We start from the raw sequence: 56,985 nt of genomic DNA, 5'->3' as shown, positions 1-56,985 counted from the left end.
CAGGTCGCCGAGCCCTACATCCCGCTGCGCGCCGTGCGCCACCTGGAGAAGGGCCGCGTGGTGATCTTCGGCGCCGGTATGGGCATGCCGTACTTCTCCACTGACACCACCGCCGCGCAGCGCGCCCTGGAGATCCACGCCGAGGCGCTGCTGATGGGCAAGAACGGGGTCGACGGGGTCTACGACGCCGACCCCCGCTCGAACCCCGACGCGGTGATGTTCGACGCCCTGGAGTACGCCGACGTCATCGCCCGCGACCTGCGCGTCGCGGACCTGACGGCGATCACGCTGTGCCAGGACAACAAGCTCCCGATCCTCGTCTTCGAGCTGCTCGCGGAGGGCAACATCGCGCGGGCCGTGAAGGGTGAGAAGATCGGCACGCTCGTCAACGACACGGGCGCCCGCTGACGGACGGCGCCGGCCGCAATCCGGCCTGCGATCCGCCCGGAACGGGGATGGACAAGACGCTGCCGGTCGGACACCGTGCAGGAAAGACGCGCGCAAGGGCCGAGGCTCTGCCTTCTGAATACCAGGAGCACATGGTGATTGAAGAGACCCTCCTCGAAGCCGAGGAGAAGATGGAGAAGGCCGTCGTCGTCGCCAAGGAGGACTTCGCCGCGATCCGCACCGGCCGCGCCCACCCGGCGATGTTCAACAAGATCGTGGCGGACTACTACGGTGCCCCGACCCCGATCAACCAGCTCGCCTCCTTCGCGGTGCCCGAGGCGCGGATGGCCGTGATCACCCCGTTCGACAACTCGGCGCTGCGCAACATCGAGCAGGCGATCCGGGATTCGGACCTGGGCGTCAACCCGACCAACGACGGCCGTATCATCCGGGTGGTCTTCCCGCAGCTCACCGAGGAGCGGCGCAAGGAGTACATCAAGGTCGCCCGCGGCAAGGCGGAGGACGCGCGGATCTCGATCCGCAGCGTGCGCCGCAAGGCCAAGGAGACCCTCGACAAGCTCGTCAAGGACGGCGAGACGGGCGAGGACGAGGTGCGCCGCGCGGAGAAGGAGCTCGACGACACGACCCACAAGTACGTGGCGCAGGTCGACGAGCTGCTCAAGCACAAGGAAGCCGAGCTGCTGGAGGTCTGATCCGGCACACCGCCGGACCGGACCCTCGGCGCCGCAGGCCCGCGGCTGAGCGACCCATCCACCCGACCACCCACCCACCCATCCGACCGACCCGGACCGGACGAAAACGCGAGGCGAAACTCCGTGAACGACTCTTCTTGGGGGCCCTCGCCACATGCCGGTTCCTGGGGAGGCGAGGACGAAGGGGCCACCCGGATGGGCGGCCCCTTGTTCCGCGACGACGCCCCCGAACCGGAGCGGCACTCCGCCCGGCCCGACCGTTCCGTGCCGCAGCCCTCGGCAGCGGGTGGGAACGGCGGCCGGGCGAAGAAGAGCGCGGGGCGCAACCTGCGCGCCGCGATAGGCGTGGGTGTCGGCCTCGGGGTCGTCATCATCGCCTCGCTCTTCATTGTCAAGGCCGTCTTCGTGGGCGTCGTCGCCGCAGCGGTCGTGGTGGGCCTGTGGGAGCTCACCTCGCGCCTGGCCGAGCGCAAGGAGATCCGGGCTCCCCTGGTGCCCCTCGCCGTCGGCGGCGCCGCCATGGTCGTCGCGGGCTACGTGCGCGGTGCCGAGGGCGCGTGGGTGGCGATGGCGCTCACCGCGCTCGCCGTACTGGTGTGGCGCATGACAGAGCCTCCGGAGAACTACCTCCGCGACGTCACGGCGGGCGTGTTCGCCGCCTTCTACGTGCCGTTCCTGGCCACGTTCGTGGTGATGATGCTCGCGGCGGGCGACGGCCCGTGGCGGGTCTTCGTCTTCCTGCTGCTCACGGTGATCAGCGACACCGGTGCCTACGCCGTCGGTTGGCGCTTCGGCACGCACAAGCTCGCTCCCCGCATCAGCCCCGGCAAGACCCGTGAGGGCCTGGTCGGCGCGATCGCCTTCGCGATGGCGGCGGGGGCCCTGTCCATGCAGTTCCTGATCGACGACGGCCGGTGGTGGCAGGGTCTGCTGCTGGGCCTCGCGGTGGCCGCCAGCGCGACCCTCGGCGACCTCGGCGAGTCCATGATCAAGCGGGACCTCGGCATCAAGGACATGGGCAAGCTGCTGCCCGGCCACGGCGGCATCATGGACCGCCTCGACTCGCTGCTGCCGACCGCCCCCGTGGTGTGGCTGCTGCTGGTCGTCTTCGTCGGCTCGGGCTGATCCCCGGCAGTCGGCCGTCAGCAGCTCAGCCCGGCTGCGGCCCCGTCGCCACGGGCCGGGCGGGGTCCGCGCTCCACTCGCTCCACGAGCCGACGTACAGCGCGGCGTCGATCCCCGCGACGGCCAGGGCCAGCACCTGCTGCGCGGCCGAGACCCCCGAACCGCAGTACACGCCGACCCTGCCGCCGTCCGCCGTGACCCCCAGGGCGGCGAAACGGCCGGCCAGTTCGCGGGCGGGACGGAAGGTGCCGTCGGCGGTGACGTTCCCGGACGTCGGAGCCGACACGGCCCCCGGGATGTGACCGCCCACCGGATCCAGCGGCTCGACCTCGCCCCGGTAGCGCTCGGCCGCCCGCGCGTCCAGCAGCACCCCCGTACGGGCCAGCGCCGCAGCGTCGTCGGCGCTCAGCACCGGCAGCGCGCCCGGTACGGCCTCGAAGTCGCCGGGGTCCGGTGCGGTGGCCCGTGTGGTCAGTCCGCCGCCGCCGGCCGTCCAGGCGGGCAGTCCGCCGTCCAGCACGCGTACGTCGTCGTGGCCCGCCCAGCGCAGCGTCCACCAGGCCCGTGCCGCGGCCCAGCCCTGGCCGCCGTCGTGGACGACGACCCGGCTGCCCCTGCGCACCCCGGCCCGCCGCATCGCCGCCGCGAACACCCCGGCGTCCGGCAGTGGATGCCGGCCGGCCGGGCCCGCCGGTCCGACGAGTTCCGCCTCCAGGTCGACGTACACCGCGCCCGCGATGTGACCCGCCTCGTACGCCGCGTGCCCGGACGGGCCTCCGCGCTCGTAGCGGACGTCCAGGAGCACGGGGGCGGTACCGTCGCGCAGGGCGGTGGCGAGCTCCGCGGCGCTGATGATCGTGTTCATCGCCCCATCCTGGCGCAGCCCGGCGGGGCCGGGAAGCCGGTCCTGCGTGCGGCGGTCTGCCACTGCGCGGCCCATGGCCGACACCCCTCCCTGACCTGCGCTGTCGCCGCTCGTCGTGATGTCGGTCGCACGGTGCGGTGGCCCGTGACGCTGGTCGGCGGTCGGTCCGCCGCTTACACTCGAACGTGTGTACGAGCTTCCTCCGGATCCGCAGCGCCTGCGGGTGATACGCCTCTATCTGCAGATGCAGATCGCCGCAGTCGACGCCAAGATCCAGGAGGCGGAATCCGGTTCCCTGGTCGTGGCCGGGGCGGAGGCCGGAGATGACGCCGTTCCGCGGACTCGGGGCGGGAAGCACGGTCGCACCTCCGCCTGGCGGCTGCAGAGCGTGCCCGATCCGCGCGGCGGTGCGGGCCGGGGCGTCCTCCATCGCGACGACTGCCGCGTGCCCGGGGGTGGGCGGCTGAACCGCCAGGAGTTCGAGGTCGCCCTCGGCATGCCGGACGTCGCGCCGTGCGAGATCTGCCACCCGGAATCGGAGCGCACCCCGTGAGATCCAGGACCGCGTCCCGCGTCCTGAGTGGGCCGATGTGACGGACGGTCAAGTCGCTGCGCGGCAACCGCCCGAGCCGGTCCGGCACCCCGAACGGCTCGGAGCAGGACGGCCATCCGCCGGGTCCACCCACGCAAGATCACCCGGGCTGTGGCGGAATCCACAGTTCCGGCAACGGCATTGTCACACCCTGCGCGCACACTGAGTACGTGCCGTCGCTCCGGAAGGGAGGCCGTCGGCGCGTGCGCGTGTCCAGGGGGAGAGCGGGGGAGTGATGAGCGGTCACCGGACGGTGGAACAGATCCTCGGTGAGCGGTGGGAGGAGTACGCCCAGGAAGCACTCGCCGAGGCGGGGCAGGATCATCCGGGCCGGGCGATGGTCGTCGAGGCCTTCGGCGAACCCGAGCCGTTCGAGGAACCGATCGCGCCCTTCGGGCCCCGGTGGCCGGGGTCGGCGGCGCCCCCGGCCGGCCCTCGGACCGATCCCGACGAACTGGCCGCCAAGGTCCTCGCCGAGCTGGCGGACGACGAGGAGGTAAGCGAGGGCGACGCGTGGGGCGTCGTGCAGCGGGTGTCCCGCAGCGCGGACGTACCCTCCCTCGCCGACGAGCGCGGGCTGCCGGACCTGTGGTCGTCCGACGTCGAGGAGCTGTGCACGGTGCTGCGGTCGTGGGAGGACCGCTTCGGCATACGCCTGCTGGCGCTCGACCGTGAACGCCTGGTCGTCTCGGTGGCCGCACCGCCGACCACCATGGCCGAGGCGCTCGCCGTGGCGGCGGAGCACTTCGCCTTCTCGCCGGACACCATCACCCAGGCGGGTGATCACGACACCCTGCGTACCTTCGCGGCCCACGAGCTCCTGGGCAAGCAGATGTGGGGCTTCTGGTGGGACTGACCGGGCCGGCCCGGCGCGCTCGCGACCGCGTGCCCTCCCCGGGTGCCGGGCGGGAGGGCACGCGACGGTGGGAGCGGGTCAGCTCGCCTCGGTCTCCGGGCACGTGCGCGGGATCGGCCGGGAGACGTGGGGTTCCGCCGGGCGGAGGGCCTGGAAGTAGTGCGTGAGGGCCCAGAGGCCGACGCGGGCTCCCGCGAGGCAGCCTGCGGTGTCCGCCGTCCGGGTGTGGATGCCGGCCCACACACGGGCGTCGATCATGTCCTGGTTGAGCGGCACGGCGTCGTCGTAGTGCCGTGTGGTGCCCGTGGCGTCGGACGTGAAGGTGAGGTCGATGCGGGTCGTGCCGAGGAGCCCCGTCAGGGTCTGGGCCACGGCGCCGGCGACCGCGGCGTGCCCGCTGATGTGGTCGGGGTGAGGTGGCGTGACGAGCAGCGGCTGCCACAGCGGATCCGGCTCGGTCGCCGGGTTGCCGTCGGTGCCCGCCAGTTGGACGGCCGTGATCGGCCGCCAGGATCCGTAGTGGAGCTTGGCGTCCCACGCGGTGATGACGGCGTCGGTCGCGGCGGAGTTCGCCGCGGCGAACAGCCGGGCCGTGTCGGCGATGTCCAGGCCGTGGCGGGCGCTGTGGTCGCGGAACGCGGCCTGGAGCTGCACGGCCAGGTTGCCCCCGAAGAACAGGGCGGTCTCGGTCTGCAGCGCGGTGCGGGGCGAGCCCGTCCGTGCGCCCATGGTCCTCACCTCGTTCACGTCCCGGGCGTAGCGGGCCGAGGTCAGGGCGGGCGGCGGGCCGGGCCGGAACTGGGACGGTGAGGCGAGCAGCAGCGGCCGCAGCCGGGCGAGCCAGGTGTCGATGAACGGGAGGTTCCCGGGCGGCGTGGGCCGCCAGACGCCCGGAGCCGTCGGGGTGGTGAAGTCCACCGCCGCGAACCGGCCGTCGCCTTGCCGTAGTTGGATGACACGGTCGGCGGCGCGCGCCCCGAAGGCCACACCCTGCCGCTTGGCGTTGCCGTCGGGGATCCGGGCGAGCGAATCGGCGTACGCGGTGTCGAGCAGCGTGCGGGACGCGGGGAAGTCGGAGAGCAGGACGTGGTGTGCGGCGGTCACGGCCGCCGCCTCCGGCGACGCGCCGGCGGGCCCGCGGGCGTGCCACTTGTAGGGTGCGTAGCGGCCCTCGATGCCGACCACGGCGTTGTAGACGGCGACCGAGACGAACCCGTGCCAGACGACGGCCTGCCCCGAGGGCCGGGTCGGGCCCAGGCTGGTGCCGATGACGTCCGTGGCGATGGCGTTCCACTCACGTATCGCGGCCGGATCGGCCGCGGGCGCCCGGCCCTTGCCAGCGGCCTGGGCCGGGGCGAGGGCGCCGGCCGACACCGCGGTGGCGGCGAGGGCCGCGGACACGACCATGCCGGTGAGCCGTCCGTACCACCGCGAGAGCCGCCCGGAGGGCGGCGCGGTCCTGTCTGCAGGACTCATGGGGAGACTCCTCGTCGACATCGGGCCCGAGCCGGACCGGAGGGAATTCCGTTCCGGTTCGGGCCACATCGACGTGGTTCCTACCCATGGCCGGGCGTGACGGCCGCCTGGCCCGTCAGGTGCGCGGCCGGTTCCCGTCCGCCGCCTCACAGGCGGGACCCACCCGGGGCTGACGGCCCCTCGTACGACCGGCCACACCGGTGCCCGTCGTTCGGCGGGCGCACACTGCGACGGGCCGTCGACCCGGGCCGGTCAGGGGATGGCGACCGGGGGCGGCTGGAAGGTGCCCGGCAGCGGGCTCCAGGCACTGCAGACCGGCAGGGCACCGGTGATGGTGCAGCGGCTCTCCGCCACGTCGCCGCGGAAGGTGATGACCTTGACCGACAGTTCCGATACCGAGGAGGTGCTCACGCTCGCGCCGCACACCCCGGTGCCGGGGTACCCGGGGAGCGCACTGAGGTCCTGCCAGGTGTAGGTGCCGCCCACCGGGACGGTGTCGCGCTGGCCGACGAACGTCCGGCCGCGGATCACGGCGACGGAGAAGTCGCGGTTGGTCGTGTTGGCCACGCCGGTGGAGTCGATGTCACACCCCGAAAGCCTGCCTGGGCCGGGGTAGGGGGCCAGGAAGGGCCCGCGCCCGGGGCCGAGGAGGGGACCGGCCGGGTCGAGGACCGGGCCGTTGCCGGTGGTGTCGAGGAGGGGCCCGCGACCGGGGCCGAGGAGGGGGTCGGTGTCGAGGAGAGAACCGGAGCCGAGCAGAGGGCCGAGGCCGAGCCCGGGACCGATGCCGAGTCCGGGACCGGGACCGGGACCGGGGTCGAGGTCTCCGTCGGGGTACGGGTAGTCGTCATATGGATCGGGCCACGGGAAGCTCGACGCCGGCGACCCGGGCGAGGCCGCGTCGTTCGTGTCGGCGGCCTGAGCCGTCGTCAGGGAGGCCGCGGATATCGCGGTGGCGATCAGGGCCGCCGGCACCACCGTGCCGACGAGCCGTCCGAACCGTCGAAGGGACCGCCTGGAGGGCGGAGGGGTCCTGTCTGCAGGACGCATGGAGACACTCCTCGTCGATCTCTGGCCGGCACCGAACCGGAGGGCCTTCCGGCACGGCTCGGGCCCCTGTCGACGAGATCCGTACCCGCGCCCACCGGCGTCCGGCGCCAAGGTCATCCCAGTGGCGCAGCCCGTTCCCGGCCGCCGGGCCGCTCTCACCCGATCGACGCCCCGCGCCTGGACAGACCCTGACCGTGCGTGAGCCGTGCAGCGCTGGCCAACGCTCACGGGGTGCGGGCGCCCCGGGAGCCTCAAGGTGCAGGCCAGGAAGCATTCATGACATATATGTGGAAAACGGGTATGGCCCGGAAGGATCCCGAGCGAGGACGAGGTGGCTGAGGTGGCGGAAGCCCCGACGGACGAGTCGGCCGGCGAGAGGTCGGTCGAGGAGGGGGGATACCGGCAGGAACTGAAACGTACCCTCGGCTCCTTCCAGGTCTTCGCGATCTCGTTCGCCTTCATCTCCGTGGCCGTCGGCATCTTCTCCACCTACGACGACGTGCTGCAGAACGCGGGCCCCGTCGGCATCTGGCTGTGGATTCTCGTCGCGGTCGGGCAGTCCCTGGTGGCCCTGGTGGTGGCTCAGCTCGCGGGGCGCATCGCCCTCAGCGGATCCTCGTACCAGTGGGCCTCGCGGCTGGCGAACCCGAAGGTGGGGTGGGGATTCGGCTGGCTGACGTTCTGCTACCTGGCGATCGCCGTGGTCGCCATCGACAACGCCCTCGCGAGCCAGGCGTTCATGCCGCTCGCCGGCATGAGGCCGGACGAGGACACGGCCCGCGTCATCACGCTCGTGGTGCTGCTCGTCCAGGCCGTGCTCGCGGTGGCCTCCACCCGCCTCGTCAGCCTGGTCAACAGCGCGGCGGTCGGGCTGGAGCTGGCGCTCGTCGTGGTGATGGCGGTCGCGCTCGTCGTCGCCGCGGCGGTCACGGGGAACGGCGCGGTCGGCAACCTCACCTCGCGCGGCATCACCGAGGGCGCCCCGCACTACTTCACCGTCGGCGGCGGGCTCATGATCGCGATGATCATGGGCCTGGCCACGCTCGTCGGATTCGACTCCGCGGCGAACCTCGCCGAGGAGGCCAAGGACCCCTACCGCAGCGTCCCCCGAGCGATCGTCGGTTCGGTCGTGGCGGCGGGGCTGCTGGGCATGCTCTTCCTGATCACGCTCACCGTGGCCATCGAGGACATTCCGCGGATCAGCCGCGACGGCTCCCCCGTCGCCACGATCATGCGGGACCAGCTCGGCCGGGTGACGGAACGGACGCTGCTGGTCGCGATCACCTTCGCCTTCTTCGGGGCGGGGATGGTGGTGATGGTGGCGTGCTCGCGGATCATCTTCGCGATGTCGCGCGACGGGCGCTTCCCCGCGCACCGGATCATGCGACGGGTCAACCCGCGTACGCACACCCCGATCCCGGCCACCGTGCTCATCCTCGCCATGGGGGTCGTCCTGATGGTGGCGCTGCCGGGCGCCGCACTGCTGGAGCTCATCACGGCGTCGACGATCCTCCCGGCGCTCATCTACGGCTCGACGATCGTCCTCTACCTGGCGGTACGCCGGCGCCTGGGCCGCCGCAAGGGCGCCTTCGACCTGGGACGCCTCGAGCTGCCCGTCGCCCTCGCCGCCCTGGCTTGGACGGTCGTCGCGCTCATCGCCCTGGTGACACCGCGCGAGGCGCTGGTGCCCCTGGTGATCGTGGTGGGCCTGCTCGTCCTCGGCGGGCTGTTCTTCCTCGGCATGCTGGTCTTCGACCGCCGGTCACTGGAGGCCGAGCCCGGCGGGGTCGACGTCTTCAAGCACTGAGCTGCCGCGAACGCGGCGGCCGGGGCCGTTGACGGCACGATCACGGAACCAGCGGTCAGGCTTCCCATCGGGCCGGCAGGTCGCCGCGGATCCGTTCGAGATCCGCGGTCGTGCGTCCGTGCGCGTGGAGCCAGCACCGGTCGAGCACCCCGTCGCGGCGCAGCAGGCGGCCCGGGGCCGCGTACCAGCGCAGGGGTGAGTCCTCCGTGGCGGCCCACATCGGGTGGTCGGGCAGGTCGACTCGTGTGTAGCGCGCCGCGAGGTTCGGCAGGAGAGCGTCCGGCAACTCGCAGGCGTCGTAAAGGTTTCCTGCCCCGAGCAGCCACTCGCTCAGCACCAGCTCCACCCAGGCCACGGACATGCGGTCCAGGAACGGGACCCACCCCTCGTGCGACTCCACCACCACGGGGGGATCGTCCTGCTCGACCCGGTCCAGTGGGATGCCCCATGACGCGCAGTCCTGGTTCTCGACGCGGAAGACGAGGACGCCATCGAAGGCGTCGTCCACATGGAGACCCATCGGCGGGACCAGTGGATCCTGTTGCCCGGTCAGGTCGTCGCGGCGGCCGAGCAGCGCGTAGCCCTCCCGCAGGGCGGCGGGAAGCTCGAAGCCCAAGTCGGCCTCGGCGGCATCCAGTTCGGCGGCGGTGCAGCCGTCCTCGGGACGCAAGGGGCGTCCCGTCCACTCGTCGGCGAACCGGCGCACGAAGTCCCAGGCCTGGGAGCGGCTGGTCACCCCGCCTCGCAGCGCCACCGCCACGTCGAGAGCATCGGACATGACGCATACGCTACCGCCCGCGTTCCCACCTGGGCCTGAATGTCGGAGCCGGGTGCTGGTTTCCGCGGTCCAAGGGAACGGGAAGGGGCTGGCCGACGAGCTGGTCCAGGAGGCCGGCACGCACTCGATCCTGGACATCTTCCGGGTCATAGGGCGTGACGAGACCCCGGACTACAGCACCGTGGAACCTGTGACGGCCGTGCACACGTCAAGGATTTCGACGTCTTCCCGCGGTCGCGGTGGGTCGGACGGCGCGCAGTGCTGCACGACGACGAGGGCGGCCCTCAGGAGATCTACTTCTGGGGCCACTCAGGCGACTGAACGGCACGCCTGGCCGCGTTCCTCGGGCGCCGAGCAGAGATGGGACGAGTCGATCAGGGAGAGGTGAAACTGCCCTGGCTCCCGGCATGGACGAACGGTCCGCTACTGGTTCCGTCTGCTTCGCTCCGCCGCCTGGGCGGGGGTGTCGTAGTAGCCGGGTTTCGCCAAGAGCACGGAGCTGAAGTAGTAACCCTGCTCCTCTTCTGGCTCATCGTCGGCAGCGAAGGGGCGCCAGAAGCCCAGGAGCAGGTCAGGAGCAAGGAAAGACGCCGGATCGTCCGGATCCGGGTCAACGGTGGCGTACTCGCGCATGTGCTGGATTACTTCGCGTGCAGGGAGCGCGAAGACGTCCAGGTCTCGGAACGTCACTCGGTCGGTCTGCGCCAGGGGTCTCCCCAACTCGACGGCCTGCAGGGTGCCCTGCATGCACTCCATGCTGATCATGAGGCCGCTGGGGCGAAAGATGTGTTGCCCTGGGCGGTCGGACTCGGAGAGTGCGGAGTGATCGCGGAGCGAGTCCAGCGCCGCATTCGCCGCTTCCCGGGGCATGCCGATCTGCAGCGGACCGACGCCGAGCGGCGGGAGGAGATCAAAGTGCATACGGGCATGATGCCAAGCGGTCCTGCCCAAGCCTCGCCGGCCGCCATGGAACCGCTTCCGCCGGTCGTGGCCCAAGCCTGACCAGTGGCGAGGCGTCGGAATCGTGCAGGGCCGTACTGGCGAGAGGGCCCGGCTGACGGAGGTCTAGGGATCGGCCGTCCGAGGTCGCACAAAGACGACCAACACCTCCGGATCGCTTTGCTTCTTCGGGGCCTGAGACTGCGATCCCTTCTCCGAGCTCCCGATCCATGCCACGCTCGCGACGTGATGACACCACAAGAGCTGCTGGAGGCATGTCCGCCCGGTGAGGGGCCATATGCCTGCCCTTGCTGTCACCTGCTGACCCTGGAGTCGCGGTGCCGCTGGGAGATCTGCGAGGAGTGCGGATGGGAGGACGACGGCCAGGACGACCTCAACGCGGACGAGGTGTGGGGCGGACCGAACGGCTCGTTGAGCCTGACCGACGCCCGCCAGGAGTACGCAGACCACATCGCAAACCGCGGGACGGAGAAACCCGCGTCAGTCGCGGTCGGCGGTGAAGGGCTGTGGTGGACTGCCGCCCAGAAGCTCATGCGCGACCAGGGGTACACGCCCTAGCGGACTTGGCCAGGGTGAGGGCACAGCGCTGATCACAACCAGTTGACACCCGGTCGCATTCCGTCGTCGGGTTCCAGGTCGCCTCAGTCCACTGGATAAGGCTGCGGTTGCTCGCCGCTCCCCTCCCCACCCTCGTGCCTACGAAGCCATTGCAGTGGCCAACCCGTACGTACGCCGTCATATTCGAACGTTGTTTGAATTGGAGGTGCGGTGACTGTCATCACCGCTCACGCACCGTGACTTTGCGCGAAACACGGCATTTGGTCGAGCTGGTTGCCGCCAAACCGAGCAGGACGCCGACAAGCCGGAGCCTGCGGCCTGTCCGCCACTCAAGCCGAACAGCCGCAGACAGGGGTGTCACATGTGGCCTTTAGGCTCCCATTCATGATCGGCGGGGCGCCCCGCAATGCGTGAAAGGGGGGTGGGGTGGGCTGGTGGAATGGGACGCCGGAGCGTCGGGAGCGGTGGGTGCTTGACCCACTGGTCGGGGTGGGGCCACTGCGGTTTGGGATGGATTCCGGCGAGGTGAAGGCCGCCCTGGGCGGGCCGCGCGACGGCGCCACCTGGGTCGCGGCCGATGGCGCGTTGCGGGTTGAGTACCCGGGGACGGGCCTGAACTGCATGTACGCGCGAGGGACGAGCCTGGTCGCCGTGGCCGTCAACGCTTTCCAGGGCCCCCTGGTCCGGGTCGGTGAGGTGGAGCTGATCGGTCGAGTTCCGTCCGAGGTGCGTGCCGAGATCCACGACCTTGCCCGCCGGGAAGGGGCCGCGGTGCGGGTGAACTGGAGTGGGGACCCGGAGATCGCGGCCTGGGGGGTGTCCATGGGCACCGAACCCGATGGCGAGCTGTCCGCCGAGGGCTATCCGGTGCAGAAGGACAGGGTGATCACCTCAGTGCTGCTCGTCGGGCCCGAGCTCGCGCACGACCCCTACGCGACGACGCCGGTGATGCACTGGCGCGACGTCACCGGCCGGGGACGAAACCTCGGGGCCTGGCCGGTGACCCCCGGACGTGACCGTCCGCATTGGGACTGGGTGCCGCTGGAGCGGGTGGGCCCGCTCCGCTTCGGGATGAGCCCGCCCCAGGTGGCGGACGCGCTGGGCGGCGAGGTCCCGGCGGGTCGGATCGGCCACTTCCCCTTCTGGCTCTACGCCACGGACGGGCTGTGGAATCTGCACGAGGACCGCTTCGAGAATGCCGGTGTGAGCGCGCACTACTGGACGAATCCGGACGGCGTTCCGCGGCTGGGCGCCGTGACCGCGTACGGGCGCACCGGGCCGCAGGTCCTGTACGCCGACATCCCCCTGGTCGGTGCGGCGCCCTCCTCTCTCGGAGCGGCCATCCTCCGGCATGTCGAGGACCACGACCTGGGCCTGTGCTTCAGCCCCAGCGGCGCGATGACCCCGTCCGGGGTCAACCTGGCCCTGGACACGGCGAGGGCCGGAGACGCCGCCGTCAGCGAGCCCACGTTCTACGCCGAGCACTGGGAGGGGTAGGGAGCGCGGACTGAACTTGTCTCCCCGGACAGCCCAAACACGCCAGAGGGGAGCCGGTCCAACGTCGGACCGCCGTGGTGGGCGAGTGTCATCAACGATGCAGATTTGGTGCCAACTGGGCGGCGAAGAGACGCCCGTTGCACCTGCTAGGGGGAGGTGTGGATGTCAGGTAGCCCGAAAAGGCTCACTCGCGCCTCCCGATGCAGGTGCTCCCCGGCGATGGGCGCGCAAGGCTGGGCCGTCTCCGGGCCGTGCAAGGTCGGCCGGCGACAGCAGAGGGCGCTGGAGGGTGACGGGGGCCTCACCCATCCGACCTGGGGGCGCCGGATCGATCTGCGACACTGGATGAACCATGCCTGCACCCGGAGAACTCACATTCGTCGCGCCGCGCGGAGTCAAGAAGCCGCCGCGGCACCTTGCCGATCTTTCGCCCGAGGAGCGCCGGGAGGCGGTCGCGGAGCTGGGGGAGAAGCCGTTCCGCGCCAAGCAGCTGTCGCAGCACTACTTCGCGCGCTACGCCGATGACCCCGCCGCGTGGACGGACATCCCGGCGGCGGCGCGGGGGAAGCTGGCGGAGGGGCTGCTGCCGGACCTGATGTCGGTGGTGCGGCACAGCAGCACGGACAACGACACCACGCGCAAGACGCTGTGGCGGCTGTTCGACGGCACCCTGGTCGAGTCGGTGCTGATGCGCTACCCGGACCGGGTGACGATGTGCATCAGCTCCCAGGCGGGCTGCGGCATGAACTGCCCGTTCTGCGCCACCGGCCAGGCCGGGCTGGACCGGAACCTGTCGACCGGGGAGATCGTGCACCAGATCGTGGCGGGCATGCGCTCGCTGCGGGACGGGGAGATCCCGGGCGGCCCGGCGCGGCTGTCGAACATCGTGTTCATGGGCATGGGCGAGCCGCTCGCGAACTACAAGCGTGTCGTCGGCGCCATCCGCCGGCTGACCGATCCGGAGCCGGACGGGCTGGGGCTGTCCCAGCGGGGCATCACCGTGTCGACGGTGGGCCTGGTCCCGGCGATGCTGCGCTTCGCCGACGAGGGCTTCAAGTGCCGCCTTGCGGTGTCGCTGCACGCGCCCGACGACGAGCTGCGCGACACCCTGGTGCCGGTGAACACCCGCTGGAAGGTGCGCGAGGTGCTGGACGCCGCGTGGCACTACGCGGACGTGTCAGGGCGCCGGATCTCGATCGAGTACGCGCTGATCCGGGACATCAACGACCAGGCGTGGCGGGCGGACCTGCTGGGCCGGCTGCTCAAGCGTCGCCGCGTGCACGTCAACCTGATCCCGCTCAACCCGACCCCCGGCTCGAAGTGGACGGCCTCGCGGCCCGAGGACGAGCGGGCGTTCGTCGCGGCGCTGGAGGCGCACGGCGTGCCGGTGACCGTCCGGGACACCCGGGGGCAGGAGATCGACGGCGCCTGCGGGCAGCTGGCGGCTTCCGAGCGCTGATCTGCGCTTGCTAGGGTGACGGTCGTTTGCGGCCGTGCGCCGCGACGCCACGCACAGCACACAAAAGAACATCCGACAGGGGAGCGCGGAAAGCGCTGAGAGTGCGGCATGGCCGCAGACCCTCGGACCTGATCCGGGTCATACCGGCGTAGGGAGTCACCACATGAGCACCATCCGTCGGCGTGCGGCCGGCACCGTCCTCGTCGTCGCGCTCGGCGCGACCGCGCTCGCCGCCTGCGGCAGCGACGGCGGGGACACCGCCAAGGGCAAGGGCGGCACCGCCTCCAAGACCGTCACCCTCGTCAGCCACGACTCCTTCGCCGCGTCGAAGGGCGTGCTGAAGGAGTTCACGAAGCAGACCGGCTACACCGTCAAGGTGCTGCGCGGCGGCGACGCCGGCGCCGCGGTCAACCAGGCCGTGTTGTCCAAGGGCAACCCGCAGGGCGACGTCTTCTTCGGCGTCGACAACACGCTCCTGTCCCGGGCCCTCGACAACGACCTGTTCGAGCCGTACCAGGCCAAGGACCTCGACAAGGTGCCCGCCGCACTGCAGCTGGACGCCGCGGAGCACCGCGTCACCCCGATCGACTTCGGCGACGTCTGCGTCAACTACGACCGGAAGTACTTCACCGAGCACAAGCTCCCCGTGCCGGAGAGCTTCGACGACCTCGTCAAGCCCGAGTACAAGGACCTGCTGGTCACCGAGAACGCCGCCACCTCCTCCCCGGGTCTGGCCTTCCTCCTCGCCACCACCGCGAAGTACGGCGACGGGGGCTGGGAGGACTACTGGAAGAAGCTCAAGGCCAACGGCGTCCAGGTCGTCGACGGCTGGGAGCAGGCGTACTACGACACCTTCTCCGGCGCCGGCGGCGGCAAGGGCGACAAGCCGCTGGTCGTCTCGTACGCCTCCAGCCCGCCCGCCGAGGTGCTCGGTCTGAAGACGCAGCCCGAGCAGGGGCCGACCGGTGTCGCGAGCGGCACCTGCTTCCGGCAGGTGGAGTTCGCCGGCCTGCTGAAGGGTGCGAAGAACACCGAGGGCGGCAAGGCGCTCGTCGACTTCCTGCTGAGCCGCGCCTTCCAGGAGGACATGCCGCTCAACATGTTCGTCAATCCCGTCCGCGACGACGCGAAGCTGCCCGAGGTCTTCACCAAGTACGCGCCGGTCATCAGCGAACCGGCCACCGTCGCCCCGGAGAAGATCGCCGGGAACCGGGAGCAGTGGGTCAAGTCGTGGTCCTCGCTCGTGCTGAAGTAACGAAGACCGCCGAGGGGACGCGCGCCGGGGCGGCGGGCGTCCGGCCGCTGGCCGTACGGCTGGGCCTGATGGCCGTGCCGGTCGCGTTCTTCGGGCTGTTCTTCGGCTACCCGGTCGCCGCCATCGTCGCCCGCGGGCTCCGCGAGGGCGGGCGGTGGCGGTTCGGCCGGTTCGCGCAGGTGCTGGGCGAGCCCGACATCCTGCACGTGCTGTGGTTCACCTGCTGGCAGGCGGCCGCCTCCACCGCGCTCACCCTGGCGATCGCGCTGCCCGGCGCGTACGTCTTCGCCCGCTTCGACTTCCCCGGCAAGCAGGTGCTGCGCGCGGTGGTGACCGTGCCGTTCGTGCTGCCGACGGTGGTCGTCGGCTCGGCCTTCCTCGCGCTGCTGGGGCGCGGCGGGCTGCTCGACGAACTGTGGGGGGTGCGCCTGGACACCACGGTCTGGGCGATCCTCCTCGCGCACGTCTTCTTCAACTACGCCGTGGTCGTACGGACCGTGGGCGGGCTGTGGGCCCAGCTGGACCCCCGGCAGGAGGAGGCCGCGCGGGTCCTCGGCGCGGGACGCCTCGCGGCCTGGCGCAGGGTGACGCTGCCCGCCCTGGCCCCCGCTGTCGCCGCGGCCGCGCTGATGGTCTTCCTCTTCACCTTCACCTCCTTCGGCGTGATCCAGATCCTCGGCGGTCCCACCTTCTCCACCCTGGAGGTGGAGATCTACCGCGAGACCGCGCAGTTGCTGGACCTGCCGACGGCGGCCGTGCTGACGATCGTCCAGTTCGCCGCCGTCGCGGCGATCCTCGCCGTGCACGCCGGGACGGTACGGCGCAGGGAGAGCGCGCTGCGGCTGGTGGATCCGGCCCGCACCGCGCGCCGGCCGCGGGGCGCCGGCGAGTGGGGGCTGCTCGCGGGCGCGCTCGGTGTGGCCGGGCTGCTGATCCTGCTGCCGCTGGGTGTGCTGGCCGAGCGCTCGCTGCACGGACCGGACGGCTACGGCCTCGGCTACTACCGGGCGCTGGGCTCGGTGGCCGGCAGCGGCGGGACCTTCCTGGTGGCGCCCGTCGCCGCGGTCTGGAACTCGCTGCAGTACGCGGCCGCCGCCACCGCGATCGCCCTGGTCGTCGGCGGGCTGGCCGCGGCCGCCCTCACCCGGCGGGCCGGGCGCCTCGTGCGGGGCTTCGACGCCCTGCTCATGCTGCCGCTCGGCACCTCGGCGGTGACCATCGGCTTCGGTTTCCTCATCACCCTCGACGAGCCGCCGCTGGACCTGCGCTCCTCGTGGATCCTCGTGCCGCTCGCGCAGGCACTGGTCGGCGTGCCCTTCGTGGTGCGCACCATGCTGCCGGTGCTGCGTGCCGTGGACGACCGGCTGCGCGAGGCGGCGGCGGTGCTCGGCGCCTCCCCGCTGCGGGTGTGGCGCGAGGTCGACCTCCCGCTGGTGCGGCGGGCGCTGCTGGTGGCCGCGGGCTTCGCCTTCGCCGTGTCCCTGGGCGAGTTCGGGGCCACCGTCTTCATCGCCCGCCCCGACAACCCCACCCTCCCGGTCGCGGTCGCCCGCTTCCTCGGGCGGGCCGGGGAGCTCAACTACGGCCAGGCGATGGCGCTCAGCACCGTGCTGATGCTGGTGTGCGCGGGGGCGCTGCTGGCGCTGGAACGTATCCGCATCGACAGGTCCGGGGAGTTCTGATGACCCTGCTGCGACTGGACGGCGCCACCGTGCGCTTCGGCGGCCACACCGCCCTGGACGCCGTCGGCCTGGAGGTCGCCGAGCACGAGACGGTCTGCGTGCTCGGGCCCAGCGGCAGCGGGAAGTCGACGCTGCTGCGGGTCGTCGCCGGGCTGCAGCCGCTGGACGCCGGGTGCGTCCTGCTGGCCGGCCGCGACCAGCAGGGGGTTCCCGTGCACCGGCGTGGCGTGGGCCTGATGTTCCAGGACCACCAGCTCTTCCCGCAGCGTGACGTCGCCGGGAACGTCGACTTCGGTCTGCGCATGCGCGGCGCGGGGCGCACCGAACGGGAGCGCACGGTCCAGGAGTTGCTGGAGCTCGTGGGTCTGCCCGGCGCGCAGCGGCGCGCCGTCGCGTCCCTGTCCGGCGGCGAGCAGCAGCGCGTCGCCCTGGCCAGGGCCCTGGCACCCGGGCCGCGGCTGCTCATGCTCGACGAGCCGCTCGGCCAGCTCGACCGGAGCCTGCGCGAGCGCCTGGTCGTCGAGTTGCGCGGGCTCTTCCGGCGGCTGGGCACCACGGTGCTGGCCGTCACGCACGACCAGAGCGAGGCCTTCGCGCTGGCCGACCGCGTCGTCGTCATGCGCGACGGCCGGGTCGAGCAGGCCGGCACCCCGCTGGAGGTGTGGCAGCGGCCCGCCTCCGAGTTCGTCGCCCGCTTCCTCGGCTTCGACAACGTGGTGGCCGCCACCGTCACCGGCGACGCCGCCGACACCGCCTGGGGCAAGGTCCCCGTCCCCCCGGGCTCCCCGCAGGGCGCCGGGCGGCTGCTCGTCCGGCCCGCCGGGGTACGGCTCGTCCCGGCCGCCGACGGGCTGCGCTGCGACGTGCTCGCGCGTACCTTCCGCGGCGACCAGGTCACCCTCCTCCTGCGCCCCGAGGAGGGCCCCCCGCTGGAGGCCGGCTGCGCCCTGCGGGACGCCCCCGCCGAGGGCGACACGGTCGGCGTCTCCTTCACGGCGGACGAGGTCGTGGTCCTGGGCGGGTAGGGGCTGCGGCAGCCTTCCGCCGCCGTGCGACCTTCCGCGGCCCGGGTGGGTCGCACCGCCCCGGGGGGCAACTCATGGAGCGCGCACGACGTGACATCTCGGCGGCGGCGACGGCGACGGCGGTGGCTTCGGCGCTGCTGCTCCTGGCCGGCGGGGTGTTCGTACCGGCCGTCCCGCACCGGCACGGCCTGGAGAGCGTGGGCGCCTACGAGACGGCTCCGGGCCCGCGGGTGCTACCGGATCTGGCTTCGCGTCAGGCGTGCCAGGGCCTCCGGGGCGTCCTCGACGGAGTCGACGAGCACGATGCGCTGCTCCATGGAGCGGCCTTCCGCCAGCGCCTGGAGAAGGGGCCACGCCGGCAGGCGCCGGGTCCAGTGGTCCCGGTCGACCAGCACCATGGGGCGGGGGGCGCCGTTGGACTCGTAGTAGTTCGGCGTGGTGTTGTCGAAGATCTCCTGGACGGTGCCCGCGGCGCCCGGCAGGAAGACGACCCCGGCGGTGCAGCGGGCCAGCAGGCCGTCCTCGCGGGTGGCGTTGGCGAAGTACTTGGCGATGTGCGCGGCGAAGGCGTTCGGCGGCTCGTGGCCGTAGAACCACGTCGGCACGCCGATGGAGGCGCCGCCGCCTGGCCAGCGGTCGCGCACGTCGAAGGCGGTGCGCGCCCAGTCCGTGACGGACGGGCGGAAGGAGGGGACCTTGGCCACCGTCTCCAGGGCCTCGACGAGCATCGCGTCGGCGAAGGGCGCGGCGTAGGCGCCGAGGTTGGCCGCCTCCATCGCGCCGGGCCCGCCGCCCGTGGCCACGCTCAGGCCCTCGCGGGCCAGTGCCCGGCCGAGGCGGGCGGCGCCCGCGTACGCCTCGGTGCCGCGCTCCATGGCATGACCGCCCATGACGCCCACGACGCGGACGTCCGAGACGAGTTCGTCGAAGGCGTCGGAGACGGCGTCGTCGTGGATGCTGCGGAGCATCGACGCGTAGATGTCGCCGCTGCCCCGGGTGCGCAGGAACCACTGGTAGCCGCGGGCGTCCGGCGTCGCCTCGTAGCCGCCGTCGTCAAGGCCCTCGTACAGTGCGTCGGGGCCGTAGAGGGAGCCCCGGTACGGGTCGAAGGGCAGCTCCGGGACGGGCGGGAAGACCATGGCGCCGCCGGCGCGGACGTGGGCGGCCGCCTCCGGCTCCATCGGGCAACCCAGGAACACGGCCTCGGTCGTGTCGGCGGACATCAGGGCGGGCGTACGGGTCGTCAGGTCGACCGACTGGACGCGGTGTCCGCGCAGCGAGCCCGACGCGGCGACGCGGTCGAACTCCTCGAGGGTCTCTATCTCGTGATCGTTCGGATCGTTCGGCGTCAGCACGCCCGCCACCCTAGCGCCCGCGGCGGGGGCCGCCGCCGCGGGGCTCCGGGCGGCGCTACGGCAGCGGCAGTGTGCCCAGGTGGGCGATGAGCAGGGTCAGCGGGAGCACGACGCCGAGGACCGCGAGGGCGCGCACGGCGGCCGCGTTGCGCAGCAGCGCGGCGGGCGTGCCGAGCCGGCTGAGGGCGGCGGTGGCCGGGCGGCGGGCGCGCTTGGCGTCCACGGTCGCGGTGAGGGCGGTCGCGACCGCCGACAGGACGACGAGGACGGCGCCCAGCACGGTGAGCGGTCCGACGGGGTGCGCCACGGCGCCGAACCGGTCGCTGCCGGCGAGGGCGGTGGCGGCCACCGCGCACAGCGCGCCCAGCGGACGGCCCACCAGCGTCGCCTCCTCCTGGAGGGCGCGGCCCGCGAGGAGCCGCAGGGCACCCGGCCGGTACGCCGCCAGCAGCCGTCCGCACAGGTGGACGAGGCCCGGCATGGCCAGCACCATGCCCGTGGCCGTCAGCAGCCAGCCGCCGACGACGGCCGGGGCGGCATGGCCGAGACCGCCGGGCAGCGGGAGCGCGCCGTCGGGCCCCGGGGCGCCGGCGCCCCCGGCCGAGGAGATCTGCACGGCGAGGCCGATCGCCACGAGCGCGGCCCCCCACGGCAGGCCGGACGGCACCCCGCCGTCGCGGACGGCGGCCTCGTCCCCACGGGAGCGCCGTGGCCGCAGCACGACCGCGGCCGAGACCGCGGCGGCCAGCGGCAGTGAGGCCAGCAGGGTCAACGCGCCCGCGAACGGGAGTTCACGGTCCGCGCCCAGCGCCTCGGCGGCACCACCGAGGTGCGGGCCGGGCAGTTCACCGCGGAGGAAGAGGAAGCCCAGGAGTGCGATCAGGACGCCCAGGCCGCAGTTCAGGGCGGAGCTCGCCGCGGCCAGCAGGGGCAGCCCGTGCCGCCCGAGCCCGGCCGAGGCCAGGCCCGCGTGCAGCCGTCCGCTCGGCTCCGTACGGGCCACGAGAACCGACAGGTGGACGGTGGCGGCGAACGGCACGGCGCACCAGAGCAGCCGGACCAGGCCGTCCGGGGCGTCCTCGGGGTGCGCGAGGGCATGCCCGAGGACGGCGAGCAGCAGGAACCCCGTGCCGGCGGCCGCGGCGACGACCAGCAGCCGGCGCAGCAGCACCTCCGGACGGGAGCCGAGGGCTACACGGAGGCTGAGCACGAGTCGGCGTCCTCCCGATCCTGGTGCGGCATGCCGGCCACGAAGCGCCCGTCGACGAGGGTGACCACCCGGTCGGCGAGGGAGACGACCTCGGGTTCGTTGGAGGCGAGCACCACGGTGATGCCGTGCGAGCGGGCGGCGCTGGTCAGCATGCGCAGCACCTGGGCGCGGTCCGCGCGGTGCAGTGGCGCGGTCGGTTCGTCGGCGAAGACCACGGAGGGCCGGTTGACCAGGGCGCGGGCGATCGCCACCCGCTGCCGCTCGGCCTGCAGCAGCCGGCCGGGACGCTTGCGGGCGGCCCCGCCGATGTCCAGCCGGTCCAGCCATTCCTGCGCGGCGGCGCGCGCCGTGCGGTACGGGACGCCGCACAGCAGCAGCGGCAGCGCGGCGTTCTCCCGGACGGTCAGTTCGGGGAGCAGCTGCGGGCTGCTGTCGATCCAGCCGAAGCGCTCACGGCGCAGCCGCTCGCGGGCGGTCACGCCCAGGGTGTGCACGGGGGAGCTGTTGAACCACACCTCGCCCTGCTCGGGGAGCAGTTCGCCGGACAGACAGCGCAGCAGGGTGGTCTTCCCGGCGCCGTGCGGGCCGAGGACGCCGAGGATCTCGCCCTCCCGTACGCCGAGTGACACGCCGAGAAGAGCGGGTGAGCGGTCGTGCGCGTGGCGCAGGCCGCGGGCCCACAGCACGTCGTTGTCGGGTGGGTTCACGTTGGCCTCTAACGAACGCGGGGAGTCCGGGTCACTGCGGCACCGTACGCGCCCCACGGCCCGGGACCACGGTTACGGGGGCGCGTTTCCGGCCCGCGCCCACCCGTGCGGCGTAGCGGGAGCGAGGTTCGTCTGGAAGATCGTCCGTTCACTTGCGCGACGTGTGGCTGTGGCACGATGCGGCGGCCGTGCCTCCGCCACGGTGTGAGCTCCGTGGGGGTTCATCGACATCCGTACGCAATGCCGCCCTGCTCGTGGCAGGAGCGGTCGCAGGTGGTCTGCTGCTCGCACCACCGGCCCAGGCGGCCGGGATCGCGATCGTCGGCACGACCATCAACAACGGCAAGCCCATCGTCATGGGGGCCGGCGGCTCCACGACCGTCACCGTGCCGGTCGTCACCGAGATCGCGGGCGTCTCCGGAGCCCCGGCCACCGTCGACGCCGAACTCACGGGGCTGGGAAGCGGCTTCTCCGTCTTCCTCGAGGGCACTTCGGGCGCCAACATGACGTGCGTCGCGACCACGCGGACCACCTCGACCTGCACGTGCACCGCGGTCGTCCACCAGCCCGAGGTGGACAACTCCTACGCGGGCCACCCGGTTCAGCTCCGGATCCACGGATACGCGGGGGGCCACCAGTACCTGCTCTACAGAGACGCCGCCGACAACGTCCCGTTGCTGAAGCAGACCAGGACGGCGACGGCGAACGCCACGCCCGAGACCGCCCGCAAGGGCAGCACGCTCACCGTCACCGGGCAGCTCACCCCGCCCGACTGGAACCACTACGGCGCCGACGGCGGCAAGGTGTCCGTGGGGTACTCGGGCCAGGCGGTCAAGCTCCAGTTCCAGAAGGCGGGTTCCACCACCTGGAGCACCGCCAGGACCGTCACTTCGGGCAGCAAGGGCTCGCTGAGGACGACGGTCGGGGTCAGCACCTCCGGCGTCTGGCGGTGGTCGTTCGCCGGCAGCGGCACATCGGCCGCCTCGGTCTCCGCGGGTGACGGCGTCACCCTCTACAAGGTGGCCAAGCTGAGGGTCGACGCCTCGCCCGAGCCGGTCGCCAAGGGCGGGAAGCTGCCCGTCACCGGCCGCCTCACCTGGGCCACGACCGACGCCGCCACCACCTTCGTCGGTTATCCGCACCAGTTGGTGAGGCTGCAGTTCCGCAGGTCCGGCAGCGCCACCTACACGACGGTCACGTACGCCCGCACGGATGCCAAGGGCAACGTGAAGACCACCACGACCGCCAAGGCGGTCGGCTTCTGGCGGTGGGCCTTCGCCGGCACCACGACCGTCGCGCCCGTCGCGCCCGTCGCAGCGGGCGGGGACCGGGTCGCCCTGAGGTGAGCGGGGCCTGACGGGCCGCCGGGGCCGCCCTCCGTCGACGGAGGGCGGCCCCGGCCGCTGGATCCCGTGTTCCGGCGGGGACCGTCAGAGCTTGGTCCAGGCCTCCGTGAGGACGGTGCGCAGGACGCCCTCGATCTCGTCGAAGGTCGACTGGTCGGCGATCAGCGGCGGCGCGAGCTGCACGACCGGGTCCCCGCGGTCGTCGGCGCGGCAGTAGAGGCCGTTCTCGAAGAGCGCCTTGCTGAGGAAGCCGTACAGGACGCGCTCGGTCTCCTCGTCGGTGAAGGTCTCCTTGGTGGCCTTGTCCTTCACCAGTTCGATGCCGTAGAAGTAGCCGTTCCCGCGGACGTCGCCGACGATCGGCAGGTCGTGGAGCTTCTCCAGGGTGGCGCGGAAGGCGCCCTCGTTGTCGAGCACGTGCTGGTTGAGCTGCTCGCGCTCGAAGATGTCGAAGTTGGCCAGGGCGACCGCCGACGAGACCGGGTGGCCGCCGAAGGTGTAGCCGTGGAGGAAGGTGTTGTCGCCCTTGTAGAAGGGCTCGGCGATGCGGTCGGAGATGATGCACGCGCCGATGGGGGAGTAGCCGGAGGTCATGCCCTTGGCGCAGGTGATCATGTCCGGGACGTAGCCGAACTTGTCGCAGCCGAACATGGTGCCCAGGCGGCCGAAGGCGCAGATGACCTCGTCGGAGACGAGCAGCACGTCGTACTGGTCGCAGATCTCGCGGACCCGCTGGAAGTACCCGGGCGGGGGCGGGAAGCAGCCGCCGGCGTTCTGCACCGGTTCGAGGAAGACGGCCGCGACGGTGTCGGGGCCCTCGAAGAGGATCTCCTGCTCGATCTGGTCGGCGGCCCAGCGGCCGAAGGCCTCGGGGTCGTCGCCGAAGAGCGGGGTGCGGTAGATGTTGGTGTTGGGCACCTTGTGCGCGCCGGGGACCAGCGGCTCGAAGGGGGCCTTCAGGCCCGGCAGGCCGGTGATGGACAGGGCTCCCTGCGGGGTGCCGTGGTAGGCGACGGCGCGTGAGATGACCTTGTACTTGGTCGGCTTGCCCTTGAGCTTGAAGTACTGCTTGGCGAGCTTCCAGGCGGTCTCGACCGCCTCGCCGCCGCCGGTGGTGAAGAAGACCTTGTTGAGGTCGCCGGGGGCGTAGTCGGCCAGGCGCTCGGCGAGCTCGACGGCCTTGGGGTGGGCGTAGCTCCACACCGGGAAGAAGGCGAGCTCCTGGGCCTGCTTGTAGGCGGTCTCGGCGAGCTCCACGCGGCCGTGGCCGGCGTTGACCACGAACAGCCCCGCGAGGCCGTCGATGTACCGCTTGCCCTTGTCGTCGTAGATGTACGTGCCCTCGCCGCGCACGATGGTCGGCACAGGGGCGTTCTCGTACGACGACATGCGGGTGAAGTGCATCCACAGGTGGTCGTACGCGGTCTTGGAAAGGTCCGCGCTCATGGCTATCTGGTTCCCCAGGTGTAGGTCTGCTTCCGGAGCTTGAGGTAGACGAAGCTCTCGGTGGACCGCACGCCGGGCAGCGTGCGGATCCGCTTGTTGATCGTCTCCAGGAGATGGTCGTCGTCCTCGCAGACGATCTCGATCAGCAGGTCGAAGGAGCCCGCGGTCACGACGACGTACTCGACCTCCGTCATTTCCGCGAGGGCGTCGGCGACGGGTTCGATGTCGCCCTCGACGTTGATGCCGACCATCGCCTGCCGCCGGAACCCCACGGTGAGCGGGTCGGTGACGGCGACGATCTGCATGACGCCCTGGTCGAGCAGCTTCTGGACGCGCTGCCGTACGGCCGCCTCCGACAGGCCCACGGCCTTGCCGATGGCGGCGTACGGACGCCTGCCGTCCTCCTGGAGCTGTTCGATGATCGCCTTGGAGACGGAATCGATCACGAAGGCACCGTTGGCGCCCCTGTGATCCGGAGTACGAGTGGCCACGCACCCCACTCTGCACGAGAGGTCAGCCGTCACGCAAGCCCCGATCGATGAAATCCGTGGTTTCGGGGCTCGAAACTCACGGAATCCATTGTTTCGGAGTTTCGGCTATGTCGAATACGGCAGTGCTGCAGGTAGGCTGGGTCCGTCTCACACATCGGACAGGAACAGGGAGAGGTGCAGTGAGCGAGCTCCGTACCTTGCGCAACCACATCAACGGAGAATTCCGCGACGCCGCCGACGGGCGCACCACCGACGTGGTGAACCCCGCCACCGGCGAGGTCTACGCGACCGCCCCGCTCTCCGCCGCCGCCGATGTCGACGCGGCCATGGCCGCCGCAGCGGCCGCCTTCCCCGCCTGGCGCGACACGACGCCCTCCGAGCGCCAGAAGGCGCTGCTGAAGATCGCCGACGCCTTCGAGGCGCGGGCGGACGAGCTCGTGGCCGTCGAGAGCGAGAACACCGGCAAGCCGATCGGGCTGACGGCCAGCGAGGAGATCCCTCCGATGGTCGACCAGATCCGCTTCTTCGCGGGTGCCGCCCGCATGCTCGAGGGCCGCTCGGCCGGCGAGTACATGGAGGGCATGACCTCGATCATCCGCCGGGAGCCGGTCGGCGTCTGCGCCCAGGTCGCCCCGTGGAACTACCCGATGATGATGGCCGTGTGGAAGTTCGCCCCGGCGATCGCCGCGGGGAACACGGTCGTGCTGAAGCCCTCGGACACCACCCCGGCCTCCACCGTGCTGATCGCCGAGATCATCGGCGGGATCCTGCCCAAGGGCGTCTTCAACGTCGTCTGCGGCGACCGCGAGACGGGCCGCCTGATGGTCGAGCACGAGACCCCCGCGATGGCCTCCATCACCGGTTCGGTCCGGGCCGGCATGCAGGTGGCGGCCAGCGCCGCCAAGGACGTCAAGCGGGTCCACCTGGAGCTCGGCGGCAAGGCGCCGGTGGTGGTGTTCCAGGACACCGACATCGCCAAGGCGGTCGAGGACATCGCCGTCGCCGGCTACTTCAACGCCGGCCAGGACTGCACCGCCGCGACCCGCGTCCTGGTCCACGAGTCGATCCACGACGAGTTCGTGGCCCAGCTCGCCAAGACCGCCGCCGACACCAAGACCGGCGCCCCGGACGACGAGGACGTGCTGTACGGCCCGCTGAACAACGCCAACCAGCTCGCCCAGGTCACCGGCTTCATCGAGCGCCTCCCGGCGCACGCCAAGGTCGAGGCCGGCGGCCACCGGGTCGGCGAGCAGGGCTTCTTCTACGCCCCGACCGTCGTCTCCGGCCTCAAGCAGGACGACGAGATCATCCAGAACGAGGTCTTCGGCCCGGTCATCACCGTCCAGTCCTTCTCCGACGAGGACCAGGCCGTGGAGTGGGCGAACGGCGTCGAGTACGCCCTCGCCTCCTCGGTGTGGACCAAGGACCACGCCCGTGCGATGCGCATGTCCAAGCGCCTCGACTTCGGCTGCGTGTGGATCAACACCCACATCCCGCTGGTCGCCGAGATGCCGCACGGCGGGTTCAAGAAGTCCGGTTACGGCAAGGACCTGTCCGCCTACGGCTTCGAGGACTACACCCGCATCAAGCACGTCATGACGTCCCTGGACGGCTGACGCCGCAGGGCGAGATCCCTCCACGGCCCCGGACCGGCCCCCGCGTCCGGGGTCGTGGCATGCGCGCGTACGCTCCGCTCCATGGAGTATCGAAGAGCCCTTGAACAGCGCATACGCGCATGGCTGGTTGTCTTCGTCGTGTGCCTGGTGCTGAGCGGCGCCACCGCGTTCCCGCTCGTGCACGAGGTGCGGTGGGTGGACGGCTGGGGCCTGCCGGGAGCCGTCGGTGACTGGATCTCCCACGTGCGGGAGGGGCTGGACGCCACCGACGCGAAGTACCCGTTCATGATGTACGGGACGGACTGGCTCGCCTTCGCGCACCTGGTGATCGCGGTGGCCTTCTACGGCGTCTGGCGCGATCCGGTGCGCAACATCTGGATCGTGGAGTGGGCCATGATCGCCTGCGTCGGGATCATCCCGCTCGCCGCGATCTGCATCCCGCTGCGCGGCCTGCCGCTGTGGTGGATGCCCGTGGACATGGCCTTCGGCGTCCTCGGCATCGTGCCGCTGCTGGTCCTGCGGCGGATGATCAAGCGGCTGGAGCGCTCCGGCACGGTGTCGGCCGAGCCGGCCGTCGCCTGACGGACCGGCGGTCGCCCGGGTCCGGGACCGTACGGCGAGGAGACCGCGGCCGGGTGGGAGAAGCTCACCGGCCGCCGAACTCCGCGCGCAGCACGTCGATGCGGTTGCTCGTGACGGCGTCCACGCCGAGCCGCTCCAGCCGTCGCATCGTCCGGCGCAGGTCCACCGTCCACGCGCCGACCAGCAGGCCTTCGCCGCGCGCCCACTCCACCAGGGGCGCGCGCACCAGCCCGAAGCGCAGGTTGATCCAGCGCGGGCGCAGCTCCGACAGCAGCAGCGGCGGCACCGGCGCCGAGGTCTTCCAGGTCAGCGCGATCTCGGCGGCCGGGTCGTGGTCCCGCACCGCCAGCACGGCGGCCGCCTCCCCGCAGTAGTACGTACGGTCCCCGGCGCCCGCGTCCCGGACCGCGGACAGCACCGGGCCCGCGGACTCCGGCAGGGTGAGGTCGACCAGGGCCCGGCAGCCGTCCACGGCGGCCAGCGCCTCGTCGAGGGTCGGCACGCCCGGCGGCAGCCGGTCCGCCGCGAGGCCGGCGACGGCGGAGTCCACGCCCCACAGCCGCTTCAGCGTGGGGTCGTGGAGCAGCACCGGCACGCCGTCGCGGCTCAGCCGTACGTCCATCTCCACCGCGTCCGCCCCCGCGCGCAGCGCGCTGCGCAGCGAGGGCAGGGTGTTCTCGCGGTGACGGTACGGGTCGCCGCGGTGGGCGACCGCTAGCGCTGCCATCCCGCCAGGTAGGAGTCGATCTCGGCGGTGAGCTTCGCCTTGCCGGGGGCGTCGAGGAACGAGGCCTCGACGGCGTTCCTGGCGAGCTGGGCCAGCCCGCCCTCGTCGAGCTGCAACAGCCGCGCGGCCACCGCGTACTCGGTGTTGAGGTCGGTGCCGAACATCGGCGGGTCGTCGCTGTTGACGGTGACGAGCAGGCCCGCGGCCACCATCTCCTTGACGGGGTGCTCGTCGAGCGTGGCGACGGCGCGGGTGGCGATGTTGGAGGTCGGGCAGACCTCCAGCGGGATGCGGTGCTCGGCCAGGTGGTCCAGCAGGCGCGGGTCCTGGGTGGCGCTGGTGCCGTGGCCGATGCGCTCGGCGCCCAGGTCGCCCAGGGCGTCCCAGATCGTCTGCGGGCCGGTGGTCTCGCCCGCGTGCGGCACGCTGTGCAGGCCGACGGCGCGGGCGCGGTCGAAGTACGGCTTGAACTGCGGGCGCGGCACACCGATCTCGGGTCCGCCCAGGCCGAAGCTGACCAGCCCGTCCGGCTGCAGTTCGGTGGCGATGCGCGCGGTCTCCTCGGCGGAGGCCAGCCCGGCCTCGCCCGGGATGTCGAAGCACCAGCGCAGCACGATGCCGAGCTCCGCCTCGGCCGCCTTGCGCGCGTCCTCGATGGCCTCCACGAACGCCTTGTCCGGGATGCCGCGGCGGACCGAGCTGTACGGGGTGACGGTCAGCTCGGCGTAGCGGATGTTCTGGCGCACCATGTCGCGGGCGACCTCGTACGTCAGCAGACGCACGTCCTCCGCGTCGCGGATCAGGTCGACCACGGACAGGTAGACCTCGATGAAGTGGGCGAAGTCCCGGAAGCTGAAGTACTCGGCGAGGGCGGCGGGGTCGGTGGGCACCTTGGAATCCGGGTGCCGCGCGGCCAGCTCCGCCACGATGCGGGGTGAGGCCGAGCCGACGTGGTGCACGTGGAGCTCGGCCTTGGGGAGTCCCGCGATGAAGGCGTCGAGGGCTGACGCGGTGTCGGACATGGGGCGATCCTCCTGCGGGGTCGGCGGCAACCGCCATCGTAAACGCGAAATTGCCTCCGTCCGGCGTCTTCGCAGGCCATAGCATTGCCCGACGTAGTCAGCAGGAAGGCAGCGATGTCCCACGAGCCCGAGCACCCGACGCCGCGCGACGCCGCGAGCGACACCCCCGGAGCGGCGGCCCCGTCGTCCTCGGCGGCCCCGGCGGACGCACGGCCCGCACCCGACTTCGAGCTGCCTGCCCCGGCGCCCGCGGCGCCCACGGACGCCGCATCCGGCACCGCCCCGGGCGGGGACGCCGAGGCGGGCGACGCGGTGGCCGGCGGCGTCGAGGGCACGGAGGTGCCCGGAAGCGTGACTGCTGCGGAGGACGCGACTCCCGCTGACGCGCCGGTCGGCGATGCCGAGCCCGGCGCCGCCCCGGGCGGGGATGCCGCGGCGGGTCCCGAAGTCGAGGGCGCGCGGGTGCCGGGAAGCGCGACTCCTGCGGAGGCCGTGACGCCTGCCGATGCTCCGGTCGCCGACGCCGAGCCCGGTGACGGCTCGCATGCCGTGGTCGGCGCGGCCGATGCTCCGGTCGCCCCGGACGCGCCTGCCGGAGCGCCGCCCGCGGAGGTGCCCGGGCCGCGGGATCCGTGGGCACCGCCGGTGCCGGTCGCCCCCGGTTACGGGCAGCCGGGTGCGCCGGCCGGGCACAACCCCTGGGCGCCGCCCGTGCCGCCGGTACCGCAGGCGCCGCAGGCGCCGCAGGAGCACGTGACGCTGACCAAGCGCCCGGTACCGGTGGACGCACCCGCGCCCGGGCCGGAGCAGCAGCCGCGCGATCCCTGGGCCCCGCCGGCCCCGGACGCCGCGGCGGCCGTGCCGCCGCAACCGCCCCACGCCACGTACCCGGGCTACCCGGGCTACCACCCCGGCTACCCCGGTTACCCGGGCCACCCCACTCAACCTGAGTACCCCGCGTACCCCGGCTACCCGGCCCAGCCCGGCTACCCCTCCCACCCGGGCTACCCCTCTCACCCGGGCTACCCCTCTCACCCGGGCTACCCCGCCCAGCCCGGCTACGCGGTGGGCCCCTACGGCGGATGGGCGCCGGCCGTCGCCCGCAACGGCGCCGGCCTGACGGCGATGATCATGGGCATCGTGGGCGCCGTCCTGGCCGTCTCCTGCTTCGGGGCCTTCCTCGGCCTCCCGCTCGGCATCGCGGCCGTCGTCTGCGGCATCGTCGGCCTGCGGATCGCCCGGCGCGGCGAGGCGACCAACCGGCCGCAGGCGTTGACCGGCCTCATCCTCGGGATCGTCTCCATCGGCCTGTCGGTCGCGATGATCGCCCTGGTGTTCAGCGGGATCGACGACGGCTGGTTCGACGGGTCCGGCGACGACCTCATCACCTCCCGGAACGGCGACTGGGCGGCGCCGCTGGACGTCGACGGCACCGCGCTCTACGACGACGGGGTCCACGTCACGCTGTCGGACGTCCACCGGGATATCGTCCTCCCGGAGAGCCAGCTCGACGGCGGCATCGCCGTCACGTTCTCCGTCGAGTTGGAGAACACCGGCGACACGACCGCCGACCTGGGCGAGAGCGAGGTGTCGGCCTACGCGGACGACTTCGAGGACGAGAGCCTGACCGACCTGACCGCCGGTGTGGGCCTGCCCGACGAACTGTCGCCGGGGGAGCGCGCGACGAGGGACATCACCGTACTCGTGCCCAAGGACGACGAGGACGGCACCTTCCAGGTCGAGGTCGCCCCCGGCTTCGACTACGACTACACCTACTGGCACCTGGACGTCCCGTAACGGGGGCGCCGCGGGGTCGCCTCAGCGCCGCACCGCGTCCAGCGCCAGCAGGGCCACGTGCAGCGAGAGGCAGGACTCGACCTGGTCCAGGTCGATGCCGAGGACGCGCTCGACCCGGTGCAGCCGGTCGTAGAAGGAGGGCCGCGACAGGTGCGCGGCGTCGGCCGCGGCCGACTTGTTGCGGCCGGCGTCCAGGTAGACGGTGAGGATCCGGACGAGGTCCGTGCCGTGCTCGGCGTCGTACGAGAGCAGCGGGCCGAGTTCGCGCTCGACGTACGTCTGCAGCCGCGCGTCGTCGCGCAGGAGGTGCAGCAGGCCGCGCAGCCGGACGTCCGGCAGCCGGTAGTACGCCCGCCCGCCGCCCGCCATCACCCTCTTTTCGGACGGCTGCGCCCTGCCTCCCTCATTGCGGCCGCCGTGCATCGCGGCGTCCGCGACCTGTGCCGCCTCCAGCAGGGTGCGGCGGGCGTCGCGCAGGGAGCCGACGGAGGAGCCGGCCGCCATGACGAAGGCGGGGCCGCCGTCGGGGGCGGGCTCGGTCAGCCGGGTGAGGGCGGCGGCGAAGTCCTCCAGTGCGGTGTGCTCGTGGTCGGACGGGCCGAGGGAGACCAGCACGCCGACACCGCCGTCGTCGAGGGTGCCGGTGAGCGCGGTCAGGCCCCGCTCGCGGACGGCCTGGGCGGCCGTCTCGGTGAAGTCCCGCAGCCGGGCCTGCGCCTCCAGGGCGGCCGAGGCCGGTCCGCCGCGCAGCCGCAGCATGACGCCGACCAGCCGCCGGCCCTCCAGCGGCACGCCCAGGGCGCGGGCGCGCAGCGCCACGTCGGAGACGGTCAGGGCGTGGGTGAGGATGCCGGAGAGCAGGGTGCGGTGGGTCTGCCGTTCCAAGGACTCCCGGTCGCGCTCCAGCAGCCGGTTGAGCGCGAGGGTGGCCGCCCCCCGCTCCAGCAGCACGCTGTGCCGGTGCGGGCGTTCGCCCGGTTCCGGCTCCTCGCCCGGTTCCGGTTCCTCGTCTGGCGCGGGCTCGCCGACGATCACCAGCCTGCCCCAGTCGCGGCCGCGCGCCCCCACGCCGGTGACCAGCCAGCCGGTGCGCGGGTCGTGGCCGGTGCGCCCGGCCGGGTGGACGCCGCGGCTGCGCCGCTCCCAGCCGTCGAGCAGGGCTTCGGGGTCCTGGCCGGCCGGGTCGAAGGCGAGCACCTGGTGGGAGAGGTTCTCCAGCACCACGGGCGCGCCCGCCATCCGGGCCACCTCGCGCACGACCTCCTCGGGCTCCGCGCCCTCGACGGACAGCTCGTTGAAGATCTGGTGCACCGCCTCCGACGCCCGCAGCTCGGTCAGCTGGGCGTCGACGACGTGGGCGTGCACGGCCTCGGTCACCGCCACGAAGCGCACCTCGGTACGGAGTGCCACCAGCGGCAGTCCGCGCCGTTCCGCGGCCCGGACCAGGGGGCGGGGGAGGGCGTCCGCGTAGCGCCGGCCCAGTTCGACGACGAGACCCGCCGCGCCGACGTCGGCGAGGCCGTCGATGTAGCGGGCCAGGGACTCCTTGTCGTCGGGCAGCATCACGCCCGTGGTGAGGACCAGCTCGCCCCCGTGGAGCATGCCCGCGATGTCGGCCAGCTCGCTGATGTGCACCCAGCGCACCGGGCGCTGCAGTCCGCCGGAGCCGGCGACCACCTGCGGCGAACCCCGCCTGAGCACGTCCAGTTCCAGGACCTCGGCGACGGTGGGGAACACGGTGACCTCCGGGGCTGAACGGGGGCGGAACGTCGTGCCACCGTAGCTCCAGGGTGTAAAGGCCCCCGACGCACGGCATGCGATGTGTCGGTTGCCCGGTGTACGTGGCGCCCGGCATCGTCCACGGTGACGATCTGGTGCGGCCGTCAGGTGAACACAGAATTCGTCGCGTAACCAAAAGGCAACAACGGAATCACTTGTTGGGGCGAGCCTACTCTGTCAGGATCGTCCACCAATCAAGGCTTTGGCCACGCCGCCGAGCCGAGTGCGAGGAGAAGACGATGGACCTCAGCGCGAACGGCGAGTTCGATGTGAGGGAGCGTTTCGCCGAGGGGGCCCAGTACATCGGCGGAACCTTGCGCCCCGGCACCTCGGGCCGGCGGCACCCCGTGGTCGACCCGGCCACCGGCGAGACTGTGTACTCCTGTGAACTGGCCGGCACCGCCGACGTGGACGCCGCCGTCGACGCCGCCGCACAGGCGCTGCCCGGCTGGGCCGGCGCCACCCCCGGTGCGCGCTCCGACGCCATGCACCGCTTCGCCGGCGTCCTGGCCGCGCAGGCCGCCGAGTTCGCGTACGCCGAGTCGCTGCAGTGCGGCAAGCCGCTCCGGCTGACCACCGAGTTCGACGTCCCGGGCACCGTCGACAACACCGCCTTCTTCGCGGGCGCCGCCCGCCACCTGGAGGGCAGGGCGGCGGGGGAGTACTCCGGCGACCACACCTCCTACGTGCGGCGCGAGCCCGTCGGCGTCGTGGGCTCCATCGCTCCGTGGAACTACCCGCTGCAGATGGCCGCCTGGAAGGTCCTCCCGGCGATCGCCGCGGGCAACACCATCGTGCTCAAGCCGGCCGAGCTGACCCCGCTGACCTCGCTGATGTTCGCCCAGGCGGCGACCGAGGCGGGCATCCCGGCGGGCGTGGTCAACATCGTCACCGGCGCCGGCAAGGTGGCGGGCGAGCACCTGGTGGGGCACCCGGACGTCGCCATGACCTCCTTCACCGGCTCCACCGCGGTCGGCAAGCGCGTCGCGGAGATGGCCACCGCCACCGTCAAGCGGCTCCACCTGGAACTCGGCGGCAAGGCGCCCTTCGTCGTGTTCGACGACGCCGACCTGGAGGCGGCCGTCCACGGTGCGGTCGCCGGTGCCCTGATCAACACCGGCCAGGACTGCACCGCCGCGACCCGCGCCTACGTGCAGCGCCCCCTCTACGACGCCTTCGTCGCCGGGGTCGCCGACCTCTTCTCCGGCATCCGCGTGGGCGATCCCTTCGACGCCAAGACCGACCTCGGCCCGCTGATCTCCCACGCCCAGCGCGACCGCGTCGCCGGCTTCGTGGAGCGCGCCCGCTCCTACGCCACGGTCGTCACCGGCGGGCAGGCCCCCGCGTCGGCGGGCGCCTTCTACCGGCCCACGCTGGTCACCGGCGCCGCGCAGGACAGCGAGATCGTCCAGTCCGAGATCTTCGGGCCGGTACTGGTCGTGCTGCCGTTCGACGGCGATGATGAAGGTCTGGCCCTGGCCAACGACACGCCGTACGGTCTGGCCGCGTCCGCGTGGACCCGTGACGTCTTCCGTGCGGGCCGTGCCACCCGTGAGATCAAGGCGGGGTGCGTCTGGGTCAACGACCACATCCCGATCATCAGCGAGATGCCGCACGGGGGCTACCGGGCCTCCGGGTACGGCAAGGACATGTCGGTGTACTCCCTGGAGGAGTACACGCAGGTCAAGCACGTGATGTACGACAACACCGCGGTCGCCAGGAAGGACTGGCACCGCACGATCTTCGGCGACCGCTGACCCCTCGGCCGCCGGCCCCTCCGGGACCGCCCCCACCGGCCCGCTAGCCCGTCCGTCCCACGCACCACCGCCCCTGGAGGCCGCACCGCAATGGAGATGTTCGAGGGCCTGTCCGAGCCCGTACGCAAAGCGTGGGAACGCAGCCTGACCAACGGGAGGGCATCCGTCAGCCGGCGCCGGGTGCTCGGCGCGGGGCTCGGCGTCGCGGGTGCCGGGGCGCTGTCCGCCTGCGGCATCCCGGCCGCCACCAACAACCAGGGCGGTGTGAAGAGCGACGACCTGTCCGACAAGGACAAGTCGCTGGTCTTCTCGAACTGGCAGCTCTACATCGACATGAGCGACGACGAGAAGCACATGCCGACCCTGGAGGCCTTCGAGAAGAAGACCGGGATCAAGGTCAAGTACAGCGACGACATCACCGACAACGTCGAGTTCTTCGCCAAGATCAAACCACAGCTCGCCGCGGGCCAGTCCACCGGCCGCGACCTGGTCGTCCTCACCGACTGGATGGCCGCCCGGATGATCCGTCTGGGCTGGGCCCAGCCGCTGGACCCCACCTACCTGCCGAACGCGTTCACCAATCTGGAGCAACGTTTCCGCAACCCCGACTGGGACCCCGGACGCGCCCACTCCTACCCCTGGCAGGGCATCGCCACCGTCATCGCCTACAACGAGAAGGCGACCAAGGGGAAGAAGGTCGGCAGCGTCTCCCAGCTGCTGGACGACCCCGACCTCAAGGGCCGCGTCGCCATGCTCAGCGAGATGCGCGACACCATAGGCATGACCCTGCTCGACATGGGCAAGCGGCCGGAGTCCTTCACCGCGGACGACTTCGACGCGGCCGTGGCCCGCGTCCAGAAGGCCGTGGACAACAAGCAGATCCGCCAGTTCACCGGCAACGAGTACACCGACGGCCTCGCCTCGGGGAACATCGCCGCCTGCGTCGCCTGGGCCGGCGACCTGGTCCAGCTCCAGGCCGACAACCCCGAGATCAAGTTCGTGATCCCGCCCGCCGGCTACATCTACTCCACCGACAACATGCTGGTCCCGGCGGGTTCCAAGCACCGCAAGAACGCCGAGCGGCTCATGGACTGGTACTACCAGCCCGCGATCGCCGCCGAGCTCGCGGCATGGGTCAACTACATCACGCCCTGCACGGGCGTCTACGAGGAACTCCTCAAGATCGACAAGGACGTGGCCAACAACCCGCTGATCATTCCCAACGCGGAGATGAAGGCGAAGGCCCATCCCTTCCGGTCGCTCTCCTCCAAGGAGGAGACCGCCTTCGAGGACAAGTTCGCCAAGCTCATCGGCGCCTGACCGGCCACCGCAGTTAGGGATCTGACGACATGACCCAGCAGACCGCACCGCTCACCGAGCCGGCCGGCGGCAAGGACCCCGCCTCCGCGGGCGGCGCCGTGACCCTCACCGGCATCGGCAAGGACTACGGCGACTTCACGGCCGTCCACCCGCTCGACCTCACCATCCCCGAGGGCTCCTTCTTCGCCCTCCTGGGCGCCTCCGGCTGCGGCAAGACCACCACGCTGCGCATGATCGCCGGTCTGGAGGACCCCAGCAGCGGCACCGTCCGCATCGGCGACCAGGACGTCACCGGCCTGCCGCCGTACAAGCGCCCGGTCAACACGGTCTTCCAGAACTACGCGCTCTTCCCGCACCTCGACATCTACGAGAACGTCGCCTTCGGCCTGCGCCGCCGCGGCATCAAGTCCGTCAAGGGCCAGGTCGGGGACATGCTCGACCTCGTCGAGCTGGGCCATCTCGCCCGCCGCAAGCCCCACCAGCTCTCCGGCGGCCAGCAGCAGCGCGTCGCCGTCGCCCGTGCCCTGATCAACCACCCCAAGGTGCTGCTCCTCGACGAGCCGCTGGGCGCCCTGGACCTGAAGCTGCGCCGCCAGATGCAGCTGGAGCTCAAGCGCATCCAGACCGAGGTCGGCATCACCTTCGTGCACGTCACGCACGACCAGGAAGAGGCCATGACCATGGCCGACACCATCGCCGTGATGAACGCGGGCCGCATCGAGCAGCTCGGCGCGCCCACCGACCTGTACGAGAACCCCAGCACCACCTTCGTCGCCAACTTCCTCGGCCAGTCCAACCTCATCGAGGCCGAGGTCGCCGGTACCAGCGGCGACGACCTGCTGCTCAGCGTCGGCGACGGCCGTCTGGCGATGCCCACCGCACGGTGCGTCCCCTCCGTGCAGGCGGGCGACAAGCTCCTCGCCGGGGTGCGTCCCGAGAAGATCTCCATCGTCCACGCCGACGACGCGGCCGAGGTCCCCGAGGGCCGCAACAAGATCACCGGGCGGATCGTCGACGCCAGCTTCATCGGCGTCTCCACCCAGTACGTCGTCAACAGCCCCTGGTGCCCGGAGCTGGCCGTCTTCGCGCAGAACGTCGAGCGCGACGGCCGTCTCGTCCCCGGCGCCGAGGTGGTGCTGCACTGGAGCCCCGCGCACACCTTCGGTCTCGACGCCGCGCAGGACATCGAGGCCGGGGAGGTCAACGCGTAATGGCCGCCCTGTCCACCGCCCCCGCCGGGGCGCCGGAGGAGACCCCGCCGGTCCCGGCCGGCGCCGCCGCCCGGCGGCGCAGACTCGTCCCCTACTGGCTGCTGCTGCCCGGCATCCTGTGGCTGCTGGTCTTCTTCGCCGCCCCGATGGTCTACCAGGCCTCGACCTCGGTGCAGACCGGCTCCCTGGAGACCGGCTACCGCGTCACCTGGCACTTCGCGACCTACTGGGACGCGTTCAAGGAATACGACGTCTTCTACCTGCGCTCGCTGATCTACGCCGGCATCGCCACCGTGCTGTGCCTGGCGATCGGCTACCCGCTGGCGTACACCATCGCCTTCAAGGCGGGCCGCTGGCGGAACGTGCTGCTGGTCATGGTCATCGCGCCGTTCTTCACCAGCTTCCTGATCCGCACCCTGGCCTGGAAGACGATCCTCGCGGACGACGGCTACGTCGTCACCGTGCTGGACAAGCTGCACATCCTCAGCGTCACCGCGTCCCTGGGCATCACCGCCGACGACCGCGTGCTCGCCACACCGCTCGCGGTGGTGTGCGGTCTGACGTACAACTTCCTGCCCTTCATGATCCTGCCGCTCTACAGCTCGCTGGAGCGCATCGACCCGCGGCTGCACGAGGCGGCGGGCGACCTGTACGCCCGGCCCTTCACCACCTTCCGCAAGGTGACCTTCCCGATCTCGCTCCCCGGCGTCGTGGCCGGCACGCTGCTCACCTTCATCCCCGCCTCCGGCGACTACATCAACGCCGAGCTGCTGGGCAGCCCCAGCGAGCAGATGATCGGCAACGTCATCCAGTCCAAGTTCCTCACGGTGCTCGACTACCCGACCGCCGCCGCGCTGTCCTTCATGCTCATGGCCGCGATCCTGGTGATCGTGTCCGTCTACATCCGCAAGGCGGGGACGGAGGAACTGGTCTGATGCCCGTGCTGAACTGGGTGCGACGGCGCCTCGTGGTCTTCGCCGCCGCGGCCGCACTCGCCTACATGACGATCCCCAACGTGATCGTCCTGATCTTCTCCTTCAACCAGCCCAAGGGCCGCTTCAACTACTCCTGGAACCACTTCTCGCTCGACGCCTGGGCCAACCCCTGCGGTGTCGGCGACATGTGCGACTCGGTGTCGCTGTCCCTGGAGATCGCCGTACTCGCCACCATCGGCGCCACGATCCTCGGCACCATGGTCGCCTTCGCGCTCGGCCGCTACCGCTTCCGCGGCCGCGGCCCGGTGACCGGCCTGATCTGGCTGCCGATGGCGATGCCCGAGATCGTCATGGGCGCCTCGCTCGGCACCCTCTTCCTCAACATGCGCATCCAGTTCGGCTTCTGGACCATCCTCATCGCGCACATCATGTTCTGCCTCAGCTTCGTCGTGACGGCGGTCAAGGCGCGCGTGATGAGCATGGACCCGCGACTGGAGCAGGCCGCCCAGGACCTGTACGCCACCCCGTGGCAGACCTTCTGGCGGATCACCTTCCCGATCGCCGCGCCCGGCATCGCGGCGGGAGCGCTGCTCAGCTTCGCGATCTCCATCGACGACTTCATCATCACGCAGTTCAACGCCGGCCCGGCCACCGTGACCTTCCCGATGTTCGTCTGGGGCGCGGCCCAGAAGGGCCTGCCCGTCCAGGTGAACGTCATCGGCACGCTGATGTTCGTCGTGGCGGTGCTGTGCGTCGTCGTCGGACAGCTGCTCAGCCGCCGCAGGAAAGCCCATAGTTAATCCGCCGACCGCATCCGCAAAGGTGTGAGACCCCATGGATCCAGCCCGTTCGCTCGCCGACGCGCAGCCGACACCGTTCTGGCTGGAGGACCCCGGCAGGCCGCAGGCCGGCTCCGCCCTCGTCGGCGACGAGCACTGCGACCTGCTGGTGGTCGGCGGCGGCTACACCGGGCTGTGGACCGCGTTGCTCGCCAAGGAGCGCGACCCGCGGCGTGACGTCGTCCTGATCGAGGGCAAGGAGGTGGGCTGGGCGGCGTCCGGCCGCAACGGGGGCTTCTGCGCCGCCAGCCTCACCCACGGCCTGGCCAACGGACTCGCCCGCTGGCCCGAGGAGTTCGGGCGACTGGAGGAGCTGGGCAACCGCAACCTCGACGGCATCGAGGAGGCGGTGGACCGCTACTCCATCGACTGCGACTTCGAACGCTCCGGGGAGATCGACGTCGCCACCGAGCCCTACCAGCTCGACGACCTCCAGGCCTCCGCCGAGGAGGCCGCCCGGCACGGCGTCGAACTGGAGCTGCTCGACCGTGACCAGGTCCGTGCCGAGGTCGACTCGCCGACCTTCGTCGGCGGGCTGTGGGACCGCAGGGGCGTCGCCATGCTGCACCCGGCGAAGCTCGCCTGGGGCCTGCGGCGGGCCTGCGAGGAGCTGGGCGTACGCGTCTACGAGCACACCCGCGCCACCCAGCTCGCCCGCAACGGCTCCGGCATGGCCGTGCGCACCCCGTACGGGCGGGTCTTCGCCCGGCACGTCGCGCTCGGCACCAACGTCTTCCCCTCGCTGGTGCGCCGGGTGCGTCCCTACATCGTCCCCGTGTACGACTACGCGCTGGTGACCGAGCCGCTGACGGCGCAGCAGCTCGGCGCGATCGGCTGGAAGAAGCGCCAGGGGCTCGGCGACAGCGCCAACCAGTTCCACTACTTCCGGCTCACCGCCGACAACCGCGTCCTGTGGGGCGGCTACGACGCCATCTACCCGTACGGCGGCCGCCTGGACGCCGCCCGCGACGAACGCCCGCAGACGTACCTGAAGCTCGCCGGCCACTTCTTCCGCTGCTTCCCGCAGCTGGAGGGCGTGCGCTTCAGCCATGCGTGGGGCGGCGCGATCGACACCTGCTCGCGCTTCTCCGCCTTCTACGGCACCGCCCACGACGGGAAGGTCGCCTACGCCGCCGGCTACACCGGCCTCGGCGTCGGCGCCACCCGCTTCGGCGGGGACGTCATGCTCGACCTGCTCTCCGGCGAGCGCACCGAGCGCACCGCACTGCGCATGGTCCGCACCAAGCCGCTGCCCTTCCCGCCCGAGCCCCTGGCATGGGCGGGCATCGGCCTCACCAAGTGGTCGCTGGACCGGGCCGACCGCAACGCCGGCCGGCGCAACCTGTGGCTCAAGACGATGGACCGGCTCGGCCTCGGCTTCGACAGCTGACCGCCCCTGCGGCACCCCCTGCGCACCCTGTGGGCCGGATCACCCCATCGGGCGTGGTGAAACCCGCGTAATGATCCGGGCCCGGCCTCCTCTCTCCGCGTGACAGCACGACAGCGCACACACGGAACGGAGGAACCGGCATAGTGGGCACAGACGCGCGGGGCGCGGTCGAATGGCTGGTTTCCGTGGCACCCGATCCCGACTCCACCCGGTGGGAATGGGAGCGGCACCCCCTCGGGGTGACGCTCCTGCCCGCCGGGCGGCTGTGGGACGTCCTCATCCTGACCGGCGAACTGGGCTACCCGACGCTCGACGTCCTCACCCGTCTCGTCGACCGCCCGGGCCCGGTCCTGGCCGACTTCGGCGACTCCCGCATGGGCTACTTCGTGCCCCCGGGCACCGCCGCCCGCTGGATCGGCACCGGGGTCCGCACCGCGGGCCCCGGCACTTGGATCGTGGTGCCCTACCCCGGCCGGGCCACGGGCGGAGTCCGCTGGCTCGTGCCGCCGGACGGCACCGGCAACCTCACGGACCCCGGCGTCCTGGAACTGGCCATGCACGAGGCGGCGGCCCACCTGGCGGGACGGCGCGGCCGTGATCCGGGCGAGTGATCGCGCGCCCGGGGGCCCGCCACCCGTACGCCCCCGTGCGCGACACTGGTGCCATGATCCGCACGGAACGCGGCCGGCCCCGGAGCGGCCCCGGATACCCGGGCGCGCCACGGCGCGCGCCCGCTCCCGCGCTTGCCGCCGCGGCAGGCTGACATGGACCTCACGCCCGGCCTCGCGCACCTCGTCGAGACCGCCCTGCCCGTCTGCGGGCGCCACGGCCTCGCCGTGGCGGGCGGTCTCGCGCTGATCGCGCACGGCTTCGACCGCCGCCCGTCCCGCCACCTCGACCTGGTGACCTTCAGCTCCACACCGGCCGGCGACATCGGTGCCGCGCTCGCGGCCGCGTACGCCGGGGCCGGTTACGAGGTGGTCGCGCTGCCCGGCACACCGCTGGCCGCCCACCTCGGGGTCACCTCGCCGGGCGACGCCGGCCACACGGTCCACGTCGCCAAGCAGCCGCTCTCCCGTCCCCCGGTCCGTGTCGGCCTCGGCCTGTCCGGGCCCGTGCCGGTGGTGGCGCTGGAGGACTGCGCCGCCCTGAAGGTGGCCGCCGTCGCCGACCGCGCCACCGTGCGCGACCTGGTCGACGTCCACGCCCTGACCGCCTGGTTCACGCCGGGGGAGCTGCTGACGATGGCCGTCCACCTCGACGAGGACCTCCAGCCGCGCCTCCTCGCCGACCGCCTCGACAAGCTCGTCGAGGCCGACGACGCGGCGTACGCGGCGCAGGGACTGGACGGCGCGGCCGTCGCCGCCGTCAAGCGCTGGGCCTTCGACTGGGCGCAGGACATCCGGCTGGACCTCATGGAGGGCATGGAGCACCCCGACGAGCTGTACGACCTGTAAAGCTCCCGGCTCCGACGCCGACACCTTGGTGCTTGAGGGGGCCCTGCCCGCTGGCGAGACTGGCAGGAGACGAGGAGAGGAAGGTCCGCCGTGACCGACAAGCACATCACGCACTGGATCGCCGGACGGACGTGGACCGGCACCGCGGAGCGGCACGGGGACGTGTACGACCCCGCCACCGGGGCCGTGACCGGTCGGGTGGACTTCGCGTCGATCTCCGAGGTCGACCAGGCCGTCGGTGCGGCCGCCGCCGCGTTCAAGGAGTGGCGGAACGCCTCGGTGGCCAAGCGCACCTCGGTGCTCTTCGCCTTCCGCGAGCTCCTCAACGCCCAGCGCGACGAGCTGGCGGCGATCATCGTCTCCGAGCACGGCAAGGTGCACTCCGACGCGCTCGGCGAGATCGCCCGCGGCCTGGAGGTCGTCGAGTACGCCTGCGGCATCCCGCAGCTCATCAAGGGCGGCTTCACCGAGCAGGCCTCGACCGGCATCGACGTCTACTCGATCCGCCAGCCGCTCGGGCCGGTCGCGATCATCTCGCCCTTCAACTTCCCGGCCATGGTGCCGATGTGGTTCTTCCCCATCGCCATCGCCGCGGGCAACACCGTCGTCGTCAAGCCGTCCGAGAAGGACCCGTCCGCCGCGAACTTCCTGGCCGGGCTGTGGAAGCAGGCCGGGCTGCCGGACGGCGTCTTCAACGTCGTGCACGGCGACAAGGTCGCCGTCGACCGCCTCCTGGAGCACCCGGACGTCAAGTCCGTCTCCTTCGTCGGCTCCACCCCGATCGCCCGGTACGTCTACGAGACCGGCACCCGCTACGGCAAGCGCGTCCAGGCCCTGGGCGGCGCCAAGAACCACATGCTGGTGCTGCCGGACGCGGACCTGGACCTCGCCGCCGACGCCGCCGTCAACGCCGGGTTCGGCGCGGCCGGCGAGCGCTGCATGGCCGTGTCCGTCCTGGTCGCGGTCGACCCGATCGGCGACACGCTGGTCGAGAAGATCAAGGAGCGGATGGCCGGGCTCACGGTCGGCCCCGGCTGCAACGCCGCCTCCGAGATGGGCCCGCTGGTCACCGGCGCCCACCGCGACAAGGTGACGTCCTACCTCGACGCGGGCCTCGCCGACGGCGCGACCCTCGCCGTGGACGGCCGCGAGCACGCCGTCACCGGCGAGGACACCGCGGACGGTTTCTGGCTCGGCCCGACCCTCTTCGACGACGTCAAGCCCGGCATGTCCGTCTACAACGACGAGATCTTCGGCCCGGTCCTGTCCGTGGTCCGCGTGGGCTCGTACGACGAGGGCCTGGAGCTGATCAACACCAACCCGTACGGCAACGGCACGGCCATCTTCACCAACGACGGCGGCGCCGCCCGGCGCTTCCAGCACGACGTCGAGGTCGGCATGGTCGGCATCAACGTGCCGATCCCGGTGCCGGTGGCGTACTACTCCTTCGGCGGCTGGAAGGCCTCGCTGTTCGGCGACACGCACGCGTACGGCCCGGACGGCGTCCACTTCTTCACCCGCGGCAAGGCCGTCACCCAGCGGTGGCTCGACCCGAGCCACGGCGGCATCAACCTCGGTTTCCCGACCAACAACTGACCGCCAGGGCGGCGCCCGCGAGCAGGGCGCCGCACAGCAGCCAGCTCCCCACCACGTCGAGCGGCCAGTGGTAGCCGCAGCGGACCAGGGCGACGCCCACCGCACCGTCGAGCAGCACGGCGGCCGCGACCAGCAGCCGCCGTGCCGCTGTGCGTACCAGCCACGGCAGCAGCAGGAGCACGGCGCCGCCGTACGCGGCGGCCGCCGTGGCCGTGTGGCCGGAGGGGTAGAACCCGGGATAGCCCGGGGAGAGGGCCGGCGAACCGGGGTCGGCCCGGCCGACCAGCGGCTTCACCAGGGCGACCAGCAGCGGCGCCACGACCATCACCAGCGCGTACGCCAGCGGCGGCAGCCAGGGGCGGGGCCGTCGGTACCGGTGGGCGCACCAGGTGGTGCAGACCATCGCAAGCAGCAGTACGGGCACGGCGACCTGCCAGTTGCCCAGGTCGGCCAGGAACCGTGCCACGGCCGAGCGGTCCGCGGGGTGGGGGGAGGAACCCGCAAGGGTGGCACGCACCGGCCCGTCCACGGCCACCAGGCGCCCTCGTAGTGCTTCCTGCCAGGTCAGCAGTCCGAAGAGCGCCGTGCACACCACGGCCACCAGAGAAGTTGGCCGCCCCGGAACAGGGGGGAGAGTTCCGGGGCGGCCAGAACGATCGCCGTACCGCCCGCCCCGGGGGGTTTGGGGCAAGCGGCCGACCGATCGGCGAGGATTGCCGGAGCCTTCGGCTTCGGCGCTGTGCGCGAGGGCACTGCTGTGCTGGTGATGGGGAGTCACCGGCAAAGTGTCGCCCGCGGACTTCCGCAGACGGGGTGTTGCATCCATCTGCGGAAACCGTACGTCACCGGGGGGGTCGACCGGCAGGGGTTGCACCCTCCCGCCATCAGGCCCGCACACCTTCTTCACGCTGTGTGTCGTACACGCTCGGTCACGGGCGAAGCACCTGGTCACAGCCGGGCGAGAGCGCCCTCGATGATGTCCAGGCCCTCGTTCAGCAGGTCCTCCCCGATGACCAGCGGCGGCAGGAAGCGCAGCACGTTCCCGTAGGTGCCACAGGTCAGGACCACCAGGCCCTCGGCGTGGCAGGCCTTGGCCACGGCGGCGGTCGCCGCGGCGTTGGGGTTCTTGCCGCCCGGCTCCACCAGCTCGATCGCGATCATGGCGCCGCGGCCGCGGACCTCACCGATGACCTCGAACTTCTCCTGCATGCCGCGCAGCCGGCCGAGCATGATCTCGCCGATGCGGCGGGCCTTGGCGTTGAGGTCCTGCTCCTTCATCGTCTCGATGGCGCCGAGCGCACCGGCGCACGCCACCGGGTTGCCGCCGTAGGTGCCGCCCAGACCGCCGGAGTGCGCGGCGTCCATGATCTCGGCGCGGCCGGTCACCGCGGCCAGCGGCAGACCGCCGGCGATGCCCTTGGCGGTGGTGATCAGGTCCGGGACGATGCCCTCGTCCTCGCAGGCGAACCACTGGCCGGTGCGGCAGAAGCCGGTCTGGATCTCGTCCGCGACGAAGACGATGCCGTTCGCCCGGGCGAACTCCACCAGCTTCGGCAGGAAGCCCTTGGCCGGCTCGATGAAGCCGCCCTCGCCCTGGATCGGCTCGATCACGATCGCGGCCACGTTCTCGGCCCCGACCTGCTTGGTGATCATGTCGATCGCCTGGGCCGCGGCCTCCTCCGCGCAGTTCTCCGCGCCGGTCAGCCAGCGGTAGGGGTAGGCCAGCGGCATGCGGTAGACCTCGGGCGCGAACGGGCCGAACGAGTGCTTGTACGGCATGTTCTTCGCCGTCAGCGCCATCGTCAGGTTGGTGCGGCCGTGGTAGCCGTGGTCGAAGACGACGACGGCCTGGCGCTTGGTGTACGCGCGGGCGATCTTCACCGCGTTCTCGACGGCCTCGGCACCGGAGTTGAACAGCGCGGTGCGCTTCTCGTGGTCGCCCGGGGTCAGCTCGTTGAGTGCCTCGGCGACCTCCACGTAGCCCTCGTACGGCGTCACCATGAAACAGGTGTGGGTGAAGTCGGCCAGCTGCGCCGACGCGCGGCGCACGACCGCCTCGGCGCTGTTGCCGACCGAGGTCACCGCGATGCCGGAGCCGAAGTCGATCAGGGAGTTGCCGTCCACGTCCTCCAGGACGCCGCCGCCGGCGCGGGTGACGAAGACGGGCAGGGTCACGCCGACACCGCTCGCGACCGCCGCCGTCTTGCGCGCCAGCAGCTCCTGCGACTTGGGGCCGGGGATCGGGGTGACGAGTCGACGCTCCTGGGCCAGATCGGTCATGGCGGACGTACTCCTTCGAACCGTGGTCTTTCCTCGCAGGCTAAGCCCGTACGGCGGAGCCCCGCACACTCCGATAGGGCGCACTGCGGAACGCCTCTTCGACGTGACGGACATGAGCGTGCCAAGATCCTTCAGACTGCGGTGGCCGCTCGACTACATTGAGTGCGGACCTGCGAGGGGTGGCACACGCGATGGAACGCGACGGTACGCACGAGAAGCCCGCGGCGTCTCCGCCCGGAGGCCCCGGCCCGCAACCGGGCACGCCGCCGGTACCCGGTGCCCGGCCGATGCCGGGCGCCCCGCCCGCGCACGCCGGACCGCCGCCCGTCCCCGGTGCCCGGCCGGGCCCCGCCGACCCTTCACGCGGCGAGCGGGACACCCGCACCTGGCGCGACGCCGGCCAGGACGCCGCCCCGGCCACCCCCCCGTTGCCACCCGGACCGCCCCCGCTGCCGGGGGTCCGCCCCGGCGGCGCCCCGTGGCACGCCCCGGCGGAGTCCGCACCGGCCGCGACGCCGGACGGGTCGGGCCTCCTCTCCTGGCTGCGGGCCCCGCGCCCGGCCGCCGCCCCCGGTGTGTGGCGCCTCGGGCACCGCCCCCGCCCCGCCGCCGACCCGGACGCCGTGCCGGGCCGCCAGCTCGTCGCCGGCGCCCTGATCTCCTTCCTCGGCGGCTGGCTGCTGTGGTCCCTGCTGTGGAACGGCTACCTCGGCAGCTACTGGCTGTGGCCGCTGCTCGCCCTGACCCCCGACTCCTGGCGCCGGGCGGGCGGCAACCAGACCGCCTACCTGTGGGCCTCGTACCTCTACTACGCGCTCATCGGCGGCGCCCTGCTGGTCTTCTTCGCCCGCATCGGCCGCTGGGCCGAACTGTGGCGCCGCTTCATCACCACCCCGCTCCGGCGGTCCCGCGAGGAGGAGGCCGGGGTCGCCGGCCGCGAACCCGCCGACCCCGCCCAGGACCCGGCCGCCTTCCCCGCGCTCCGCCAGGGCGGCGCCGCCGACGCCGCGGACCGGCTCGCCGAGGACGCGCGCTCCGGGCTGATGAACGACGTCGACTTCGCCCGCCTGTCCCGTGCCTGGCAGTCCGTGCGCTCCGAGCCCGGCCGGCTGACCGCCTTCACCGACACCGTCCTGCGGTACGGGGCCGCCGCCTGCGCCCACCCGTCCGGCGCCCGCGACCTGCCCGCCCGCGCCGCCCGGCACGACCTGCTCGCCGGCCAGGTCCGCATCGGCGCCGCCCCCGACGACGAGCGCAACCCCCGCTCCCACCGCGGCGCCGGCTACGCCCTCGACCCGTCCGTGCTCGGCACGTCCCTCCTGGCCGTCGGACCGCCCGGCTCCGGCAAGACCGTGCGCCTGGTGCGGCCCGCGCTGGAGCTGATGTGCCTGCAGGCCCTCGCCGGGCGGGCGGCCGTGGTCGTGGTCGGCACCGAGGGGGCACGGCTCGCACCGGACGAGTCCTTCGACGTCGTCGTCAAGATCGGCCATCCCGACTCCGCGTACGACCTCGACCTGTACGGCGGCACCTCCGACCCCGACGAGGCCGCGGGCTTCCTCTCCGAGGCCCTCGTCGGCGACCTCGCCGCGGCGCTGCCCGGCGGCGACAGCCGCCGCGCCGCCACCGCGCTCGCCCAGCTCCTCGGGCCCTTCCACGCCGCCCACGGCCGCTTCCCCTCCGTCCCCGAGCTGCGCGAACTCCTCGACGGCACCCCCTCGGCCCTGGCCGCGCTCCGCTCCGCCCTGCAGGCCCGCGGCGGCGCCGCCCTGGGCCAGCTGCGCGAACTCGACGCACGGGAACGTCAGTCCGCCCGGCCCGGCGACGCGGGCCCCCTGCTCGCCGACCGCATCGCGCTGCTCGACCGGCCCGCGTTCGCCGGGTTCTTCGACACCACCGGCGGCAGCCACCCGTTCTCGCTGCGGGGCCTGGAGCACCCGCTCCGGGTCCGCATCGACCTCCCGGAGCGGGGCCACGCCGAGGTCTCCCGGATGCTGGCGCGGCTCGTCCTCGCCCAGTTCGCCGAGTGCGCCACGGCCCGGCAGGACCGCTCCCTGTTCGCCTGCCTCGTCCTCGACGACGCCTCCCACACGGTGACCGCGGAATCCGTGCGCGGCCTGCAGCGCATGCGCTCCGCCAACGCCGGCGCGGTGCTCACGCTGCGCACGCTGGACGACGTCCCCGAAGCGCTCCGCGGTGCCCTGCTCGGCGCCGTCGGCTGCCGGGCCGCCCTGGCCGGCCTCACGGCCTGGGACGGCGCACGGTTCGCCGAGGTGTGGGGCAAGGAATGGGTGGACGTCCACGACGTCACGAACCGCCAGATCGTCGCGGACGAGCCGCTCACGCGGGTGCTGCATGCCGTGCGGCGCCTGGTGACCGGGAAGGCGGTCACGGCGGAGTCGGTGACGGTGCGCCGGGTCGAGCGCGAGCGCTGGTCCGCGTCCGAGCTCGCGCACGCGGTCCCTGCGGGGCACGCGGTCGTCTCCCTCACCGCGGTCGACGGGGAGCACGCGCCTCCGGTGCTGGTCGATCTGCGCGCCTGAGCGTTTCTGTGCGGGTGCGTTGTGGTTGCGGCCGGTTGTTGGGTGCGGCTTTGTTTGCGCCTGCGGGCGGCTGCGCCGGGCTGCCCGGTTGTTGTGTGCGGGTTGTTTGCGCCTGCGGCGGGCGGTTCTCCCGCCCTCCCGCCCGATTGCCCGGCGCGGTCAGTGCGGGCCTGCGCATCGTGTGCCTGGGTCGGGGTCGCGCCGGCGCACTCCCCCCAGCCTTCGGCCGGGGGGACCCCCACAGCGCTCGCGGTTTACGCCTACATCGTTGGGCACCGCGTGCTCCGCTCGTCGCTTCCGGGCGCACCCCGCCACACCCCCTCCCGTTGTGTGGGCGCATGACGGCCGGTGGAGGGTGAGTAGGGCACCTGCGGCAACCCCGGACCGCTCTCTGAACCCCCACCGGCCGTTAGTCGCCTCGACCGGCAGGAGGGGGTGTGGCGGGGTGCGCCCACGGGTCCCCCCGGCCGAAGGCTGGGGGGAGACGAGCGGTGGGCGCGGTGCCGGATGATGTGGGGCAGCGCCGCGAGCGCCGAGGTGGGGGTCCCCCCGGCCGAAGGCTGGGGGAGGGCGGGCGGGGGAGAGACCCCAACAGCAACAACCGCGGCGCCGCACACGAAGACGGCACCGCACCGCAGGTATACGGTGAGGCAGAATCGGATGTGAACGCACTCCGAGATGGAGAAAAAGCCCGTGCCCCCCACGCTCGCCTCGCTGCTACGGGACCCCGCCCTGAAGCTGGCCGTCCTCGCCGGAGGCGACCGCCTGGGGGAGGCCGCCGTCCGCTGGGTGCACACCAGCGAGCTGGACGACCCGGCGCCGTACCTGGAGGGCGGCGAGCTCCTGCTCACCACGGGCCTCAAGCTGGACGTCGGCTCGCCCGAGGTGCTCGGCCAGTACGTGGCGCGCCTGGCCGGCGCCGGCGTCGTGGGCCTCGGGTTCGGCGTGGGGCTGAGCCATGACACCGTGCCGCAGGCGCTCGTGGACGCGGCGGCCGCGCACCGGCTGCCGTTGCTGGAGGTGCCGCACAAGACCCCGTTCATCGCGATCAGCAAGGCCGTCTCCGCGGAGCTCGCCGCCGACCGGTACAAGGCGGTGACCGCAGGGTTCGAGGCGCAGCGGGAGCTGACCCGGGCGGCGCTCGCTCCGGACGGGACGACGGCGCTGCTGTCGCGGCTGGCGGCGCACCTGAACGGCTGGGCGGCGCTGTACGACGCCTCGGGCGCGGTGGTGGCCGCGGCGCCGGAGTGGGCGGGGCGGCGGGCGGCGCGGCTCGCCGGGGAGGTGGAGCGGCTGCGCGGCAGGCCCGCCCCGGCCAGTGCGGCGGTCGCGGGCCCGGCCGGTACGGAGGACCGCGTGGAGCTGCAGTCGCTGGGCACCGGCCGGCGCCCCCGCGGTTTCCTCGCGGTCGGCACGGAGGAGCGGCTGGACACCTCGGACCGCTACCTCGTGCATGCCGCCGTCGCGCTGCTGACGCTGTCCCTGGAGCAGTCCCGCGCGCTGCAGGACACCGAGCAGCGCCTGGGCGCCGCGCTGCTGCGGATGCTGCTGGCCGGCGAGCCCGAGCACGCCCGCACCGTGGCCGGCCGGCCGTACGGCGGGCTGTTCGACGCCCCCGTGCGCGTGCTGGTCGCGGAGCGTGCGGAGGCCGCGGGGGACGCCGTGGGGCTGCTGGCGGAGCGGGTGGAGGCGGCCGGGATGCGGGCCGCGGAGCCCGTGCTGGCGGTGCGGGACGAGGACCGGTTGACGGTGCTCGCGGCCGCGGACGGCGCGGTGATGCCGGCCTGCGTGGCGGCGGTCGACGGGAGCGACGACCTGGTGGCCGGGCTGTCCGCCGCGGTGGGTGCCGCGGGTGTCCCGGGCGCGCACGAGCAGGCCGAGCGCGCGCTGGCGGTCGCCCGGCGGCGGGGCCGCAGTCTCGTCGAGCACGACGAGGTCGGTTCCGGCTCGGTGCTGCCGCTGCTGGGCGACGAGGCGGTCCGGGCCTTCTCCGACGGGCTGTTGCGGCCGCTGCGCGAGCACGACGCCACCGCCCGCGGTGACCTGGTCGCGTCCCTGCGGGCGTGGCTGTCCCGGCACGGGCAGTGGGACGCCGCCGCGGCGGACCTCGGGGTCCACCGGCACACGCTGCGCTACCGGATGCGGCGCGTGGAGGAGATCCTCGGGCGTTCGCTGGACGACCCGGACGTCCGCATGGAGCTGTGGCTGGCCCTCAAGTCCGGCGGCTGACACGGTCTGCCAAAACGTCGCACAGGGCGGGATCCGCAGGACGCACTGGACAAGACCGGCCGGGTGCCGCCCGCCCTACCGTGGTGCGCATGAGCACCCCCACCGCCTTCTGGCTCGCCGGCCGCCCCGCCACCGGCGAGGACACCTTCGATGTCGTGAACCCGTACGACGGCAGCGTCGTGGCCTCCGTCGGCGTGCCGACCCCCGCCCAGGTGGAGGAGGCCGTCGCCGCCGCCAAGGCGGTCGAGGCGGAGTTCGCCGCGACCCCCGCCCACGTGCGGGCCGCGGCCCTGGACCACGTGTCGAAGCGGCTGGCAGAGCGCTCCGAGGAGATCGCCCGGCTGATCACCGCGGAGAACGGCAAGCCGGTCAAGTGGGCCCGCGGCGAGGTCGGCCGTGCCGTGTCCGTCTTCCGCTGGGCGGCGGAGGAGGCGCGCCGCTTCAACAGCGGCGAGGCCCAGCGCCTGGACACCGACGCGGGCGGCGTGGGTCGCCTCGCGCTGACCCGGCGCTTCCCGCGCGGCAGCGTGCTCGGCATCGCGCCGTTCAACTTCCCGCTGAACCTGGTGGCCCACAAGGTCGCCCCGGCGATCGCGGTCGGCACGCCGATCATCCTGAAGCCGGCCCCGGCGACCCCGCTCTCCGCGCTCCTCCTGGGCGAGATCCTGGCCGAGACCGACCTGCCGGCCGGTTCGTGGAGCGTGCTCACCGTCCCGAACGACCGCATGCCCGCCCTCGTCCGGGACGAGCGGCTGCCGGTCATCTCCTTCACCGGCTCCGACCGCGTCGGCTACCACATCATGGACTCGGTGCCGCGCAAGCACACCACCCTGGAGCTGGGCGGCAACGCCGCCGCCGTCGTCCTGGCCGACTGGTCCTCCGAGGAGGACCTGGAGTGGGCGGCGAACCGCATCGCCACCTTCTCCAACTACCAGGGCGGCCAGTCCTGCATCTCCGTCCAGCGGGTCATCGCCGACGCGTCCGTGTACGACCGGCTGGTGGAGAAGGTCGTCGCCAAGGTCCGCGCCCAGGTCACCGGCGACCCCTCGGACGACGCCACCGACGTCGGCCCGCTCGTCGACGAGAAGGCCGCCGAACGCGTGGAGTCGTGGGTCGAGGACGCGCTGGGCAAGGGCGCCAAGCTGCTGACCGGCGGCCGGCGCGACGGCGCCGCCTACGAGCCGACCGTGCTCGCCGACCTTCCGGCGGACGCGATCATCGCCACCGAGGAGGTCTTCGGCCCCGTCCTGTCCCTGCACAAGGTGGACGGCGCCGACGAGGCCTTCGCGGCGGTCAACGACTCCAAGTTCGGTCTGCAGAGCGGGGTGTTCACCCACGACCTGCAGACCGCCTTCCGCGCCCACCGCGAGCTGGAGGTCGGCGGCGTCATCATCGGCGACGCCCCCTCCTACCGGGCCGACCAGATGCCCTACGGCGGCGTCAAGGACTCCGGCGTGGGCCGCGAGGGCGTCAGGTACGCCATGGACGACTACACCTACGAGCGGGTCCTGGTCCTGACCGGTCTCGCTCTGTAGTCCTCACGGCAGGACGAGCCACCCCTTCCAGCGGCCGGGGCGCATGTGCGGTGCGCCCCGGCCGCGCCGTACGCGCGTCGGCATGGGCACGCCATATGCGGCGCCGGCTGCCGATCGCCCCGGAGGGGGCCACCCCCCCAGTCCCGAGAGCCCGGCGTTCACCCGAGTGGAGTGGAGCGCCCTCGCGGATCCGGCGGTGCGTCCGGTGCCCGCCGAGAACGCCGCGCCGCTGCGCGTCGCGCGGTCGCCGCGGACACCGAGCCGGCCGTCGTGGCCCTGCCCGACGCCGCCGGCCGGGGCCGCCTCCCGGCCCTGGTCAGGGGCTGTCCGGGGGCGCGCCGCACGCGGGCGCCGCAGGCCTCGCCCTCGCCGAATCCGGCGCGGCCCACCGGCAAGTGACGCGGGGTCAGGGTCTGCAGCCGGTGCCGGCCGACGGCACCCGCGAGGCGGAGTTCGGTTCGGCCGTCCCCGACCTCGCCGGCCCCGTCACCGAGGGCGGCCCCGCCCCGGACACCACGCGGCCGCGGAAGCTGCTCGCGTCGGCCTGAAACGCCGTCGAAAAGGCCGCCGGCCCGCCGCGCCCCGTGCGCGAGGGCTGGTGACCATGCCGGAACCGGGGTACTAACGAACAAGTAGCACCGGTCGGTAACCGACGCGAGGTGACGCCCCCATGTCCGCAGCATCCGCCCGCCCCACCGTTTCCGAACGCGAAGCGCGCCAGGTCGCAGAGGCCGCCCGCGAACAGGAATGGCGAAAGCCGAGCTTCGCCAAGGAACTGTTCCTGGGCCGCTTCCGGCTCGACCTGATCCATCCCCACCCCACACCGTCGACCGAGCAGGTCCAGCGCGGCGAGGAGTTCCTGGCCAAGCTGCGCGACTTCGTCGAGACGAAGGTGGACGGGGCACTGATCGAGCGTGAGGCGAGGATCCCCGACGAGGTCATCACCGGGCTGAAGGAGCTCGGTGCCCTCGGCATGAAGATCGACCCCAAGTACGGCGGCCTCGGCCTCACCCAGGTGTACTACAACAAGGCGCTGGCCCTCGTGGGCTCCGCCAGCCCCGCCATCGGCGTGCTGCTCTCCGCGCACCAGTCGATCGGGGTGCCCCAGCCGCTGAAGATGTTCGGGACCCCGGAGCAGAAGGAGCGGTTCCTGCCGCGCTGCGCCCGCACCGACATCTCGGCCTTCCTGCTCACCGAGCCCGACGTGGGGTCCGACCCCGCGCGCCTGGCGACCACGGCCGTACCCGACGGGGACTCCTACGTCCTGGACGGCGTGAAGCTGTGGACGACCAACGGTGTCGTCGCCGACCTGCTGGTCGTCATGGCGCGGGTGCCGAAGAGCGAGGGCCACAAGGGCGGCATCACCGCCTTCGTCGTCGAGGCCGGCTCCGAGGGCATCACCGTCGAGAACCGCAACTCCTTCATGGGGCTGCGCGGCATCGAGAACGGCGTCACCCGTTTCCACCGGGTACGCGTCCCCGCCGAGAACCGCATCGGCCCCGAGGGCGCCGGGCTGAAGATCGCCCTCACCACCCTCAACACCGGCCGCCTCTCGCTGCCCGCGTCCTGCGTCGCGGCCGGCAAGTGGTGCCTGAAGATCGCCCGTGAGTGGTCGGCCGCCCGCGAGCAGTGGGGCAGGCCGGTCGCCCGCCACGAGGCCGTCGGCGCGAAGATCTCCTTCATCGCGGCGACCACCTTCGCCCTCGAGGCCGTCATGGAGCTGTCCAGCCAGATGGCCGACGAGGACCGCAACGACATCCGCATCGAGGGCGCGCTGGCCAAGCTCATCGCCTCCGAGATGAGCTGGACCATGGCCGACGAACTGGTCCAGATCCGCGGCGGCCGCGGCTTCGAGACCGCCGAGTCCCTCGCCGCCCGCGGCGAACGGGGCGTCCCGGCCGAGCAGTTGCTGCGCGACCTGCGGATCAACCGGATCTTCGAGGGCTCCACGGAGATCATGCACCTGCTGATCGCCCGCGAGGCCGTCGACGCCCACCTGTCGGTCGCCGGGGACCTCATCGACCCCGACAAGGCGCTCGGCGACAAGGCCAAGGCCGGCATGAAGGCCGGCGGCTTCTACGCCCGCTGGCTGCCGAAGCTGGTGGCCGGCCCCGGCCAGATCCCCGGCGCGTACTCCGCGTTCCACCCGGCGGGCCACCCCGACCTCGCCGCCCACCTGCGCTACGTCGAACGGGGCGCCCGCAAGCTCGCCCGCTCCACCTTCTACGCCATGTCGCGCTGGCAGGGCCGGATGGAGACCAAGCAGGGCTTCCTGGGCCGCGTCGTCGACATCGGCGCCGAACTGTTCGCCATGAGCGCCGCCTGCGTCCGCGCCGAGATGCTCCGCGCCCGGGGCGAGAACGGGCGCGAGGCCTACCAGCTCGCCGACGCCTTCTGCCGCCAGTCGCGGATCCGCGTCGAGGAGCTCTTCGGCCGCCTGTGGACCAACACCGACGCCATCGACCGCAAGGTCGTCGACGGTGTCCTCGGCGGTGCCTACACCTGGCTGGAGTCCGGCATCGTCGACCCCTCCAGCGACGGCCCGTGGATCGCCGACACCACCCCGGGCGCCTCGCACAAGGAGAACGTCCACCGGCCGATCCGCTGACCGGACCGGGGACGCGTCCCCCGCGCACAGGGCACCGCCTTCCCGGAGGCGGTGCCCCCGCCGTGCCGGCGACCGGACACAATGGGGGGATGACGGACTCTCTCGCCGACCCGCATCTGCGGCTGCCCGGACCGGACGCGGCCACCGCCGCCCACGACGGCCCCCGCACCATCGTGATCCTGGGTTCGACCGGATCGATCGGCACCCAGGCCATCGACGTCGTCCTGCGCAACCCCGACCGCTTCCGCGTGGTGGCCCTGTCCGCCGCCGGTGGCCGGGTCGGGCTCCTCGCCGACCAGGCGCTGCAGCTCGGCGTCTCCGCGGTCGCCGTCGCGGACGTGAACGCGGAAGGCCCGCTGCGGGAGGCGCTGGCCGAGCGCTACGGCGCCGAGCCCCTGCCGGAGGTCCTGGTCGGCCCGGAGGCCGCGACCGAGCTGGCCGGCCGGCCGTGCCACTCCGTCCTCAACGGCATCACCGGTTCGATCGGGCTGCGCCCGACGCTGGCCGCCCTGGAGGCGGGGCGGATCCTGATCCTCGCCAACAAGGAGTCGCTGATCGTCGGCGGCCCCCTGGTGAAGGCCGTGGCCAAGCCGGGCCAGATCGTGCCCGTCGACTCCGAGCACTCCGCGCTCTTCCAGGCCCTCATGGGCGGCTCGCGCACCGAGGTCCGCAAGCTCGTCGTGACCGCCTCCGGCGGCCCCTTCCGCGGCCGGGACAAGGGCGAGCTGGCCGGGGTCACCCCCGAGCAGGCGCTGGCCCACCCCACCTGGGACATGGGCCCGGTGGTGACGATCAACTCGGCGACCCTGGTGAACAAGGGCCTGGAGGTCATCGAGGCCCACCTGCTCTTCGACATTCCCTTCGACCGCATTGAGGTGGTCGTCCACCCGCAGTCGTATATCCACTCGATGGTGGAATTCACTGACGGCTCCACGCTGGCCCAGGTCAGCCCGCCCGACATGCGGATGCCGATCTCGCTGGGCCTCGGCTGGCCCGAGCGGGTGCCCGACGCCGCGCCCGGGTGCGACTGGACGAAGGCGGCCACGTGGACGTTCTTCCCGCTGGACGACGAGGCGTTCCCGGCGGTGGCGCTCGCCCGCCACGTCGGTAGCCTCGGGGGTACCGCCCCCGCGGTGTTCAACGCGGCCAACGAGGAGTGCGTGGCCGCGTTCCTCGCGGGCACGCTGCCCTTCACGGGCATCGTGGACACCGTCGCACGGGTGGTCGAGGAGCACGGCACTCCCGGCGGGGGAACCTCCCTGACCGTGGAGGACGTCCTCGAGGCGGAGAAGTGGGCGCGGGCCCGCGCCCGGGAACTGGCTGCGGAACAGGCGACGACGGAGGCGGCACACGTATGACGGGACTTATGTGGGCACTGGGGATCGCCGTCTTCGCGGTCGGCCTCCTGGTCTCCATCGCCTGGCACGAGCTCGGCCACCTCTCCACGGCCAAGCTGTTCAAGATCCGCGTGCCGCAGTACATGGTCGGCTTCGGGCCGACGATCTGGTCCCGCCACAAGGGTGAGACCGAGTACGGCATCAAGGCGATCCCGCTGGGCGGCTACATCCGCATGATCGGGATGTTCCCGCCCGGCGACGACGGCCGGATCGCGGCCCGGTCCACCTCGCCCTTCCGCGGGATGATCGAGGACGCCCGCTCCGCGGCGTACGAGGAGCTGAAGCCCGGCGACGAGACCCGGATGTTCTACACGCGCAAGCCCTGGAAGCGCGTGATCGTCATGTTCGCCGGCCCGTTCATGAACCTCATCCTGGCCTTCGGGCTCTTCCTGGCGCTCTTCATGGGCTTCGGCATCCCGACCCAGACCACGACCGTCGGCTCGGTCTCGGAATGCGTCGTCCCCGCCTCCGACACCAAGGCCCTCAAGGCCAAGGACCCCTGCGTCCACGGCGACTACCCGGCCGCTCCCGCCAAGGCGGCCGGTCTGCAGCAGCGCGACCGGATCGTGGCCTTCAACGGGGTGAAGGTCGACGACAGCCAGTGGACGGTGCTGCAGAAGGAGATCCGCAAGACCATCGGTCCCGCGACGATCACCGTCGTGCGCGACGGCAAGACCATCGACCTGCAGGCGAACCTGATCGCCAACAAGGTCGTCAAGACCGACGGGCACGGCGGCATCGTCAAGGACCAGTACGTCCAGGCCGGGTTCCTCGGTTTCACACCGGCGGACGGCGTGGTGAAGCTCGACTTCGACCAGTCGCTCGACCACATGGCCACCACGGCCGAGGACGGCGTCCGGTCCCTCGCCGCGCTCCCGGGCAAGATCCCCGGACTGTGGAACGCGGTCTTCAGCGGCGCCGAGCGGCAGCCCGACTCCCCGGTCGGCATGATCGGCGCGGCTCGTCTCGGCGGCGACATCTTCTCGCTGCCGCTGCCGGCCACGCAGAAGATCGCCACGATGGTGGGCCTGCTCGCCGGGGTCAACCTGGCCCTCTTCCTGTTCAACATGCTCCCGCTGCTCCCGCTCGACGGCGGGCACATCGCGGGCGCCCTGTGGGAGTCCGTCCGCCGCAACATCGCCAAGGTCTTCCGCCGGGCCGACCCCGGACCCTTCGACGTGGCGAAGCTGATGCCCGTCGCCTACGTGGTCGCCGGCATCTTCATCTGCTTCACGGCGCTGGTCATGGCCGCGGATCTCATCAATCCGGTGCGTTTGACCTAGGCGCGATGTCGGAGGCGTGGGTGGGGTGACGTAGTCTCGTTGACCGGAGCCCGCCCACGCCGCCGGGACCTCGATCCGCGTACTTTGGGGATGCCACGCACATGACCGCGATTTCGCTCGGGATGCCGTCCGTTCCGATCAAGCTCGCCGACCGACGCAAGAGCCGCCAGATCCAGGTCGGATCGGTCGCGGTCGGCGGCGACGCCCCGGTCTCCGTCCAGTCCATGACCACGACCGTCACGGCCGACATCGGCGCCACGCTGCAGCAGATCGCCGAGCTCACCGCCTCCGGCTGCCAGATCGTCCGGGTCGCCTGCCCTTCGCAGGACGACGCCGACGCTCTCGCCACCATCGCGAGGAAGTCGCAGATCCCGGTGATCGCGGACATCCACTTCCAGCCGAAGTACGTGTTCGCGGCGATCGACGCGGGCTGTGCGGCGGTGCG

49 protein-coding genes and 1 riboswitch (1 of these 50 only partly in view) are annotated in these 56,985 nt (G+C 72.3%); of the genes, 33 read left to right on the top strand and 16 right to left on the bottom strand.

Features of this window, described 5'->3' with window-relative positions; translation table 11 throughout:
* The 3 genes from pyrH to ACFYYN_RS31540 all read left to right on the top strand — a co-directional run.
* Positions 1 to 408, top strand: partial view of a UMP kinase gene (gene pyrH / locus ACFYYN_RS31550; RefSeq protein ID WP_499514239.1) — the 3' portion only. 357 nt of this gene lie to the left of the window's left edge; only the last 408 of its 765 coding nucleotides appear in the window; its start codon lies off the left edge, out of view; its stop codon occupies positions 406 to 408.
* Positions 409 to 542: 134 nt separating this feature from the next.
* Positions 543 to 1,100: a ribosome recycling factor gene (gene frr / locus ACFYYN_RS31545; RefSeq protein WP_319140848.1), complete on the top strand. Its 558-nt coding sequence runs from the start codon at positions 543 to 545 to the stop codon at positions 1,098 to 1,100.
* Between the two features lie 123 nt (positions 1,101 to 1,223).
* On the top strand, positions 1,224 to 2,225 hold the full coding sequence (locus ACFYYN_RS31540) for a phosphatidate cytidylyltransferase (protein WP_500325704.1): 1,002 nt from the start codon (positions 1,224 to 1,226) through the stop codon (positions 2,223 to 2,225).
* A 25-nt stretch (positions 2,226 to 2,250) separates the two neighbouring features.
* On the opposite strand, the gene ACFYYN_RS31535 is transcribed toward ACFYYN_RS31540, so the two are convergent.
* Positions 2,251 to 3,090 carry a sulfurtransferase gene (locus tag ACFYYN_RS31535; protein WP_500548473.1) on the bottom strand — a complete coding sequence of 280 codons (840 nt, stop codon included), beginning with the start codon at positions 3,088 to 3,090 and terminating at the stop codon, positions 2,251 to 2,253.
* Positions 3,091 to 3,277: 187 nt separating this feature from the next.
* On the opposite strand from ACFYYN_RS31535, the gene ACFYYN_RS31530 reads away from it, so the two are divergent.
* Both ACFYYN_RS31530 and ACFYYN_RS31525 read left to right on the top strand, forming a co-directional pair.
* Complete coding sequence (locus tag ACFYYN_RS31530; RefSeq protein ID WP_500548472.1) at positions 3,278 to 3,643, top strand: DUF6233 domain-containing protein; 366 nt, start codon at positions 3,278 to 3,280, stop codon at positions 3,641 to 3,643.
* Positions 3,644 to 3,917: 274 nt separating this feature from the next.
* Positions 3,918 to 4,538: a DUF4253 domain-containing protein gene (locus tag ACFYYN_RS31525; protein WP_500548471.1), complete on the top strand. Its 621-nt coding sequence runs from the start codon at positions 3,918 to 3,920 to the stop codon at positions 4,536 to 4,538.
* Between the two features lie 78 nt (positions 4,539 to 4,616).
* Here ACFYYN_RS31525 and ACFYYN_RS31520 read toward each other — a convergent pair whose 3' ends face one another.
* Both ACFYYN_RS31520 and ACFYYN_RS31515 read right to left on the bottom strand, forming a co-directional pair.
* The gene (locus tag ACFYYN_RS31520; RefSeq protein WP_500548470.1) at positions 4,617 to 6,014 is read right to left on the bottom strand and encodes a vanadium-dependent haloperoxidase; all 1,398 of its coding nucleotides are present in this window, start codon (positions 6,012 to 6,014) and stop codon (positions 4,617 to 4,619) included.
* Between the two features lie 252 nt (positions 6,015 to 6,266).
* Positions 6,267 to 7,064 carry a hypothetical protein gene (locus ACFYYN_RS31515; protein ID WP_500548469.1) on the bottom strand — a complete coding sequence of 266 codons (798 nt, stop codon included), beginning with the start codon at positions 7,062 to 7,064 and terminating at the stop codon, positions 6,267 to 6,269.
* Between the two features lie 340 nt (positions 7,065 to 7,404).
* Between ACFYYN_RS31515 and ACFYYN_RS31510 the strand changes: the two genes are divergently transcribed.
* Positions 7,405 to 8,871, top strand: a complete 1,467-nt coding sequence (locus ACFYYN_RS31510) for an APC family permease (RefSeq protein WP_500548468.1) — start codon at positions 7,405 to 7,407, stop codon at positions 8,869 to 8,871.
* A 55-nt stretch (positions 8,872 to 8,926) separates the two neighbouring features.
* On the opposite strand, the gene ACFYYN_RS31505 is transcribed toward ACFYYN_RS31510, so the two are convergent.
* Positions 8,927 to 9,649: an SMI1/KNR4 family protein gene (locus tag ACFYYN_RS31505; RefSeq protein WP_500548467.1), complete on the bottom strand. Its 723-nt coding sequence runs from the start codon at positions 9,647 to 9,649 to the stop codon at positions 8,927 to 8,929.
* 423 nt (positions 9,650 to 10,072) lie between these two features.
* Positions 10,073 to 10,570: a hypothetical protein gene (locus ACFYYN_RS31500; protein WP_500548466.1), complete on the bottom strand. Its 498-nt coding sequence runs from the start codon at positions 10,568 to 10,570 to the stop codon at positions 10,073 to 10,075.
* A gap of 267 nt (positions 10,571 to 10,837) precedes the next feature.
* Here ACFYYN_RS31500 and ACFYYN_RS31495 point away from each other — a divergent pair, with 267 nt between their 5' ends.
* Positions 10,838 to 11,167, top strand: coding sequence for a CPCC family cysteine-rich protein (locus tag ACFYYN_RS31495; RefSeq protein WP_500548519.1), 330 nt, complete (start codon positions 10,838 to 10,840; stop codon positions 11,165 to 11,167).
* Here the strand turns inward: ACFYYN_RS31495 and ACFYYN_RS31490 are convergent.
* Entirely contained in the window at positions 11,139 to 11,348 is a 210-nt protein-coding gene (locus ACFYYN_RS31490) for a DUF5131 family protein (protein WP_500548465.1), read from the bottom strand. The genes ACFYYN_RS31495 and ACFYYN_RS31490 overlap by 29 nt on opposite strands.
* Before the next feature lie 329 nt (positions 11,349 to 11,677).
* On the opposite strand from ACFYYN_RS31490, the gene ACFYYN_RS31485 reads away from it, so the two are divergent.
* From ACFYYN_RS31485 to ACFYYN_RS31465, 5 genes are all read left to right on the top strand, one after another.
* Entirely contained in the window at positions 11,678 to 12,664 is a 987-nt protein-coding gene (locus ACFYYN_RS31485; RefSeq protein ID WP_500548464.1) for a hypothetical protein, read from the top strand.
* 352 nt (positions 12,665 to 13,016) lie between these two features.
* On the top strand, positions 13,017 to 14,123 hold the full coding sequence (gene rlmN, locus ACFYYN_RS31480) for a dual-specificity RNA methyltransferase RlmN (RefSeq protein WP_500325724.1): 1,107 nt from the start codon (positions 13,017 to 13,019) through the stop codon (positions 14,121 to 14,123).
* A 67-nt stretch (positions 14,124 to 14,190) separates the two neighbouring features.
* Positions 14,191 to 14,295: riboswitch (TPP riboswitch) on the top strand.
* On the top strand, positions 14,287 to 15,378 hold the full coding sequence (locus ACFYYN_RS31475) for a thiamine ABC transporter substrate-binding protein (protein ID WP_500548463.1): 1,092 nt from the start codon (positions 14,287 to 14,289) through the stop codon (positions 15,376 to 15,378). (Overlaps the previous riboswitch by 9 nt.)
* A gap of 68 nt (positions 15,379 to 15,446) precedes the next feature.
* Positions 15,447 to 17,060 (top strand): ABC transporter permease, encoded by a 1,614-nt coding sequence (locus ACFYYN_RS31470; protein WP_500548518.1) that lies wholly within the window; start codon positions 15,447 to 15,449, stop codon positions 17,058 to 17,060.
* Positions 17,060 to 18,085, top strand: a complete 1,026-nt coding sequence (locus tag ACFYYN_RS31465) for an ABC transporter ATP-binding protein (RefSeq protein WP_500548462.1) — start codon at positions 17,060 to 17,062, stop codon at positions 18,083 to 18,085. The genes ACFYYN_RS31470 and ACFYYN_RS31465 overlap by 1 nt, the downstream gene beginning before the upstream one ends.
* 233 nt (positions 18,086 to 18,318) lie before the next feature.
* Here ACFYYN_RS31465 and ACFYYN_RS31460 read toward each other — a convergent pair whose 3' ends face one another.
* The 3 genes from ACFYYN_RS31460 to ACFYYN_RS31450 are packed head-to-tail and all read right to left on the bottom strand — an operon-like array spanning position 18,319 to position 21,357.
* Positions 18,319 to 19,449 carry an LOG family protein gene (locus tag ACFYYN_RS31460; protein WP_500548461.1) on the bottom strand — a complete coding sequence of 377 codons (1,131 nt, stop codon included), beginning with the start codon at positions 19,447 to 19,449 and terminating at the stop codon, positions 18,319 to 18,321.
* 46 nt (positions 19,450 to 19,495) lie between these two features.
* A complete protein-coding gene (locus ACFYYN_RS31455) occupies positions 19,496 to 20,650 on the bottom strand; it encodes a hypothetical protein (protein ID WP_500325731.1) in 1,155 nt (384 codons plus the stop codon).
* Positions 20,632 to 21,357 carry an ABC transporter ATP-binding protein gene (locus ACFYYN_RS31450; protein ID WP_500548460.1) on the bottom strand — a complete coding sequence of 242 codons (726 nt, stop codon included), beginning with the start codon at positions 21,355 to 21,357 and terminating at the stop codon, positions 20,632 to 20,634. Before ACFYYN_RS31450 ends, ACFYYN_RS31455 begins: the two co-directional genes overlap by 19 nt.
* A 254-nt stretch (positions 21,358 to 21,611) precedes the next feature.
* Between ACFYYN_RS31450 and ACFYYN_RS31445 the strand changes: the two genes are divergently transcribed.
* Complete coding sequence (locus ACFYYN_RS31445) at positions 21,612 to 22,703, top strand: hypothetical protein (RefSeq protein WP_500548459.1); 1,092 nt, start codon at positions 21,612 to 21,614, stop codon at positions 22,701 to 22,703.
* Positions 22,704 to 22,787: 84 nt separating this feature from the next.
* Here ACFYYN_RS31445 and ACFYYN_RS31440 read toward each other — a convergent pair whose 3' ends face one another.
* Both ACFYYN_RS31440 and ACFYYN_RS31435 read right to left on the bottom strand, forming a co-directional pair.
* Positions 22,788 to 24,149 carry an aspartate aminotransferase family protein gene (locus tag ACFYYN_RS31440; RefSeq protein ID WP_500325737.1) on the bottom strand — a complete coding sequence of 454 codons (1,362 nt, stop codon included), beginning with the start codon at positions 24,147 to 24,149 and terminating at the stop codon, positions 22,788 to 22,790.
* A 2-nt stretch (positions 24,150 to 24,151) separates the two neighbouring features.
* Positions 24,152 to 24,595: an Lrp/AsnC family transcriptional regulator gene (locus ACFYYN_RS31435; protein ID WP_018561743.1), complete on the bottom strand. Its 444-nt coding sequence runs from the start codon at positions 24,593 to 24,595 to the stop codon at positions 24,152 to 24,154.
* Between the two features lie 224 nt (positions 24,596 to 24,819).
* On the opposite strand from ACFYYN_RS31435, the gene ACFYYN_RS31430 reads away from it, so the two are divergent.
* Both ACFYYN_RS31430 and ACFYYN_RS31425 read left to right on the top strand, forming a co-directional pair.
* Positions 24,820 to 26,256, top strand: a complete 1,437-nt coding sequence (locus tag ACFYYN_RS31430) for a gamma-aminobutyraldehyde dehydrogenase (RefSeq protein WP_499514281.1) — start codon at positions 24,820 to 24,822, stop codon at positions 26,254 to 26,256.
* Positions 26,257 to 26,337: 81 nt separating this feature from the next.
* Positions 26,338 to 26,838 (top strand): hypothetical protein, encoded by a 501-nt coding sequence (locus ACFYYN_RS31425; RefSeq protein WP_500548458.1) that lies wholly within the window; start codon positions 26,338 to 26,340, stop codon positions 26,836 to 26,838.
* 64 nt (positions 26,839 to 26,902) lie between these two features.
* On the opposite strand, the gene ACFYYN_RS31420 is transcribed toward ACFYYN_RS31425, so the two are convergent.
* Positions 26,903 to 27,565: a glycerophosphodiester phosphodiesterase gene (locus ACFYYN_RS31420; RefSeq protein WP_500548457.1), complete on the bottom strand. Its 663-nt coding sequence runs from the start codon at positions 27,563 to 27,565 to the stop codon at positions 26,903 to 26,905.
* Entirely contained in the window at positions 27,553 to 28,587 is a 1,035-nt protein-coding gene (locus tag ACFYYN_RS31415) for an adenosine deaminase (protein WP_500548456.1), read from the bottom strand. Before ACFYYN_RS31415 ends, ACFYYN_RS31420 begins: the two co-directional genes overlap by 13 nt.
* 114 nt (positions 28,588 to 28,701) lie before the next feature.
* On the opposite strand from ACFYYN_RS31415, the gene ACFYYN_RS31410 reads away from it, so the two are divergent.
* A complete protein-coding gene (locus ACFYYN_RS31410; RefSeq protein WP_500548455.1) occupies positions 28,702 to 30,384 on the top strand; it encodes a DUF4190 domain-containing protein in 1,683 nt (560 codons plus the stop codon).
* 21 nt (positions 30,385 to 30,405) lie between these two features.
* Here ACFYYN_RS31410 and ACFYYN_RS31405 read toward each other — a convergent pair whose 3' ends face one another.
* Positions 30,406 to 32,121: a PucR family transcriptional regulator gene (locus ACFYYN_RS31405; protein ID WP_500548454.1), complete on the bottom strand. Its 1,716-nt coding sequence runs from the start codon at positions 32,119 to 32,121 to the stop codon at positions 30,406 to 30,408.
* A gap of 281 nt (positions 32,122 to 32,402) precedes the next feature.
* On the opposite strand from ACFYYN_RS31405, the gene ACFYYN_RS31400 reads away from it, so the two are divergent.
* The 9 genes from ACFYYN_RS31400 to ACFYYN_RS31360 all read left to right on the top strand — a co-directional run bounded on the left by ACFYYN_RS31400 (position 32,403) and on the right by ACFYYN_RS31360 (position 42,668).
* On the top strand, positions 32,403 to 33,920 hold the full coding sequence (locus ACFYYN_RS31400) for a gamma-aminobutyraldehyde dehydrogenase (RefSeq protein WP_500548453.1): 1,518 nt from the start codon (positions 32,403 to 32,405) through the stop codon (positions 33,918 to 33,920).
* A gap of 90 nt (positions 33,921 to 34,010) precedes the next feature.
* Positions 34,011 to 35,240, top strand: a complete 1,230-nt coding sequence (locus tag ACFYYN_RS31395) for a polyamine ABC transporter substrate-binding protein (protein ID WP_500535510.1) — start codon at positions 34,011 to 34,013, stop codon at positions 35,238 to 35,240.
* A 29-nt stretch (positions 35,241 to 35,269) separates the two neighbouring features.
* The gene (locus ACFYYN_RS31390; RefSeq protein ID WP_500548452.1) at positions 35,270 to 36,451 is read left to right on the top strand and encodes an ABC transporter ATP-binding protein; all 1,182 of its coding nucleotides are present in this window, start codon (positions 35,270 to 35,272) and stop codon (positions 36,449 to 36,451) included.
* A complete protein-coding gene (locus tag ACFYYN_RS31385; protein ID WP_500325752.1) occupies positions 36,451 to 37,386 on the top strand; it encodes an ABC transporter permease in 936 nt (311 codons plus the stop codon). Before ACFYYN_RS31390 ends, ACFYYN_RS31385 begins: the two co-directional genes overlap by 1 nt.
* Positions 37,386 to 38,186, top strand: a complete 801-nt coding sequence (locus ACFYYN_RS31380; RefSeq protein ID WP_500325754.1) for an ABC transporter permease — start codon at positions 37,386 to 37,388, stop codon at positions 38,184 to 38,186. Before ACFYYN_RS31385 ends, ACFYYN_RS31380 begins: the two co-directional genes overlap by 1 nt.
* Before the next feature lie 34 nt (positions 38,187 to 38,220).
* Positions 38,221 to 39,615, top strand: coding sequence for an NAD(P)/FAD-dependent oxidoreductase (locus tag ACFYYN_RS31375; RefSeq protein WP_500548451.1), 1,395 nt, complete (start codon positions 38,221 to 38,223; stop codon positions 39,613 to 39,615).
* A gap of 140 nt (positions 39,616 to 39,755) precedes the next feature.
* Positions 39,756 to 40,226, top strand: a complete 471-nt coding sequence (locus tag ACFYYN_RS31370; RefSeq protein WP_500548517.1) for a hypothetical protein — start codon at positions 39,756 to 39,758, stop codon at positions 40,224 to 40,226.
* A 153-nt stretch (positions 40,227 to 40,379) separates the two neighbouring features.
* On the top strand, positions 40,380 to 41,072 hold the full coding sequence (locus ACFYYN_RS31365) for a nucleotidyl transferase AbiEii/AbiGii toxin family protein (protein WP_500325758.1): 693 nt from the start codon (positions 40,380 to 40,382) through the stop codon (positions 41,070 to 41,072).
* A gap of 90 nt (positions 41,073 to 41,162) precedes the next feature.
* On the top strand, positions 41,163 to 42,668 hold the full coding sequence (locus tag ACFYYN_RS31360) for a CoA-acylating methylmalonate-semialdehyde dehydrogenase (RefSeq protein WP_500548450.1): 1,506 nt from the start codon (positions 41,163 to 41,165) through the stop codon (positions 42,666 to 42,668).
* Here ACFYYN_RS31360 and ACFYYN_RS31355 read toward each other — a convergent pair.
* Both ACFYYN_RS31355 and gabT read right to left on the bottom strand, forming a co-directional pair.
* A complete protein-coding gene (locus tag ACFYYN_RS31355) occupies positions 42,640 to 43,269 on the bottom strand; it encodes a phosphatase PAP2 family protein (RefSeq protein WP_500548449.1) in 630 nt (209 codons plus the stop codon). The genes ACFYYN_RS31360 and ACFYYN_RS31355 overlap by 29 nt on opposite strands.
* Positions 43,270 to 43,616: 347 nt before the next feature.
* Positions 43,617 to 44,948 (bottom strand): 4-aminobutyrate--2-oxoglutarate transaminase, encoded by a 1,332-nt coding sequence (gene gabT / locus ACFYYN_RS31350; protein ID WP_499514297.1) that lies wholly within the window; start codon positions 44,946 to 44,948, stop codon positions 43,617 to 43,619.
* 287 nt (positions 44,949 to 45,235) lie between these two features.
* Here gabT and ACFYYN_RS31345 point away from each other — a divergent pair, with 287 nt between their 5' ends.
* The 8 genes from ACFYYN_RS31345 to ACFYYN_RS31310 all read left to right on the top strand — a co-directional run.
* A complete protein-coding gene (locus ACFYYN_RS31345) occupies positions 45,236 to 47,488 on the top strand; it encodes an ATP-binding protein (RefSeq protein WP_500548448.1) in 2,253 nt (750 codons plus the stop codon).
* A 693-nt stretch (positions 47,489 to 48,181) separates the two neighbouring features.
* On the top strand, positions 48,182 to 49,717 hold the full coding sequence (locus tag ACFYYN_RS31340) for a PucR family transcriptional regulator (protein ID WP_500548447.1): 1,536 nt from the start codon (positions 48,182 to 48,184) through the stop codon (positions 49,715 to 49,717).
* Positions 49,718 to 49,806: 89 nt separating this feature from the next.
* Positions 49,807 to 51,252, top strand: a complete 1,446-nt coding sequence (locus ACFYYN_RS31335) for an aldehyde dehydrogenase family protein (RefSeq protein WP_500548446.1) — start codon at positions 49,807 to 49,809, stop codon at positions 51,250 to 51,252.
* A gap of 395 nt (positions 51,253 to 51,647) precedes the next feature.
* Complete coding sequence (locus ACFYYN_RS31330; RefSeq protein WP_500548445.1) at positions 51,648 to 51,800, top strand: hypothetical protein; 153 nt, start codon at positions 51,648 to 51,650, stop codon at positions 51,798 to 51,800.
* Positions 51,801 to 51,922: 122 nt separating this feature from the next.
* A complete protein-coding gene (locus ACFYYN_RS31325) occupies positions 51,923 to 53,860 on the top strand; it encodes an acyl-CoA dehydrogenase family protein (RefSeq protein ID WP_500548444.1) in 1,938 nt (645 codons plus the stop codon).
* An 89-nt stretch (positions 53,861 to 53,949) separates the two neighbouring features.
* Positions 53,950 to 55,218, top strand: a complete 1,269-nt coding sequence (gene dxr, locus ACFYYN_RS31320) for a 1-deoxy-D-xylulose-5-phosphate reductoisomerase (protein WP_500548443.1) — start codon at positions 53,950 to 53,952, stop codon at positions 55,216 to 55,218.
* Positions 55,215 to 56,540 (top strand): M50 family metallopeptidase, encoded by a 1,326-nt coding sequence (locus tag ACFYYN_RS31315; RefSeq protein ID WP_500360348.1) that lies wholly within the window; start codon positions 55,215 to 55,217, stop codon positions 56,538 to 56,540. The genes dxr and ACFYYN_RS31315 overlap by 4 nt, the downstream gene beginning before the upstream one ends.
* Before the next feature lie 101 nt (positions 56,541 to 56,641).
* A partial coding sequence (locus tag ACFYYN_RS31310) for a flavodoxin-dependent (E)-4-hydroxy-3-methylbut-2-enyl-diphosphate synthase (RefSeq protein WP_378357399.1) occupies positions 56,642 to 56,985 on the top strand: 344 nt, incomplete at its 3' end.

It is taken from the genome of Streptomyces sp. NPDC001902 (genome assembly GCF_042891295.1).
In the GTDB taxonomy this organism is placed as follows: domain Bacteria; phylum Actinomycetota; class Actinomycetes; order Streptomycetales; family Streptomycetaceae; genus Actinacidiphila.
This window is presented reverse-complemented; position numbering and strand designations above follow the sequence as displayed.

Excerpts from the sequence above, each read along its gene's own strand:
- ACFYYN_RS31535 (WP_500548473.1), bottom strand. The coding sequence starts at position 3,090 with ATGAACACGATCATCAGCGCCGCGGAGCTCGCCACCGCCCTGCGCGAC.
- ACFYYN_RS31525 (WP_500548471.1), top strand. The coding sequence starts at position 3,918 with ATGAGCGGTCACCGGACGGTGGAACAGATCCTCGGTGAGCGGTGGGAG.
- ACFYYN_RS31520 (WP_500548470.1), bottom strand. The coding sequence starts at position 6,014 with ATGAGTCCTGCAGACAGGACCGCGCCGCCCTCCGGGCGGCTCTCGCGG.
- ACFYYN_RS31515 (WP_500548469.1), bottom strand. The coding sequence starts at position 7,064 with ATGCGTCCTGCAGACAGGACCCCTCCGCCCTCCAGGCGGTCCCTTCGA.
- ACFYYN_RS31505 (WP_500548467.1), bottom strand. The coding sequence starts at position 9,649 with ATGTCCGATGCTCTCGACGTGGCGGTGGCGCTGCGAGGCGGGGTGACC.
- ACFYYN_RS31500 (WP_500548466.1), bottom strand. The coding sequence starts at position 10,570 with ATGCACTTTGATCTCCTCCCGCCGCTCGGCGTCGGTCCGCTGCAGATC.
- ACFYYN_RS31495 (WP_500548519.1), top strand. The coding sequence starts at position 10,838 with ATGACACCACAAGAGCTGCTGGAGGCATGTCCGCCCGGTGAGGGGCCA.
- ACFYYN_RS31490 (WP_500548465.1), bottom strand. The coding sequence starts at position 11,348 with ATGACGGCGTACGTACGGGTTGGCCACTGCAATGGCTTCGTAGGCACG.
- ACFYYN_RS31485 (WP_500548464.1), top strand. The coding sequence starts at position 11,678 with ATGGATTCCGGCGAGGTGAAGGCCGCCCTGGGCGGGCCGCGCGACGGC.
- rlmN (WP_500325724.1), top strand. The coding sequence starts at position 13,017 with ATGCCTGCACCCGGAGAACTCACATTCGTCGCGCCGCGCGGAGTCAAG.
- ACFYYN_RS31475 (WP_500548463.1), top strand. The coding sequence starts at position 14,287 with ATGAGCACCATCCGTCGGCGTGCGGCCGGCACCGTCCTCGTCGTCGCG.
- ACFYYN_RS31470 (WP_500548518.1), top strand. The coding sequence starts at position 15,447 with ATGGCCGTGCCGGTCGCGTTCTTCGGGCTGTTCTTCGGCTACCCGGTC.
- ACFYYN_RS31465 (WP_500548462.1), top strand. The coding sequence starts at position 17,060 with ATGACCCTGCTGCGACTGGACGGCGCCACCGTGCGCTTCGGCGGCCAC.
- ACFYYN_RS31440 (WP_500325737.1), bottom strand. The coding sequence starts at position 24,149 with ATGAGCGCGGACCTTTCCAAGACCGCGTACGACCACCTGTGGATGCAC.
- ACFYYN_RS31425 (WP_500548458.1), top strand. The coding sequence starts at position 26,338 with ATGGAGTATCGAAGAGCCCTTGAACAGCGCATACGCGCATGGCTGGTT.
- ACFYYN_RS31420 (WP_500548457.1), bottom strand. The coding sequence starts at position 27,565 with ATGGCAGCGCTAGCGGTCGCCCACCGCGGCGACCCGTACCGTCACCGC.
- ACFYYN_RS31415 (WP_500548456.1), bottom strand. The coding sequence starts at position 28,587 with ATGTCCGACACCGCGTCAGCCCTCGACGCCTTCATCGCGGGACTCCCC.
- ACFYYN_RS31410 (WP_500548455.1), top strand. The coding sequence starts at position 28,702 with ATGTCCCACGAGCCCGAGCACCCGACGCCGCGCGACGCCGCGAGCGAC.
- ACFYYN_RS31400 (WP_500548453.1), top strand. The coding sequence starts at position 32,403 with ATGGACCTCAGCGCGAACGGCGAGTTCGATGTGAGGGAGCGTTTCGCC.
- ACFYYN_RS31395 (WP_500535510.1), top strand. The coding sequence starts at position 34,011 with ATGGAGATGTTCGAGGGCCTGTCCGAGCCCGTACGCAAAGCGTGGGAA.
- ACFYYN_RS31390 (WP_500548452.1), top strand. The coding sequence starts at position 35,270 with ATGACCCAGCAGACCGCACCGCTCACCGAGCCGGCCGGCGGCAAGGAC.
- ACFYYN_RS31385 (WP_500325752.1), top strand. The coding sequence starts at position 36,451 with ATGGCCGCCCTGTCCACCGCCCCCGCCGGGGCGCCGGAGGAGACCCCG.
- ACFYYN_RS31380 (WP_500325754.1), top strand. The coding sequence starts at position 37,386 with ATGCCCGTGCTGAACTGGGTGCGACGGCGCCTCGTGGTCTTCGCCGCC.
- ACFYYN_RS31375 (WP_500548451.1), top strand. The coding sequence starts at position 38,221 with ATGGATCCAGCCCGTTCGCTCGCCGACGCGCAGCCGACACCGTTCTGG.
- ACFYYN_RS31365 (WP_500325758.1), top strand. The coding sequence starts at position 40,380 with ATGGACCTCACGCCCGGCCTCGCGCACCTCGTCGAGACCGCCCTGCCC.
- gabT (WP_499514297.1), bottom strand. The coding sequence starts at position 44,948 with ATGACCGATCTGGCCCAGGAGCGTCGACTCGTCACCCCGATCCCCGGC.
- ACFYYN_RS31345 (WP_500548448.1), top strand. The coding sequence starts at position 45,236 with ATGCCGGGCGCCCCGCCCGCGCACGCCGGACCGCCGCCCGTCCCCGGT.
- ACFYYN_RS31335 (WP_500548446.1), top strand. The coding sequence starts at position 49,807 with ATGAGCACCCCCACCGCCTTCTGGCTCGCCGGCCGCCCCGCCACCGGC.
- ACFYYN_RS31325 (WP_500548444.1), top strand. The coding sequence starts at position 51,923 with ATGTCCGCAGCATCCGCCCGCCCCACCGTTTCCGAACGCGAAGCGCGC.
- dxr (WP_500548443.1), top strand. The coding sequence starts at position 53,950 with ATGACGGACTCTCTCGCCGACCCGCATCTGCGGCTGCCCGGACCGGAC.
- ACFYYN_RS31315 (WP_500360348.1), top strand. The coding sequence starts at position 55,215 with ATGACGGGACTTATGTGGGCACTGGGGATCGCCGTCTTCGCGGTCGGC.